The organism is Cellulomonas sp. Root137, from assembly GCF_001426725.1.
Classification (GTDB): Bacteria; Actinomycetota; Actinomycetes; order Actinomycetales; family Cellulomonadaceae; genus Cellulomonas.
On the sequence record NZ_LMFG01000002.1, the window covers coordinates 451908 to 509578 of the forward strand.

The 57671-nt window shown below is 73.1% G+C and carries 54 protein-coding genes (2 of these 54 cut by a window edge); 42 read left to right on the forward strand and 12 right to left on the reverse strand.

The genetic code is table 11. From position 1 onward, the window contains the following. Positions 1-532, reverse strand: the 5' end (the start) of a protein-coding gene (locus tag ASD18_RS14560; RefSeq protein ID WP_056093329.1) for an MFS transporter. 848 nt of this gene lie to the left of the window's left edge; 532 of the gene's 1380 nt are visible here — the first part of the coding sequence; its start codon is at positions 530-532; the stop codon falls past the left edge of the window. Further along, positions 529-1134: a class I SAM-dependent methyltransferase gene (locus tag ASD18_RS14565; RefSeq protein WP_056093332.1), complete on the reverse strand. Its 606-nt coding sequence runs from the start codon at positions 1132-1134 to the stop codon at positions 529-531. Before ASD18_RS14565 ends, ASD18_RS14560 begins: the two co-directional genes overlap by 4 nt. 105 nt (positions 1135-1239) lie before the next feature. On the opposite strand from ASD18_RS14565, the gene hflX reads away from it, so the two are divergent. Genes hflX through ASD18_RS14580 form a run of 3 tightly spaced genes read left to right on the forward strand, consistent with a single transcriptional unit; the run spans position 1240 to position 5900 of the window. Then, positions 1240-2763 carry a GTPase HflX gene (hflX, locus tag ASD18_RS14570; RefSeq protein WP_056093335.1) on the forward strand — a complete coding sequence of 508 codons (1524 nt, stop codon included), beginning with the start codon at positions 1240-1242 and terminating at the stop codon, positions 2761-2763. Between the two features lie 29 nt (positions 2764-2792). Continuing rightward, a complete protein-coding gene (locus tag ASD18_RS14575; protein ID WP_056093338.1) occupies positions 2793-4865 on the forward strand; it encodes an ATP-dependent DNA helicase in 2073 nt (690 codons plus the stop codon). 33 nt (positions 4866-4898) lie between these two features. Continuing rightward, the gene (locus ASD18_RS14580; protein WP_056093340.1) at positions 4899-5900 is read left to right on the forward strand and encodes an L-lactate dehydrogenase; all 1002 of its coding nucleotides are present in this window, start codon (positions 4899-4901) and stop codon (positions 5898-5900) included. A gap of 70 nt (positions 5901-5970) precedes the next feature. Here ASD18_RS14580 and lexA read toward each other — a convergent pair whose 3' ends face one another. After that, on the reverse strand, positions 5971-6723 hold the full coding sequence (gene lexA, locus ASD18_RS14585) for a transcriptional repressor LexA (protein ID WP_056093343.1): 753 nt from the start codon (positions 6721-6723) through the stop codon (positions 5971-5973). 317 nt (positions 6724-7040) lie between these two features. On the opposite strand from lexA, the gene ASD18_RS14590 reads away from it, so the two are divergent. The 3 genes from ASD18_RS14590 (at position 7041) to ASD18_RS14600 (ending at position 10341) form a co-directional block, all read left to right on the forward strand. Then, positions 7041-7469, forward strand: coding sequence for a LysM peptidoglycan-binding domain-containing protein (locus tag ASD18_RS14590; protein WP_056093346.1), 429 nt, complete (start codon positions 7041-7043; stop codon positions 7467-7469). A gap of 301 nt (positions 7470-7770) precedes the next feature. Then, positions 7771-8283, forward strand: a complete 513-nt coding sequence (gene nrdR, locus ASD18_RS14595; protein ID WP_056093351.1) for a transcriptional regulator NrdR — start codon at positions 7771-7773, stop codon at positions 8281-8283. Between the two features lie 57 nt (positions 8284-8340). Then, the gene (locus tag ASD18_RS14600) at positions 8341-10341 is read left to right on the forward strand and encodes a S9 family peptidase (protein WP_056093356.1); all 2001 of its coding nucleotides are present in this window, start codon (positions 8341-8343) and stop codon (positions 10339-10341) included. Between the two features lies 1 nt (position 10342). Here ASD18_RS14600 and ASD18_RS14605 read toward each other — a convergent pair whose 3' ends face one another. Next, positions 10343-11365 carry an aldo/keto reductase gene (locus ASD18_RS14605; RefSeq protein WP_056093359.1) on the reverse strand — a complete coding sequence of 341 codons (1023 nt, stop codon included), beginning with the start codon at positions 11363-11365 and terminating at the stop codon, positions 10343-10345. Positions 11366-11478: 113 nt separating this feature from the next. On the opposite strand from ASD18_RS14605, the gene ASD18_RS14610 reads away from it, so the two are divergent. Next, on the forward strand, positions 11479-11679 hold the full coding sequence (locus tag ASD18_RS14610; protein WP_056093362.1) for a DUF5302 domain-containing protein: 201 nt from the start codon (positions 11479-11481) through the stop codon (positions 11677-11679). 58 nt (positions 11680-11737) lie between these two features. On the opposite strand, the gene serA is transcribed toward ASD18_RS14610, so the two are convergent. After that, entirely contained in the window at positions 11738-12937 is a 1200-nt protein-coding gene (gene serA / locus ASD18_RS14615; protein WP_056093364.1) for a phosphoglycerate dehydrogenase, read from the reverse strand. Positions 12938-13009: 72 nt separating this feature from the next. Beyond that, entirely contained in the window at positions 13010-15247 is a 2238-nt protein-coding gene (locus tag ASD18_RS14620) for an AAA family ATPase (protein ID WP_235522406.1), read from the reverse strand. 256 nt (positions 15248-15503) lie between these two features. On the opposite strand from ASD18_RS14620, the gene ASD18_RS14625 reads away from it, so the two are divergent. The 5 genes from ASD18_RS14625 to ASD18_RS14645 all read left to right on the forward strand — a co-directional run bounded on the left by ASD18_RS14625 (position 15504) and on the right by ASD18_RS14645 (position 20184). Continuing rightward, the gene (locus ASD18_RS14625) at positions 15504-16685 is read left to right on the forward strand and encodes a PP2C family protein-serine/threonine phosphatase (RefSeq protein ID WP_056093371.1); all 1182 of its coding nucleotides are present in this window, start codon (positions 15504-15506) and stop codon (positions 16683-16685) included. Beyond that, positions 16682-18253 carry an ATP-binding protein gene (locus ASD18_RS14630; protein ID WP_056093732.1) on the forward strand — a complete coding sequence of 524 codons (1572 nt, stop codon included), beginning with the start codon at positions 16682-16684 and terminating at the stop codon, positions 18251-18253. Before ASD18_RS14625 ends, ASD18_RS14630 begins: the two co-directional genes overlap by 4 nt. 13 nt (positions 18254-18266) lie before the next feature. Continuing rightward, a complete protein-coding gene (locus ASD18_RS14635; RefSeq protein ID WP_056093373.1) occupies positions 18267-18707 on the forward strand; it encodes a response regulator in 441 nt (146 codons plus the stop codon). A 66-nt stretch (positions 18708-18773) separates the two neighbouring features. Then, the gene (locus tag ASD18_RS14640) at positions 18774-19709 is read left to right on the forward strand and encodes a PAC2 family protein (RefSeq protein ID WP_056093376.1); all 936 of its coding nucleotides are present in this window, start codon (positions 18774-18776) and stop codon (positions 19707-19709) included. A 271-nt stretch (positions 19710-19980) separates the two neighbouring features. Then, entirely contained in the window at positions 19981-20184 is a 204-nt protein-coding gene (locus ASD18_RS14645) for a cold-shock protein (RefSeq protein WP_055921997.1), read from the forward strand. A gap of 49 nt (positions 20185-20233) precedes the next feature. On the opposite strand, the gene ASD18_RS14650 is transcribed toward ASD18_RS14645, so the two are convergent. Next, positions 20234-21112, reverse strand: coding sequence for a spermidine synthase (locus ASD18_RS14650; protein ID WP_056093378.1), 879 nt, complete (start codon positions 21110-21112; stop codon positions 20234-20236). Positions 21113-21200: 88 nt separating this feature from the next. On the opposite strand from ASD18_RS14650, the gene ASD18_RS14655 reads away from it, so the two are divergent. The 3 genes from ASD18_RS14655 to ASD18_RS14665 are packed head-to-tail and all read left to right on the forward strand — an operon-like array spanning position 21201 to position 23428. Further along, entirely contained in the window at positions 21201-21665 is a 465-nt protein-coding gene (locus tag ASD18_RS14655; protein WP_162251752.1) for an SAV_6107 family HEPN domain-containing protein, read from the forward strand. A gap of 46 nt (positions 21666-21711) precedes the next feature. Further along, the gene (gene dinB / locus ASD18_RS14660; protein ID WP_056093382.1) at positions 21712-22986 is read left to right on the forward strand and encodes a DNA polymerase IV; all 1275 of its coding nucleotides are present in this window, start codon (positions 21712-21714) and stop codon (positions 22984-22986) included. Between the two features lie 40 nt (positions 22987-23026). Beyond that, positions 23027-23428 carry a DUF3040 domain-containing protein gene (locus tag ASD18_RS14665; RefSeq protein ID WP_056093385.1) on the forward strand — a complete coding sequence of 134 codons (402 nt, stop codon included), beginning with the start codon at positions 23027-23029 and terminating at the stop codon, positions 23426-23428. On the opposite strand, the gene ASD18_RS14670 is transcribed toward ASD18_RS14665, so the two are convergent. Genes ASD18_RS14670 through ASD18_RS14680 form a run of 3 tightly spaced genes read right to left on the reverse strand, consistent with a single transcriptional unit; the run spans position 23373 to position 27903 of the window. Continuing rightward, a complete protein-coding gene (locus tag ASD18_RS14670; protein WP_056093388.1) occupies positions 23373-25658 on the reverse strand; it encodes a DUF3488 and transglutaminase-like domain-containing protein in 2286 nt (761 codons plus the stop codon). The genes ASD18_RS14665 and ASD18_RS14670 overlap by 56 nt on opposite strands. Then, positions 25655-26902 carry a DUF58 domain-containing protein gene (locus tag ASD18_RS14675; protein ID WP_056093391.1) on the reverse strand — a complete coding sequence of 416 codons (1248 nt, stop codon included), beginning with the start codon at positions 26900-26902 and terminating at the stop codon, positions 25655-25657. Before ASD18_RS14675 ends, ASD18_RS14670 begins: the two co-directional genes overlap by 4 nt. Next, complete coding sequence (locus ASD18_RS14680; protein ID WP_056093394.1) at positions 26902-27903, reverse strand: MoxR family ATPase; 1002 nt, start codon at positions 27901-27903, stop codon at positions 26902-26904. The genes ASD18_RS14675 and ASD18_RS14680 overlap by 1 nt, the downstream gene beginning before the upstream one ends. Before the next feature lie 369 nt (positions 27904-28272). On the opposite strand from ASD18_RS14680, the gene mraZ reads away from it, so the two are divergent. From mraZ to dnaE, 22 genes are all read left to right on the forward strand, one after another. Then, positions 28273-28749, forward strand: coding sequence for a division/cell wall cluster transcriptional repressor MraZ (gene mraZ, locus ASD18_RS14685; RefSeq protein WP_055921977.1), 477 nt, complete (start codon positions 28273-28275; stop codon positions 28747-28749). A gap of 148 nt (positions 28750-28897) precedes the next feature. Next, positions 28898-29911: a 16S rRNA (cytosine(1402)-N(4))-methyltransferase RsmH gene (rsmH, locus tag ASD18_RS14690; protein ID WP_056093397.1), complete on the forward strand. Its 1014-nt coding sequence runs from the start codon at positions 28898-28900 to the stop codon at positions 29909-29911. Continuing rightward, positions 29908-30327 (forward strand): hypothetical protein, encoded by a 420-nt coding sequence (locus ASD18_RS14695; protein WP_056093399.1) that lies wholly within the window; start codon positions 29908-29910, stop codon positions 30325-30327. The genes rsmH and ASD18_RS14695 overlap by 4 nt, the downstream gene beginning before the upstream one ends. Next, positions 30324-32234: a penicillin-binding protein 2 gene (locus ASD18_RS14700; RefSeq protein ID WP_082574069.1), complete on the forward strand. Its 1911-nt coding sequence runs from the start codon at positions 30324-30326 to the stop codon at positions 32232-32234. Before ASD18_RS14695 ends, ASD18_RS14700 begins: the two co-directional genes overlap by 4 nt. A gap of 49 nt (positions 32235-32283) precedes the next feature. Next, on the forward strand, positions 32284-33861 hold the full coding sequence (locus tag ASD18_RS14705; RefSeq protein ID WP_056093402.1) for a UDP-N-acetylmuramoyl-L-alanyl-D-glutamate--2,6-diaminopimelate ligase: 1578 nt from the start codon (positions 32284-32286) through the stop codon (positions 33859-33861). Beyond that, the gene (gene murF / locus ASD18_RS14710) at positions 33858-35309 is read left to right on the forward strand and encodes a UDP-N-acetylmuramoyl-tripeptide--D-alanyl-D-alanine ligase (RefSeq protein WP_056093405.1); all 1452 of its coding nucleotides are present in this window, start codon (positions 33858-33860) and stop codon (positions 35307-35309) included. The genes ASD18_RS14705 and murF overlap by 4 nt, the downstream gene beginning before the upstream one ends. Continuing rightward, on the forward strand, positions 35306-36388 hold the full coding sequence (gene mraY, locus ASD18_RS14715) for a phospho-N-acetylmuramoyl-pentapeptide-transferase (RefSeq protein WP_056093408.1): 1083 nt from the start codon (positions 35306-35308) through the stop codon (positions 36386-36388). The genes murF and mraY overlap by 4 nt, the downstream gene beginning before the upstream one ends. Continuing rightward, positions 36389-37819 (forward strand): UDP-N-acetylmuramoyl-L-alanine--D-glutamate ligase, encoded by a 1431-nt coding sequence (gene murD / locus ASD18_RS14720; RefSeq protein WP_056093411.1) that lies wholly within the window; start codon positions 36389-36391, stop codon positions 37817-37819. Beyond that, the gene (gene ftsW / locus ASD18_RS14725) at positions 37816-39060 is read left to right on the forward strand and encodes a putative lipid II flippase FtsW (RefSeq protein ID WP_056093414.1); all 1245 of its coding nucleotides are present in this window, start codon (positions 37816-37818) and stop codon (positions 39058-39060) included. The genes murD and ftsW overlap by 4 nt, the downstream gene beginning before the upstream one ends. Next, positions 39053-40189 carry an undecaprenyldiphospho-muramoylpentapeptide beta-N-acetylglucosaminyltransferase gene (gene murG / locus ASD18_RS14730; RefSeq protein ID WP_056093416.1) on the forward strand — a complete coding sequence of 379 codons (1137 nt, stop codon included), beginning with the start codon at positions 39053-39055 and terminating at the stop codon, positions 40187-40189. Before ftsW ends, murG begins: the two co-directional genes overlap by 8 nt. After that, entirely contained in the window at positions 40186-41601 is a 1416-nt protein-coding gene (gene murC, locus ASD18_RS14735) for a UDP-N-acetylmuramate--L-alanine ligase (protein WP_056093419.1), read from the forward strand. The genes murG and murC overlap by 4 nt, the downstream gene beginning before the upstream one ends. Beyond that, positions 41598-42614: a cell division protein FtsQ/DivIB gene (locus ASD18_RS14740; protein WP_082574070.1), complete on the forward strand. Its 1017-nt coding sequence runs from the start codon at positions 41598-41600 to the stop codon at positions 42612-42614. The genes murC and ASD18_RS14740 overlap by 4 nt, the downstream gene beginning before the upstream one ends. Before the next feature lie 223 nt (positions 42615-42837). After that, positions 42838-44094 carry a cell division protein FtsZ gene (ftsZ, locus tag ASD18_RS14745; RefSeq protein ID WP_056093423.1) on the forward strand — a complete coding sequence of 419 codons (1257 nt, stop codon included), beginning with the start codon at positions 42838-42840 and terminating at the stop codon, positions 44092-44094. Between the two features lie 7 nt (positions 44095-44101). Then, the gene (gene pgeF / locus ASD18_RS14750; RefSeq protein WP_056093425.1) at positions 44102-44863 is read left to right on the forward strand and encodes a peptidoglycan editing factor PgeF; all 762 of its coding nucleotides are present in this window, start codon (positions 44102-44104) and stop codon (positions 44861-44863) included. A 145-nt stretch (positions 44864-45008) separates the two neighbouring features. Further along, complete coding sequence (locus tag ASD18_RS14755) at positions 45009-45503, forward strand: cell division protein SepF (protein WP_056093428.1); 495 nt, start codon at positions 45009-45011, stop codon at positions 45501-45503. 3 nt (positions 45504-45506) lie between these two features. Continuing rightward, a complete protein-coding gene (locus ASD18_RS14760) occupies positions 45507-45791 on the forward strand; it encodes a YggT family protein (RefSeq protein WP_056093431.1) in 285 nt (94 codons plus the stop codon). Positions 45792-45920: 129 nt separating this feature from the next. After that, positions 45921-46604, forward strand: a complete 684-nt coding sequence (locus tag ASD18_RS14765; RefSeq protein ID WP_056093742.1) for a DivIVA domain-containing protein — start codon at positions 45921-45923, stop codon at positions 46602-46604. 157 nt (positions 46605-46761) lie between these two features. Continuing rightward, on the forward strand, positions 46762-47223 hold the full coding sequence (locus ASD18_RS14770) for a TraR/DksA family transcriptional regulator (RefSeq protein WP_056093434.1): 462 nt from the start codon (positions 46762-46764) through the stop codon (positions 47221-47223). Between the two features lie 20 nt (positions 47224-47243). Next, positions 47244-47879, forward strand: a complete 636-nt coding sequence (locus ASD18_RS14775) for a signal peptidase II (protein ID WP_082574071.1) — start codon at positions 47244-47246, stop codon at positions 47877-47879. Continuing rightward, complete coding sequence (locus ASD18_RS14780) at positions 47872-48810, forward strand: RluA family pseudouridine synthase (RefSeq protein WP_056093436.1); 939 nt, start codon at positions 47872-47874, stop codon at positions 48808-48810. The genes ASD18_RS14775 and ASD18_RS14780 overlap by 8 nt, the downstream gene beginning before the upstream one ends. Next, the gene (locus ASD18_RS14785; protein WP_056093439.1) at positions 48807-49289 is read left to right on the forward strand and encodes a GNAT family N-acetyltransferase; all 483 of its coding nucleotides are present in this window, start codon (positions 48807-48809) and stop codon (positions 49287-49289) included. Before ASD18_RS14780 ends, ASD18_RS14785 begins: the two co-directional genes overlap by 4 nt. A gap of 83 nt (positions 49290-49372) precedes the next feature. Further along, positions 49373-52912: a DNA polymerase III subunit alpha gene (dnaE, locus tag ASD18_RS14790; RefSeq protein ID WP_056093442.1), complete on the forward strand. Its 3540-nt coding sequence runs from the start codon at positions 49373-49375 to the stop codon at positions 52910-52912. On the opposite strand, the gene ASD18_RS21360 is transcribed toward dnaE, so the two are convergent. Next, on the reverse strand, positions 52893-53090 hold the full coding sequence (locus ASD18_RS21360) for a hypothetical protein (protein WP_056093444.1): 198 nt from the start codon (positions 53088-53090) through the stop codon (positions 52893-52895). The genes dnaE and ASD18_RS21360 overlap by 20 nt on opposite strands. A gap of 266 nt (positions 53091-53356) precedes the next feature. Between ASD18_RS21360 and ASD18_RS14800 the strand changes: the two genes are divergently transcribed. After that, entirely contained in the window at positions 53357-53680 is a 324-nt protein-coding gene (locus ASD18_RS14800; RefSeq protein WP_056093745.1) for a helix-turn-helix transcriptional regulator, read from the forward strand. Next, a complete protein-coding gene (locus tag ASD18_RS14805) occupies positions 53670-54167 on the forward strand; it encodes an SRPBCC family protein (RefSeq protein WP_056093447.1) in 498 nt (165 codons plus the stop codon). Before ASD18_RS14800 ends, ASD18_RS14805 begins: the two co-directional genes overlap by 11 nt. Before the next feature lie 7 nt (positions 54168-54174). Here the strand turns inward: ASD18_RS14805 and ASD18_RS14810 are convergent, their stop codons facing one another. Then, positions 54175-54393 carry an RNA-binding S4 domain-containing protein gene (locus tag ASD18_RS14810; protein ID WP_056093450.1) on the reverse strand — a complete coding sequence of 73 codons (219 nt, stop codon included), beginning with the start codon at positions 54391-54393 and terminating at the stop codon, positions 54175-54177. Positions 54394-54494: 101 nt separating this feature from the next. On the opposite strand from ASD18_RS14810, the gene hisD reads away from it, so the two are divergent. The 3 genes in view from hisD to ASD18_RS14825 are tightly spaced (at most 58 nt apart) and all read left to right on the forward strand, a layout consistent with a single transcriptional unit that may run on beyond the window. Next, positions 54495-55817: a histidinol dehydrogenase gene (gene hisD, locus ASD18_RS14815; protein ID WP_056093748.1), complete on the forward strand. Its 1323-nt coding sequence runs from the start codon at positions 54495-54497 to the stop codon at positions 55815-55817. Positions 55818-55875: 58 nt separating this feature from the next. Then, complete coding sequence (locus ASD18_RS14820) at positions 55876-56898, forward strand: 3-oxoacyl-ACP synthase III (protein WP_056093454.1); 1023 nt, start codon at positions 55876-55878, stop codon at positions 56896-56898. Further along, positions 56895-57671, forward strand: partial view of an alpha/beta fold hydrolase gene (locus ASD18_RS14825; RefSeq protein ID WP_056093458.1) — the 5' end (the start) only. 1776 nt of this gene lie beyond the right edge of the window; only the first 777 of its 2553 coding nucleotides appear in the window; its start codon is at positions 56895-56897; its stop codon lies beyond the right edge, outside the window. Before ASD18_RS14820 ends, ASD18_RS14825 begins: the two co-directional genes overlap by 4 nt.

The following is a 57671-nucleotide window of genomic DNA, read 5'->3' on the forward strand; positions in this document are numbered from 1 at the left end:
CCAGCGTGGTCGGCACCACGAGGAGTGCGACCCCGAGGAACACCCACCGCCACCCGAGGTGCTGCGCCACCGCCCCGGCACCCGCCGGGCCGACGAGCGACGGGATGATCCAGGCCGCCGCGAACCAGGCGAAGACGCGCGGGTGCAGCATCGCGGGGTACAGCCGAGCCACCACCACGTAGACGGCGACCGTCATCGCGCCGCCGCCCAGCCCCTGCAGCAGCCGGCCGGCGACGAGGACCTCCATGGACGGAGCCGCGCCCGCGACGAGGATGCCTGCGGTGAACATCCCCACCGCGACCAGCAGCGGCGTCCGGGGTCCGCTGCGGTCGCTCCACGGACCGGCCACCACCATGCCGACGACGCCGGTGGCCAGCGGCCCGGCGAACGCGAACGCGTACAGGGCCGCACCGTCCAGCGCGTCCGAGACGGTCGGCATCACGGTGGTCACGGCCAGCGACTCGAACGCCACCATGAAGATCAGCGCGACCATGCTCCAGGTGGTGGTGCGCAGCGACCGCCAGTCGTTCATCGGTCGCGCACGGCGAGCACGCGGAAGCCCTTGGCGCTCGCGGTCCGCTCGACATCCACGCCGAGCTCGGCGGCGATCCACCGCTGGAGCGAGTCGGCACCCAGGTTCTTGCTGACGACGAGGTGCGCCTCACCGCCGGGCGCCCGCCGCCCGAGCCACTGCCGCAGCATCGCGTGCAGCGCCTCCTTGCCCACACGGATCGGCGGGTTCGACCAGACGGCGGCGAACACCACGTCCTCGGGCACCTGCTCCGGCCGCACGGCCCGTACGTTGGTCGCACCGAGCCGCTCGGCGTTGCGCCGGGTGAGGTCGAGCGCCCGCTCGTTGACGTCCACCGCCCAGACCGTCGCGGCGGGGGACTCCAGCGCCAGCGTGAGCGCGACCGGTCCCCACCCGCAGCCGAGGTCCAGCAGGTCACCCGCGTCCGGCGGCGCGGGGACGTGGTCCAGGAGAACGCGCGTCCCGAGGTCGACGTGGTCGGGCGAGAAGATGCCGCCCGCGGTCTCCACCTCGGCGTCCTTGCCCGCCAGGTGGACGCGCACCAGCCGACGCTCGTCGGGGGAGGCCGGCTGCGCGGTGAAGTAGTGGTCCTGCTCGCTCACGCGCCGACGATACAGAGGGTGCAGGGCTCGGCCCGCAGCGAAATACCTCGGCCGCCGTCGGTGCCTCGTGCGACCCTGGGAAGACGGCACGAGAAGAGGAGCACCTTGACCGACGCGCAGCACACCACCAGCCAGACCGAGGACACCCCGACGGCGCGCTCTGCGCAGGAGGTGGCCGACGACGTCGTGGCCCGCGTGCTCGCCCGGGCAGGGTCCACGTTGCACGCCGGTGCCACGGTGCACTCCTCGTACGACGGCGACCAGCTCGACCTCGAGGAGCGCACGTCGCTGCGCCGCGTGGCCGGGCTGTCCACCGAGCTCGAGGACGTCACCGAGGTCGAGTACCGCCAGCTGCGGCTGGAGAAGGTCGTCCTGGTCGGCGTCTGGGGCTCCGGCACCGTGACCGACGCCGAGATCTCCCTGCGCGAGCTGGCCCAGCTGGCCGAGACCGCCGGCTCCCAGGTGCTCGACGGGCTGCTCCAGCGTCGCCAGAAGCCGGACCCGGGCACGTACCTCGGCTCGGGCAAGGCCGCGGAGCTGGCCACTCTCGTCGCGGCCGTCGGCGCCGACACCGTCGTCGTGGACGGCGAGCTGGCCCCCTCGCAGCGCCGCGCGCTGGAGGACATCGTCCGCGTCAAGGTCGTCGACCGGACCGCGCTGATCCTCGACATCTTCGCCCAGCACGCCAAGTCCCGGGAGGGCAAGGCGCAGGTCGAGCTGGCGCAGCTGGAATACCTGCTCCCGCGCCTGCGCGGCTGGGGCGACTCGATGTCCCGGCAGGCCGGTGGGCAGGTCGGCGGCGCCGCAGCCGGCATGGGATCGCGCGGTCCCGGTGAGACGAAGATCGAGCTGGACCGTCGGCGCATCCGCAACCGCATGGCCAAGCTGCGCCGCGAGATCGCCGCGATGGAGCCCGGCCGGGTGACCAAGCGGGCGTCGCGCAAGAAGCACGCGATCCCGTCGGTCGCGATCGCCGGCTACACCAACGCCGGCAAGTCCTCCCTGCTCAACCGCATCACGCACGCGGGCGTGCTGGTGGAGAACGCCCTGTTCGCGACGCTGGACCCGACCGTGCGTCGGGCGGAGACCGTCGACGGCCGCATCTACACGCTCGCGGACACCGTCGGGTTCGTCCGCGCGCTCCCGCACCAGCTGGTCGAGGCCTTCCGCTCCACGCTGGAGGAGGTCGCCGACGCCGACCTGATCCTGCACGTCGTGGACGCCTCGCACCCGGACCCCGAGGGCCAGATCGCCGCCGTGCGCCACGTCTTCGCGGACATCCCGGGCGCCATGGACGTGCCCGAGATCATCGTGCTGAACAAGGCGGACGTGGCCACTCCGGAGGCGATCGCCCGCCTGCGCTCGCGCGAGGTGCACTCGATCGTCGTCTCCGCGCACAGCGGCGAGGGCATCGAGGAGCTCCAGGCGCTGATCGCCGACCAGCTGCCGCGCCCCGGCGTCTCGGTCGACCTGGTCGTCCCGTACCACCGTGGTGACCTGATCAGCCGGGTGCACGAGCACGGCGACATCCAGACGGAGGACCACACGGCCGACGGCACGGCGATCCGCGCGCGCGTCGACGCCGGCCTCGCAGCCGAGCTGGAGGCGGCCGCACAGCCGCGTCCGTGAGCGTCGGCGGCCACCACTAGGCTGACGCGGTGCCAGACGCCGACCCCTCCGTCGAGAAGCTCCTCGACCTCGCGGTCGACGCGCTCGGCGGGGTCCGTCGCGACGGCCAGCACCAGATGGCGGTCGCCGTGGCGGAGACCATCGAGAAGGGCGAGCACCTGCTGGTGCAGGCCGGCACCGGCACGGGCAAGTCGCTCGGGTACCTGGTGCCCGCGCTGCGGCACGCCGTCCTGGAGGACGAGCACGTCGTCGTCTCGACCGCCACGCTGGCGCTCCAGCGCCAGATCATCACGCGCGACCTGCCGCTCGTCGCCAAGGCGCTCGAGCCGCACCTGCCGCGTCCCGCGTCGATCGCGCTGCTCAAGGGCTGGCACAACTACCTCTGCGTCCACAAGGTCGCCGGCGGATACCCCGACGACGACACCGGCACGCTGTTCGACCTCGGTGAGCACGCGGGGGCGGCCGAGCACCCTGCCCCCGCCCGCACGGGCGTGACCGGGCCGACCGAGAGCCTGGGCGCGCAGGTGCTCCGGCTGCGGGAGTGGGCCGACGAGACCGGCACGGGCGACCGCGACGACCTCGTGCCGGGTGTGACGGCGCAGGCGTGGCGGCAGGTCTCGGTGACCTCGCTCGAGTGCCTTGGCGGCAAGTGCCCGATGCTCGCCGAGTGCTTCCCCGAGAAGGCGAAGGCGGCCTCCCGGGAGGCGGACGTCGTCGTCACCAACCACGCGATGGTGGGGATCGCGGCCTCCGGGTCGCCCGGTGTCCTACCCGAGCACCAGGTGCTGATCGTCGACGAGGCCCATGAGCTCACCGACCGGGTGACCGCCCAGTCGACCTCCGAGCTGTCCGTCGCCACCATCGAGCACGCGGCCCGCCTGGCCCGTCGGCACGGTGGCGTCCCGACGACCGACCTCGACTCCGCGAGCCAGGCGCTGGCCACGGTGCTGGTCGGCCTGCCCGAGGCCCGGTTCCGCGACGGCCTGCCGCCCGCGGCCCGTGACGCGGTGGCCAGCGTCCGCGACGCCACGCGCGCGCTGCTCAGCGTGCTCAAGCCCGAGACCGGGCCGAACGCGCCGCCGGAGGGCGGCCGCAAGATGGCCCAGGCGACGATGCTCGCCCTGCACGAGGTGGCCGACCGCATGGCCGCCGACCCCGAGGACAACCGCCACACGGTCCTGTGGTGCGCACGCACGGAGGACCGCCGCGGCGGCATGCTCACCCGGCTCTACGCGGCGCCGCTCGCCGTCAACGGGCTCATCCGCACCCACCTCCTCGCGGGCCGCTCGGGCGTGCTGACGTCGGCGACCCTGGAGCTGGGCGGCTCCTTCGACCCCATCGCCCGTGCGGTCGGCCTCGAGGTCCGGCCCGACGCCGAGCCCGTCGGCCCGACCTCCCTCGCTGGGGAGTCCACGCCCGCCCCGGCAGGTGCGCCCTGGCACGGGCTCGACGTCGGCAGCCCCTTCGACTACCCGCGGCAGGGCATCCTCTACCTCGCGCGGCACCTGCCGAAGCCCGGTCGCGAGCCCGCCACCGACGCGCAGCTCGACGAGATCGCCGACCTGGTGACCGCCGCCGGGGGCCGCACGCTCGGTCTCTTCTCGTCGCGCCGCGCGGCGAACGCGGCGGCGGCCGCGATGCGCGAGCGTCTGGACGTCCCGATCCTCGTCCAGGGCGACGACCAGCTGCCCACGCTGGTGTCCCAGTTCATCGCCGACGAGGCCACCTGCCTGTTCGGCACCCTGTCTCTCTGGCAGGGCGTCGACGTCCCCGGGGCCACCTGCCGGCTGGTCATCATCGACCGCATCCCGTTCCCGCGCCCGGACGACCCCGTGAGCTCCGCGCGGTCCGACGCGATCGAGAAGGCCGGAGGCAACGGCTTCCTGGCCGTGTCGGCCACCCACGCGGCGCTGCTCCTGGCCCAGGGCGCCGGCCGCCTGATCCGCACCAGCGAGGACCGAGGGGTGGTCGCCGTGCTCGACCCCCGGCTGGCCACCGCGGGCTACGGGAACTTCCTCACGCGCTCGCTGCCCGACTTCTGGCGGACGACGGACCGTTCGGTGGCCATCGCGGCGCTGCAGCGGCTCGCCACGTCCGGCTAGCCTCGACCCGTCCCCGACCCAGAGGTGTGTGAGATGACCGAGAGCCTGGACATGGAAGACGTCGGCATGGCCCCGTCCCGAAGTGGCCGCCGTACGTCGAAGCTCGCGATCGTGGGAGCCGGTGCCGTCGGGTCGACGATGGCCTACGCCGCGCTCATGCGGGGGGCCGCTCGCTCCGTGGCGCTGTACGACATCAACGCGGCCAAGGCGGAGGCCGAGGCCCTCGACCTCGGCCACGGCATCCAGTTCATGCCCATGGCGCAGGTGGTCGGGTCCGACGACCTCGCGGTGTGCGCGGACGCGGACGTGGTGATGTTCACGGCGGGCGCCAAGCAGAAGCCCGGTCAGTCCCGGCTGGACCTCGCGGAGGCGACCATCGGCCTCGTCCGCAAGGTGCTGCCGGCGGTCGTCGAGGTCGCGCCCGACGCGGTCTACGTGATGGTCACCAACCCCGTCGACGTGGTCACGTACGCCGCGCTGCAGATCTCCGGACTGCCGCCGTCGCAGCTGTTCGGGTCCGGCACGGTCCTCGACTCCTCCCGGCTGCGCTACCTCATCGCGCAGCACACCGGCGTCGCCGTGCAGAACGTGCACGCGTACATCGCCGGCGAGCACGGGGACACCGAGCTGCCGCTGTGGGGGTCCGCAAGCATCGGGTCGGTCCCGCTGCTCGAGTGGACCGGCGCGGGGGGCAGCGGGCCGCTGACCGCCGAGGTCCGCGACGGGATCGCCCGGGAGGTTGTCGACTCCGCGTACCGGATCATCGAGGGCAAGGGTGCGACGAACTACGCGGTCGCGCTGGCGGGCTCGCGGATCATCGAGGCGATCGTGAAGGACGAGGGCCGGGTGCTGCCCGTCTCGTCGCTGCTCGACGACTACTACGGGATCAGTGACGTGTGCCTGTCCGTGCCGGCGATCGTCGGTGCCAACGGTGTCGGCGAGCGGCTCCCGGTCCCGCTCTCCGACGAGGAGCTCGCGGGGCTGCGCAACTCGGCGGACGCGGTGCGTTCGGTCGCCCGCCAGTTCGGGTTCTGAGCCCGCACCTCCGTTCCCCGGACGCGCGATCGGGCCGCACCTCCCACGAGGTGCGGCCCGATCTGCTGTGTCAGAGGCTGCGGAGCACGCTCACCACGCGGCCGAGGATCGTCGACTCGTCACCCGGGATGGGGGAGTAGGCGGGGTTGTGCGGCATGAGCCAGACGTGGCCGTCGATGCGCTTGAGCGTCTTGACCGTGGCCTCGCCGTCGATCATCGCGGCCACGATCTCGCCGTTCTCCGCCACGGGCTGACGGCGGACCACGACCCAGTCGCCGTCGCAGATGGCCGCGTCGATCATCGAGTCACCGACGACCTTGAGCAGGAACAGGTCGCCGTCGCCGACGAGCTGGCGGGGGAGCGGGAACACGTCCTCGACCACCTGCTCGGCGAGGATCGGACCGCCGGCCGCGATCCGACCGACCACCGGCACGTAGGAGGGCGCGGGGAGGCGCTCGCCGTCGCCCTGGTCGGGGAAGCTCGAGCGGCTGCCGTCGGGGGCCGTCCAGGTGCCGACGCCCCGCGAGTCGTCGGCGTGCACGACCTCGATGGCCCGGGGGCGGTTGGGGTCCCGTCGCAGGTAGCCCTTGCGCTCGAGGGCCATGAGCTGGTGCTTCACGCTCGACGGGCTGGTGAGGCCGACGGCCTCCCCGATCTCGCGCATGCTCGGCGGGTAGCCGCGGGACTCGACCGACGACCGGATGGTGTCGAGCACGAGCCGCTGGCGCGCGGTGAGGCCGTCCGGTCCGGGTGCCCCGTCCGGGAGCGTGTGCACCGTCGCCAGGTCCTTCTCGGGCTGGGACGTGTCCCGTGAGTCCGTCACTGCGCTCCTCCTCCGTCCGGCGGCCGCCTCGCAGCACGCTCAGCCTTCTCCGCCTCGTCCAGCTCACGGTCGCGGTGTCCTGACCTGCGACGACGGGGGATCCCGGCGTGCGTGTCAGTGCCTCGTGGTCCGCTTGTGCTGCACCGCCAGCCTAGGGATGTCGGGACCGAAGATCAAACATCTGTTCGATCGTGTCTCGACAGTGTCGCCGGATGCTGGTAGACATCGTACAAGCGTTCGACGAACAGGCGTTCGACGGGCGGGATCGACCGAGGCTCTCCCCCGGGACACCGGGCCGAGCAGGAACGAGAGACGTGATGAGCGCGATGGTGATGGGACCGGCGATGCCGAACCTGGTGCCGGCTCGGGTGCCCGGACGTGCGACGAGCACCCGTGTGGCGACCGCCCGCGTGGCGACTGCCCGCGTCGAGCGTGCAGCTGCGGTGCCGTCCGCGTCCCACCTCCGGCTCACCGCGCGCGGGCGTTCCGTGCTCTGGGCGCTCGCCGCCGCCGTCATCGCCGCGATCACGCTGCTGGGAACGCAGGCGGCGGCCGACGGTCCCGCGGGCGCCCAGGAGGTCGTGCGGCACGTCGTGGCGCCCGGCGAGACGCTCTGGGAGATCGCCGAGTCCATCGCGGCACCCACCGAGGACGTGCGGGACGTGGTGTTCGACCTCGTCCGCCTCAACGAGCTCCCCGACGCCGGACTGATGGCCGGGCAGGTCATCGTCCTCCCCGCCGACTGAGGGAGGGCGGGCGCGCTCTGCGGCCGACGGCGGAGGGGAAGTTCGTCGCCGGCGCAAGACGCCCCGCTGGACGGACGCGGCGGTGCCGCGATCGGCTCCGTGCGTCCCACGAGGGCGGTCATCATCAGATGACCGCCCTCGCGCATCCCCGCCGTCGGCCGCGTCGGCACTACGCTCACGGCGTGCCCGGCACCGACCTTGCGACGCCGGGACGCGTGGCCTAGCGTCACGCACGCGCTCACGACGCGATCGTCGCCGGCAGTCGCCCGGGCGCCACGCGTCAGGCTCGAAGGGGATCACGGTGCACTGTCCGTTCTGCCGCCACCCGGACTCGCGGGTCGTCGACTCGCGGACGTCGGACGACGGGTCGACCATCCGGCGCCGCCGGCAGTGCCCCCACTGCAACCGCAGGTTCACCACGGTGGAGACCGCCAGCCTCTCGGTCGTCAAGCGCTCCGGGGCCACCGAGCCCTTCAGCCGCGAGAAGATCGCCGGTGGCGTCCGCAAGGCCTGCCAGGGCCGTCCGGTGAGCGAGGACGACCTCGCTCTGCTCGCGCAGAAGGTCGAGGAGACGCTGCGCAGCGCCGGCTCGGCGGAGATCGACGCGTACGAGATCGGGCTCGCCATCCTCGGACCGCTCCGTGAGCTGGACGAGGTCGCCTACCTGCGGTTCGCCAGCGTCTACCAGGCGTTCGACTCCCTGGAGGACTTCGAGGCGGCGATCACGGTCCTGCGTGCGGAGCACGAGTCCGAGACGGACGACGACGCCGACGAGCCGGTCGAGCCGTCGGGCGAGGACGTTCGCACCAGCTGAGCGGCACGCCGATCGGCCGCACCGGCGTCTGTCGGCGACACCACGTAGGTTCGTCGGGTGCGTCCTACGGATCTCGAGCTCCTCCATGTCCCCGGTGTCCCCGCTGTCCTCCCGGACGGCTCTCGCGCGATCGTGTCGGTCGTCCGACCGGACCTGACCGCCGACGAGTACGTCGGCCACCTGTGGTCCGTCGACCTCGACGGCGGCGCCCCGCCCCGCCCGCTCACCCGCGGGCACCGCGACACGTCGCCGGACGTGAGCCCGGACGGTCGGTGGGTCGCGTTCCTGCGCGCCGAGCCGGAGGGCAAGCCGCAGGTGCACGTCGTCGAGGCCGACGGGGGTGAGCCGTTCCGGCTGACCGACGCGCCCCTGGGCGCCTCCGAGCCGCGGTTCTCCCCGGACGGCACGCGGATCGCCTACCTGGCGCGCGTGCCCGAGGAGGGGCGGTATGCGGCCGAGGGCAAGCCCGGGAACGAGGACCCCCGGCACATCACCGAGCTGAAGTACCGCTCCGACGGCATCGGCTTCTTCCGGGACCGCCCCCAGCACGTGTTCGTCGTCGACCTGCCGGCTGACGGGGAGCGCCCGGGGGACGTGCCCGACCCGCTCGCGCTGACCTCGGGCGAGATCGGTGTGGCGGGCGCGCGATGGCTGCCGTCCGGGCAGGCGCTCGTCGGAGTCTCGGCGCGGCACGCGTCGCGCGAGACCGACCTGCGCGCCGACGTGGTGCGCATCGACGCGTCACCCTCGGCCGCCCCGGCGACGCCGGTGCCGCTCACCGACGCCGACGCGGGGAGCACGCTGGGCGTCGACGAGGTGCTGCCGTCCGCGGACGGCACCGCGCTGTGGCTGCTGGCCAGCGACCTCGGGCCGACCGGTCGAGACTTCGTCGCCGCGCAGGTCGGGCTCTACCGGCTCCCGCTCGACGGCAGCGGCGCACCTGTCCGGCTCACCGACCCGGAGGAGGACCAGCTGTCGGGCGGCCTGGCCGAGGTCGACGACGATGCGCTCGTGCTCGTCGAGCGGCGCGGTGCCACCCACCTCGTGCGGATCTCCGCCGAGGGCGAGCGGACCGCGCTGGTCGAGGGCCAGGTCGTGGTCACGGGGGTCGCGGCAGCCGCAGGCGCCGGCGGGACCGGGAGGCTCGCCGTCGTCTCGGCGACGCCGTCCAGCCCCGGCGAGCTGCTCGTGGTCGACCCGCTCGACGGGACGCGCGAGGCGCGCACCGATCTGGGCGCGCCCCTGCGGGCGACCGGTCGAGTCCGGGAGCCGGTCGAGCTGCACGCGACGGCGCCCGACGGGTACCCGGTGCACGGCTGGGTGGTGACGCCCGACGAGGGCCGCTACGGCGCGGGACCGCACCCCACGATCCTGATGATCCACGGCGGCCCGTTCGCGCAGTACACGCACGCGCTCTTCGACGAGGTCCAGGTGCTGGCCGAGGCCGGCTACGCGGTCGTGCTCGGGAACCCTCGAGGGTCGTCGGGGTACGGCCGCGCGCACGGGCTCGCCATCCGGCACGGGTTCGGGACGGTGGACACCGACGACGTGCTCGCCCTGCTGGGTGCCGCCCTGGAGGACCCCGCGCTGGACGGGGAGCGCGTGGGGGTCATGGGTGGTTCCTACGGCGGATACCTCACGGCCTGGCTCACCACGCGCACGGACCGGTTCGTGGCGGCGATCGTCGAGCGCGGGTTCCTCGACCCGGTCAGCTTCGTCGGGTCCAGCGACATCGGCTGGTTCTTCGGTCTGGAGTACCTCGGCGACGACGTCGAGGAGCACGGTGCGGCGGCGCTGGCGGCCCAGTCGCCGATGGCGCACGTGGGACGGGTCCGCACGCCGACCCTGGTCATCCACTCGGAGCAGGACTGGCGGTGCCCGGTCGAGCAGGGGCAGCGCTGGTTCGTCGAGCTGAAGCGGCGGGGGGTCGCGGCAGAGCTGCTGCTGTTCCCGGGCGAGGGGCACGAGCTCACGCGCTCGGGGAACCCCCGCCACCGGCAGGTGCGGTTCGAGCACGTGCTGCGCTGGTGGGCCGCGCACCTGCCCGTGGGCGGCTGACTCAGCGGTCGCTGGACCGCACGCCCCAGAGGTTGATCCCGGCGTCGACGGCGTGCGGCTCGATCGCGGCGAGCTCGTCGGCGGTCAGGGGCGGCAGGGCGACGGCCGCGAGGTTCTCGTCCAGCTGCGCGGTGGTGCGGGCGCCCACGAGCACGGAGGTGACGCGCGGGTCCCGCAGCACCCACGCGAGCGCGAGCTGCGGCAGCGTCCGGCCGCCGGCCCCGGCGATCGCGTCGAGCGCCCGGACGTGGTCGAGCGCCTCGTCGGTCAGCCACTCGGTGCGCAGCGGCCCGCCGCGCGCGGCCCGCGAGTCGGCGGGGACGCCGTGCAGGTAGCGCGTGCTGAGCATCCCCTGCGCGAGCGGGGAGAACGCGACGACGGCCATGCCGGCGTCGCCGGCGACGTCGAGGAGGGACCGGCCGTCGTCGCCGGGCTGCTCGACCCACCGGTTGAGCAGGGAGTAGGCGGGCTGGTGCACGGCGAGGCGCAGGCCGAGCGAGCGCGCGACCTCGAGGGCCTCCACGGTCCGGTCCGCCGAGTAGGACGAGATCCCGGCGTGGCGCGCCTTGCCCGACCGGACGGCCCGGTCGAGCGCGCCGAGGGTCTCCTCGAGCGGCGTCGTGGGGTCGAACCGGTGGCTGTAGAACACGTCGACGCTGTCGAGCCCGAGCCGCCGCAGCGACTCGTCCAGGGACGCGCGCAGGTACTTCGCCGAGCCGTGCTCGCCGTACGGCCCTGGCCACGCCCGGTAGCCGGCCTTCGTGGTGATGAGCAGCTCGTCGCGGCGTCCGCGCAGGTCACGGGCCAGCAGCCGGCCCACGGACTCCTCGGCGGCGAACGGGGGCGGGCCGTAGTTGTTCGCGAGATCCAGGTGCACGACACCCCGGTCGACGGCGTGCAGGACGAGCCGGCGCTGGTCCTCGAACGGCGTCGTCGCGCCGAAGTTCTGCCACAGGCCGAGCGACACCACCGGCCACGACAGCCCTCCGGCGTTCCGGTGGGGGAGTTCGGGAGCATCCAGCACGCCGCCGACGCTACCCGGCGTGAGAAGAGGTGGCGCCGCGGGCCCGAGTCGGCAAGGCTGTGCAGGTCGCGGGCGCAGACGTCCGTCGGCACACAGCATCGAAGGAGACGCCCATGGCCAAGGACGACGACAAGGGGACGACGGGGGCGGCGGTGAGCGACGACGCGAAGGCGAAGTTCCGCGAGGCGCTCGAGCGCAAGAAGTCCAACCAGCACCGCACCGCGGACGGCTCCACCAACACCGGCCCGGTGCACGGCTCGGAGACCGCCGGACCGTCGCAGCGACGCTTCCAGCGCAAGTCCGGATCGGCGTAGCACCACGCGACGAAGGGGCCCGACCACCACCAGGTGGTCGGGCCCCTTCGCTGCGAGATCAGGACAGCAGGCGCAGACGCACGGACTCGGGCCGCGACTCCAGGGCCTCGAGCACGGCGGGGTCGACCCGCGCGCCGGCGTCGGTGACCACGTAGCCGAGCTCCCCGCGGGTGGCGAGGAGCTGGCCCTCGATGTTCACGCCGTGCTCGGCCAGCGTCGCGTTGACGGCGGCCAGCACGCCCGGGACGTTGCGGTGCAGGTAGGCGAGGCGGTGCACGCCCGGCTGCTGCTCGAGCGCGAGGTTGGGCAGGTTGACGCTCAGCGTGGTGGACCCGGTGGCCAGGTAGTCGCGCACCTTGTTGGACACGAACTGGCCGATGGCCTCCTGCGCCTCCTCCGTGGACCCGCCGGTGTGCGGCGTGAGGATGACGTTGGGCAGGCCGCGCAGCTCCGACTCGAACGGGTCGCCGTTGCGCTTGGGCTCCACGGGGAACACGTCGACGGCGGCACCGGCGACGTGGCCGGACACGATGGCGTCCCGCAGCGAGGAGTAGTCCACGACGAACCCGCGCGAGAGGTTGAGGAAGACCGCTCCGGGCCGCATCTGCGCGAACTGCTTGGCGCCGAACAGGCCGGCGTTGCCGCTGCGGCCGTCGACGTGCAGCGTCACGATGTCCGCGGCCTCGAGCAGCTCGTCCAGAGTGTGCATCCGCCGGGCGTTGCCCAGCGCGAGCTTCTCCGCGGTGTCGTAGAACACGACCGACATGCCGAGGTTCTCCGCCAGCACGGACAGCTGCGTCCCGATGTTGCCGTAGCCGACGATGCCGAGCGTGCGTCCGCGGATCTCGTGCGCCCCGGTGGCCGACTTGTTCCAGACGCCGTCGTGCATGGCGCGGTCGAGCTCGGACTGCCGGCGCGTCAGCGAGATGATGTCCGAGATCGCGATCTCGACCACGGAGCGCGTGTTCGAGAACGGCGCGTTGAACGTCGCGACGCCCCGCGAGGCGGCCTCCGCCAGGTCGATCTGGTTGGTCCCGATGCAGTACGCCCCGATCGCGACCAGCGACGGAGACTGCGCGAGCACCTCCGCGGTGACGTGCGTCTTGGAGCGGATGCCCAGCAGGTGGACGCCGTCGAGCGCCTCGACGAGCTCGGCCTCGTCGAGCGCCCCGGTGCGGGTCGTCACGTCGAAGCCGGCCGTCTCGAGGATCGAGCGAGCCTGGGGGTGGAGGTTCTCGAGCAGCAGGGCCTTCAGCACGCCCCTATGGTGCGCCTCGCAGCCGCCGGGGCCCACAGCGGTCCGGCCCTCGGACACGCGTGAGACGGCTCGTCAGCCCTCGGAGTGCCAGCCCCGGGGGAGCGGGCGGTCGTGCAGCACGTGCAGCGCGCGGGTCGGCCGGGTCATCGCGACGTACAGGTCGCCCGCGCTGGCCTCGATCACCTCGGCCGGCTCGACGAGCACGACGACGTCGAACTCGAGGCCCTTCGCCTCGCGCGGGCTGAGCACGACGAGCGGCGCGTCGAGGTCCGCCGCGCTCGTGCCGGTCCCGAGGGCCGGCCGCAGCCCCGCCGCGCGCAGGGCGTCGCCGATCGCGACAAGGCGTCCGTCCACCGCGATCACGGCGATCCGCCCGGCGCCCGTGGAGTCGGTGACCTCGGCGACGAGCTTCTCGGTCCGCTCGGCCACGGCGGCCACGACGTCCGCCGTCCGCTCGACCACCAGGGAGTCGTCCACCTCGCGGGCGGACGTCAGCGCGCTGACGGGCAGGTTCGCCGCGACGGCCACCCGCCGCGCGGTGTCGGCGACCTCCGCCGGGGTCCGGTAGTTCACGGTGAGCTCGTTCAGGCGCCACGACGAGCGCAGCACCGGGTCCAGCTGCGCCGCCCAGCTGCGTGCACCGGCGGTCGCGGTGGTCTGCGCGACGTCCCCGACGATGGTCAGCGACCTCGTCGGGACCCGGCGCAGCAGGGACCGCCACGCCATCGCGGAGAGCTCCTGCGCCTCGTCGACCACCACGTGCCCGTAGGTCCACGACCGGTCGGCCGCGGCGCGCTCGGCGGTGGTGAGCGTCGGGCCCGTCGTCGCGAACCGGTCGGCGAGCATCTCCGCGGAGACCATCCCCGAGCTTCCCGTGGACTCCAGCACCTGCCGGGCGTAGGCGAGCTCCGAGGTGCGCCGGTCGGCGGCGGCACGGGCCTCGGCACGGGCCGCCTGGTCGTCCTCGCCCAGCAGCTCCGCGGCCTCGTCGAGGATCGGGACGTCGGCCGGGGTCCAGGGCGCGTCGGCGTCGCGCACGAGCATCGCGCGCTCCCGCTCGCTGAGCTGGGGTGCGGCGGACGCGAGCCGGTGCGGCTTCGACCAGAGGTCCGCGACGAGCTTCTGCGGGGTGATCGGCATCCAGGCCAGGTTGAGCGCGACCCGGATCTCCCGGGTGGTGCGCAGCTCCTCGACGATCTCGCCGCGCTCGTCGGACGGCACCTCCTGGCCGAGCTGGAGCACGTACTGCTCCGCGAGCCGGCCCAGCATGTCGCGCACGAACGAGATGCGCGCCTGGTTGTGGGGCTTGTGGTTGCGCCGGGCGCGCGCCATGGCCGACGCGATCTCGTTCGGCCGGATGACCAGGTCGTGGCCGTCGACGCGGATGTGCACCGGCTGCGCGGGGATCCGCTCCCGGTCGCGCACCGCACGGGCGACGACCTGGGCCCACAGGGCACGGCCCTTCAGCTCGGCGACCGCCTCGTCCTCCGTCGCCGTCGCCTGGATGCCGGGGTACAGCTCCGCGATCGTCGTGGTGACGACCCCGGTCTCGCCGAGGGAGGGGAGCACCTGGTCGATGTACCGCAGGAACGTGCGGCTGGGCCCGACGAGCAGGACGCCCGAGCGCTCGAGCATGCGCCGGTGCGCGTACAGGAGGTAGGCCGCGCGGTGCAGGGCGACGGCGGTCTTGCCCGTGCCGGGACCGCCCTGCACGACGAGCGCGCCACCCAGCTCGGAGCGGATGATCGCGTCCTGCTCGCCCTGGATCGTGGCGACGATGTCACCCATCCGGCCGGTGCGACCCGCGGCGAGGCCGGCGAGGAGTGCACCTTCCCCGGAGAGCCCGCTCAGGCGCGACCCGGAGTCCTCCGTCAGCAGGTCCAGGTCGAGGACCTCGTCCTCCACGCTGGTCACGCTGCGCCCGCGGGTGACGACGTGCCGACGACGGACGACGCCGTCGGGGTGGGCGGCGGTCGCCCGGTAGAAGGCCTGGGCAGCCGGGGCGCGCCAGTCGGTGAGGAGCTGGGTCTGCTCCGTGTCCGTGAGACCGAGCCGTCCGATGTAGCGGCGGGTGTCGTCGTCGAGGTCGAGCCGACCGAAGACCAGGCGCTCCTCGACGGCCTCGAGCTGGGCGATGCGGTCCTCGTAGAGGGTGGCGAACGCGTCCCGCTCGCTGCGGTTCTGCGGGGAGCCCGAAGGGCCCTCCCGGCGCACGTCGGCCAGCCGGGCCCGCGTCTGCGCGCGGAGGTCGTCGAGCCGGCCGTACAGCTGGTCGACGACCCGCTGCTCGACCGCCAGCTCGTTGTCCATGCCTGCCACCTGGGCGATCTCCGTTCCGCCGGGAGCTCCCGGCCGTGCGTACGCGCCGCCCCAGCGAGCGTCGAGGCACGACGCAGGGCACGGAGCGGCCGTCCATTATCCGACGTCCGCAGCCCTGTCGCACACGCCCGACCGGGTGGGCCCCCGTCAGGAGCGGGTGAGATGGCGAGCAGCACCGGGACGCGCACCCTACGCTTCGGGTGACCTGTCGAGAACTGGCGGGTGAACAGTCGGGAGGAGAGGCCCGTTGAGCGACGCACGCACGGCCGCCGACGACACACGTCGCGCCACCGCGGTGGCCCCTGCGCCGATCCGCCTGCTGCTGGTCGAGGACGACGAAGGCGACGCGATCCTGGTCCGCGAGCACCTCGCGGACGCGGGACTGGACGTCGCCCTGTCGTGGGTCCGCACCCTGGACCAGGCCATCGACAACCTGCACGTGGACCTCGTGCTCCTGGACCTCGGCCTGCCGGACGCCATGGGCATCGGCGCGCTCGAGCGTCTGCTCGCCGCCGGCGCGCCGGCCGTCGTGGTGCTCACAGGGCTCGCCGGCTCGGACATCGGGCTCCAGGCGGTGGCCGCGGGTGCCCAGGACTACCTGGTCAAGGGTGAGGTCGACGGCGAGCTGCTCGGCCGGTCGGTGCGGTACGCGATCCAGCGGCGCCGGCTCGAGGACACCGACCGTGCCCTGTACCGGAGCCTCGTGCGCGCCGAGGAGGTCAACCGCCTCGAGCGCGCGCTGCTGCCCACCCCGTCCGTGGTCGACCAGCGGCTCGAGGTGCGGGTGGGCTACCGCGCGGGCCGCGACGGCGTGCTCGGCGGCGACTTCTACGACGTGGTCGAGCGCTCCGACGGCTCGGTCCTCGCGCTCGTCGGCGACGTCTGCGGGCACGGTCCCGACGAGGCCGCCCTGGGCGCCACTCTGCGGACCGCGTGGAGGACGCTGGTGCTCGCGGAGATCCCCACGGTCGAGATCTTCGGTCTGCTCGAACGCGTGCTGATCTCCGAGCGCGCGCGCCCCGAGATCTTCACGACGGTCTCGATGCTGGACGTCGCCGCGGACCGCTCGACGGTGGACCTCTACCTGGCCGGGCATCCCGTGCCCCTGCTGCTGGGCGCCCCCTCGACCCTGCTGCCCACGCACGGCCGCGGTCGCGCGCTCGGCATCCCGGTCTCGGGCGGCTGGGAGCCGGTCCGCCTGGAGCTGGGACCGTCGTGGCGGATCCTGCTGTACACCGACGGCGTGCTCGAGGCCACGATCGGGGACGGATCCGACCGACTCGGCAAGACCGGCCTGCTGCGTGTGGTGGACGTCGCCGTCGCGGCGCAGGGCGACCTCGTCGAGCGCGTGCTGCACGACGTCCGCCAGCTGCACGGTGGCGACCTCGTCGACGATGCCGCGGTCGTCGTGCTCGGGTGGCGTGCGTGAGCGCTGCCCCGACGCCCGCGGGGCGTCCCTCGACGCTGCGCAAACGCCTGCGCACGGCGATCATCGCGACGGGCGTCGCCCTCGCCGTCGTCCTCGTCGGCACCGTGTTCGTCCTGCTGCGGCTGTTCGACCGGCAGGACGCCGTGACCCAGACGTACTTCACGGCGATCACCCAGGCGGACGGTGCGTTCATCCAGCTGGTCGACGCGGAGACGGCCGTGCGCGGGTTCGCGCTCACCGGTGACCCGATCACGCTCGAGCCGTACGAGCGGGCGACGGCCGACGACCTCTCGTTCCGCACGCTCGCCGATCGCGAGACGCAGAGTGGGGACGAGCGGCTGGCCGCCGCGGCGCAGACCGCCGCGGACGCGGGCCGGCGCTGGAACGAGGAGTTCGCCATCCCGGTGATGGACGAGGTCCGCGCCAACGGCGTCGGAGCCGTCACCACGGACGAGATCGAGCAGGGCCGGGTGCTCTTCGACGACGCACGCGCCGCCGCGGAGGACTACATCGACCTGCTGCGGGACCGCCGGTCCGACGCGGTCGACGAGCTCGCCTTCTGGACGCTGGTGGGGGCGGGGACCGTGGCGCTGCTCGTCCTGGCGGCGGTCGCGCTGGGTATCGCGCTGTGGGTCACGCTCCGGCGCTGGATCCTCGAACCGCTCGACTCGCTGGCCGCCGACGCGCGCGCGGTGTCCTCCGGCGACCTGACCCACCCCGTCGCCGGCGTGGGTCCGGGGGAGATCTCCGCGCTCGCGGGCGACATCGAGCGGATGCGCGTCGCGCTGGTGGACCAGGTCCAGGTGCTCGAGTCGTCGCGGTCGGAGATCGCGGTGGCCCACGAGCTGCTCACCGAGCAGGCCGAGGAGCTCCGCCGGTCCAACCGCGACCTCGAGCAGTTCGCCTACGTGGCCTCGCACGACCTGCAGGAGCCGCTGCGCAAGATCGCGAGCTTCACGCAGCTGCTCCAGAAGCGCTACGGCGGGCAGATGGACGAGCGCGCGGACCAGTACATCGGGTTCGCGGTCGACGGCGCGAAGCGCATGCAGCAGCTCATCCAGGACCTCCTGGGCTTCTCGCGCGTCGGGCGCGTCGGGGGCGAGGTCACCGACGTCGACCTGGCCTCGGCGCTCGCGGCCGGCGTCGACAACCTCAGCGAGGCCATCGCGGAGTCGGGCGCCGTGGTGACGCACGACGAGCTCCCGATCGTGCGCGGCGAGGAGCCGCTGCTGGTCCAGCTGTTCCAGAACCTGGTCGGCAACGCCATCAAGTTCCGCGACCCGGCCCGGACACCCTCGGTGCACGTCAGCGCACGGCGCGTGGCAGACTCCTGGGAGCTCGAGTGTCGGGACAACGGCATCGGCATCGACCAGCAGTACGCGGAACGGGTGTTCGTCATCTTCCAGCGACTGCATGCCAAGGACGTCTACGAGGGCACCGGGATCGGTCTCTCGTTGTGCAAGAAGATCGTCGAGTTCCACGGCGGTCGTATCTGGATCGAGCAGCCCGACGGCGAGGGGACCAGCATCCGCTGGACGCTGCCGGCCGCCGACGACGTGAGCAGCTGAAGGAGAGTTCCGCGTGCCGAACAGCACCAAGATCATCGACGTCCTCCTCGTGGAGGACGACCCGGGCGACGTGCTCATGACGCGTGAGGCGTTCGAGGACAACAAGCTCCGCAACCGCCTCTCGGTCGTCTCCGACGGCGTCAGCGCCCTGCAGTTCCTGCGCAAGGAGGGCGAGCACGCCGACGCCCCGACGCCTGACCTCGTCCTGCTCGACCTCAACCTGCCGAAGATGGACGGCCGCGAGGTCCTGCAGGCCCTGAAGGCCGACGACGCCCTGCGGTCGATCCCGGTCGTCGTGCTCACCACCTCGGAGGCAGAGGAGGACGTGGTCCGCAGCTACTCGCTGCACGCCAACGCCTACGTCACCAAGCCCGTGGACTTCGACCGGTTCATCGAGGTCGTCCGCCAGATCGACGAGTTCTTCGTCGAGGTCGTGCGCCTGCCTGGCCGCTGAGCCGGGAAGAACTCACGGCGGGTGCGTGTTGTCCCCGGTAACCCGGACGGAAGTGAGCGCACCCCCATGCTGAACCCGAGCGAGATCTACGACGTCGACCCCGAGGTCGCCGCCCAGGTCGAGGCGCGGTCGGTGAACGGCGCCGGCCCCGTGCTCGTGCACGCCGTGCGCGGGTTCGTCGACGCGGGCAACGCCGGCCAGCTGGCCGCGGAGCACCTGGTCGACGAGCTGCCCTCCACGCGGTTGGCGACCTTCGACGTCGACCAGCTGCTGGACTACCGGTCGCGCCGGCCGGTCATGACCTTCGACCAGACCACGTGGTCGTCCTACGCGGACCCCGAGCTGGTGGTCGACCTGGTGCAGGACGCCGCCGGTGTCCCGTTCCTGCTCCTGCACGGCGTCGAGCCCGACGTCCAGTGGGAGCGGTACGTCGCCGCGGTCCGCCAGATCGTCGAGCGCTTCGACGTGCCGCTGACGGTCGGCCTGCACGGGATCCCGATGGGCATCCCGCACACGCGGCCGCTGTCCGTCACCGCCCACGCGACGCGTCTTGAGCTCGTGGCCGACCACACCTCGTGGTTCGGCACCGTGCAGGTGCCCGCCAGCGCGAGCGCGCTGCTGGAGCTGCGCCTCGGCCAGTCCGGTCACGACGCCGTCGGCTTCGCCGTGCACGTCCCGCACTACCTCGCACAGTCCGCGTTCCCGCAGGCCAGCCAGGCGGCGCTGACCAACGTCGAGCGGGCGACGGGCCTCGACCTGCAGGTCGCGTCGTTGACCCCGGCGGCCGAGGAGGCCATGCAGGAGATCCAGCGGCAGGTGACCGGGTCCGAGGACGTCGCCGCGGTGGTGCACGCGCTCGAGGAGCAGTACGACTCCTTCACCCGGAACATCGGGCGTACGAGCCTGCTCGCCGGGTCCACAGACCTGCCGACCGCGGACGAGCTGGGTGCCGAGTTCGAGCGGTTCCTGGCCCAGCAGGGCGACGAGAGCGGCCCCGCCTGAGGCGCGGCCTTTACCAGATCGTTGTCAAACCGGGTGAGCCGACGGGGCGAAAGCATGGCGCCGCCGCCAGGCCCGATGTAAGGATGCACACGTTGCAGTGACGTACTCGCTTGACCGGCTTGCTTGACCGGTGTCGTCATCCGGGCTTCGGCCCGGGGTCGGTTCCGACCAGCCGTCCGCGGCTGGGCCACCCGGTGCAGGACGTGAGGCATTGCGGCACGGCGCAGGCAGAAGGCCAGCGCCGTCACCGGTGGGACAGAAGGAAACGAACATGGCACAGGGTGCTGTCAAGTGGTTCAACGCTGAGAAGGGCTTCGGGTTCATCGCCCAGGACGGCGGCGGGGCCGACGTCTTCGTCCACTACTCCGCGATCGACTCCTCGGGCTACCGCAGCCTCGACGAGGGCCAGCGCGTCGAGTTCGAGATCACGCAGGGCGCCAAGGGCCCGCAGGCCGAGAGCGTCCGCCCGATCTGATCGGACGACCGCGCGAAGGGCCGCATCCCGCACGGGGTGCGGCCCTTCGTCATGCCGCGGGGTCTGCCAGAGGTGTGGCGGTCCCCACGAACGCGGTCACCTCGGCGCCGTGCAGGAGACGCGCGGGCGCGGGGAGGCTGCGGACGGCTCGGGCCAGCGCCGGCGAGCCCAGGAGGTCCGGGTCGTCGGTGGCGGCGAGCACGACGTTGCCGTAGCCCCGGCCGCGCAGGAGGCCCGGCTCGGCGATCACGGCCACGTCGGCGAACGCCTCGCGCAGGGTCGCGACCTCGGCACGGGCGCCGGCCAGGGGCGGACGGTCCGCGCAGTTGGCGAGGTACACCCCGCCGGGGCGGAGCACCCGCGTCACCAGCGCCACCATCTCCCTCGTGCGGACGTGGCCGGGGGTGGTGTCCCCGGCGAAGACGTCGCGGACGACGACGTCGGCGGACGCGTCGGCCAGCCGCGCGAGCTCGGCGCGCGCGTCGCCCGCGCGGATCCGCAGGGCGGGGGCGCGGGGGAGGTCGAACCAGCCGCGCACCAGCTCCGGCAGCACGGTGTCGAGCTCGATGGCCAGCTGCCGTGACCCCGGGCGGGCGGCGTCGACCGCCCGCGCGAGCGCGCACCCGGCGGCACCCAGGTGGACGACGTCGATCGGACCGCCGACGTCGCCGTACCGCTCGATGACCGCGGCCATCTGCTGCATGTACTCGAACACCAGCCGCGTCGGGTCCGCCAGGTCCAGGTAGGAGCTGGGCACGCCGTTGACCAGCACGGTCACGCCGTCGGGATCGTCGAGGTCGCGGGTCAGCTCGACCGTCCCGGTGGGGATGGTGACCGGACCCGTCGGCCAGGGCGCCCGGGCGGCCGACCGTGTGGGTGGCCGGTGCGAGGCTGTGCTGCGTCGGGCGGAGCGGTCGCGGGCAGCCATGAGGGCAAACCTACGGGGAGCCGACGGGCTTGACGGCATCGAACATATGTTCGAGAATGGATCGAGGGCACAGGAAGGGGATGGCGGGATGCAGCAGCAGCTCGAGCAGCGCGGTGGACCGAGCAGTGCGGCGCCGACCCCTGCCCGCGTGCTCGACCTCCTGGGCCGGGCCGACGCCGAGCTGTTGGCGGCGCAGTTCTCGTCCGAGCCGTGGGAGCAGCTGTCGCACGCGCACCTCGCTGCCCTGCGTGCAGGGGCCGCCGTGGTCGCCCTCCGCGGGACGCCGTCGGGGCGTCGGGCGCCGCGCACGGTGTGGAGCATGCTCGTCGCGGTCGCCCCGGAGCTGGGTTCGTGGACGACGTACTTCGCGGAGGCGGCACCCTTGCGGTCGGCGGTCGACGCGGGACGGTTCGAGCTGGTGGGTCCGGAGCGGGCCGAGGAAGCCGTGTGCGCAGCGGAGGACTTCGTCGACGCCGCCCGTGAGCTCGTGCACGGCGGTGTGGATGCCGTGGCGGGCCGGACCCTGCGCATGCGTGCCCAGCGGGCGTCGTGACTGGCGCCGGTCGGCCGGTCGGCGGGCCCGACGACCCCGTGCAGCCATGAGTCGCGGACCCCGGTCGGCTGAGGCCAGGCGCGACTGGGGTCGCGAGGAGGTCGGCTGCTCGATCCTGCACGTCGACATGGACGCGTTCTTCGCGTCGGTGGAGCTGGCCCGTCGGCCGCAGCTCCGGGGCCTGCCGGTGATCGTCGGTGGCGCGACGCGCGGCGTGGTCCTGGCGGCGACCTACGAGGCTCGGGCGTTCGGTGTGCACTCGGCGATGCCCATGGCCACGGCGCTGCGCCAGTGCCCGCAGGCGATCGTCGTGCCCCCCGACCACCACGCGTACCACGAGGTCTCCACCGGCGTGATGCAGCTGCTCGGTGACATCACCGCGCTCGTCGAGCAGGTGAGCGTCGACGAGGCCTTCCTCGACGTGGCGGGCGCCCGCCGACGCCTGGGGCCGCCCACCGTCATCGCCCGGCTGATCCGCCGGCAGGTCCAGGAGCAGTTCGGGATCACGTGCTCCGTCGGCATCGGATCCACCAAGTTCGTCGCCAAGCTCGCGTCCGGCCAGGCCAAGCCGGACGGCGTTCTCCTCGTCCCTCGGGCGGCGACGGTCGAGTTCCTGCGCGTGCTGCCCGTCGGGGCGCTCTGGGGGGTGGGTGAAAAGACGGAGGCTGCCCTGGCGCGCTTCGGGATCCGGACGGTGGCGCAGCTCGCCGACAGCGACGTGTCCACGGTGCAGCACGCGGTCGGCAAGGTGGCGGGCTCGCACCTGTTCGACCTGTCGTGGGGTCGCGATCCGCGGCCGGTCAGCCCGGGCCGCGAGGAGCGCTCGCTCGGCGCGGAGGAGACGTTCGTGACCGATGTCGCCGACCTCACCGTGGTGCAGGAGAAGGCGCGGGACCTGGCCGACCGGTGCGCCGTCCGGCTGCGCAAGAACGGCCTGGTCACGCGCACGATCACCGTGAAGATCCGGACCTCCGACTTCCGGACGCTCACCCGGTCACGCACGCTGGTCACCCCCACGGACGTCGGGCGCGAGATGTTCCTGGCGGTGCGGGAGCTGCTCGCGGGCGTCGATCTCGGTGGGCTGCCGGTCCGGCTCGTCGGGGTGCGTGCCGAGGGTCTGTCCCGTGCCGCGTCGACGATCCGTCAGCCCACCCTCGAGGAGGCGTCGGACGAGCCCGTCCAGTCCCGCCGGGACGCGGAGCTGACCATGGACCGGGTCCGCGAGCGGTTCGGACGGGCGGCGATCAGGACCGGGGCTCCTCAGGCTGGGGGAGTATCCTCCGGCTCGACTACCACCTTCGTTCCGGCGGATCTATCCTGAACCGGACGACAGGTCCACATAGCTGACAACGGGGGTCAGGATGCCTCTCTCGGAGTACGAGCAGCGCGTGCTCGAGCAGATGGAACGCCAGTTGACCTCTGACGATCCGCGGCTCGCCAACACGCTGACTCAGCGCGGGCATCGCCCGTTCGGCCGATACGTCATCGCGGGAGTTGGTGCGTCTGTCGGTCTGCTGCTGCTCGTCCTTGGCGCGGCCAACGGCCTGCCGTGGCTCGGCGTCATCGGCTTCGTCGTGATGTTCGCCGCCGTCGCGTTCGCCTTCGCGGCGCCGCAGCGCTCCGGACACCGATCCGGTCCGCGCGGGGTGGTGCAGAGCGACGGTCAGGTCAAGCCGGCAACGCCGCCGACTCGTCAGAAGAGCAGCTTCATGTCCCGTCTCGAGGAGCGCTGGGAGCGGCGCCGCGGCGAGAGCGGTCACTGAGCAGGCTCTCCACCCCGCTCATCAGCTCGTCCACCCACCCGGCCAGCACCTCCGGGTCGACCGAGGGCTGCTCCGGCGCGTAGAGGTCCCGCTCGACCGTCCGCGCCAGCGACTCCAGCGCGTCGACCGACGATCCGGTCAGCGGTGACCCTGCGGCCTGCCGCAGCTGCTCCTGCACCGAGACGACGACGGTCCGCGGCGTCTCCGCGTCCGTCCACGTGACCCCGCGCGCACCGAGGCGGCGCCGGGCGCGCAGCCAGGCGCGCTCGGGGGTCAGGTCTGCGCGGAAGCGGGTGCGGCGCCGGATGAGGGCGAGCCCGAACGACGCCACGGCCAGCACGATCGCGACGGTCACCGCCACGGGGAGCCAGGCCTGCTCGTCGTCGTCGGTGCCCGCCGACGACGTCGAGCCGCCGGGCGCGGAGGAGGAGGTCGCGCCGGGCAGGGGAACAGGCACCTGGTCGTCGGGGATCGTGTCCGGGGCGGAGATGCCGACGAACGGGTCGCTCCAGCGCGGGGGAGCGCCGGTCTGCTCGCCGGGGGTCGGCTCGAACCGCACCCAGCCGGAGCCCTCGAAGAACAGCTCGGGCCAGGCGTGCGACTTCTGGCCGGACACGACGTAGCCGCCGTTGCGGTCCGACTCACCGGGCAGGAAGCCCACGGCGACCCGGGCGGGGATGTCGAGCGAGCGGGCCATCATCGCCATCGAGGTGGCGAACTGCACGCAGTAGCCGCGGGTGGACTGCAGGAAGTCCCAGACGGCGTCGTCCGACTGGGACGGAGCGACGCGGGTGTCGTAGGTGAAGTTCGTCGTCGCGCGGAAGTACGTCTGCAGCGCCATCGCCTGCTCGTACGGCGTGGTCGAGCCCTCGGTGATCTCGCGGGCGAGCGCGGAGACGTCGTCGGAGTGCGTGGTCTGCGGCACCTCGAGGGAGGCACCGTCGTCCCCGGGGTCCCCGACCTCCGCGCCGACCAGGTCCTCCTTGGTCAGCGAGGGGATCTCCACCTGCATCGCGTAGGTCATGCCGTCGAACGTGCCGCGTCGGCCGACGACCTCGTCGCGCCCCGGGTCGTACTCCCACCCGCCGCGCACGTCCACGGTGCGCGGGAAGGTGCTCACCGGGAGGCGCCGCTCGCGCAGGTTGTCCACCTCGAGCCGGACGTCGGCGAGGGTCCCGCGGTCCGCGTCGGGCGTCGTGCCGAGGATGGTGGGGTCCGAGGACAGGAGGGTCGAGGGGTCCCAGCCGGTGAGCTCGAGGGAGTCGGACCGGTCCCACTCGTGGCCGTCGAACGTGGTGAGCGTGAAGGCGCGCAGGGGTCCGACGTCGTTGGCGGTGACGTTGGTGGCGTCGGACGCGCTCGGTGAGGGGGCGGGGTCGGCGCCGGCGTCCGCGACCACGGGTGCGACCGTGTACCGCAGGACGACCTGGCCGGAACGGGAGCCCAGGCTCTCGCGCAGGTCGAGGTTGTCGCTGAGGGACATCGGGCCGACCGGACCGGTTCCGAAGCTGGGCATGCGCATGGTCGCCCACCCGGGGAAGGCCGCGACGGCGGGACCGGCCAGGAGCGTGGCGACGATCAGCGAGACCGAGCTCAGGACCGCGACGGAGGTCCGCCGGGCGCGGTCGCTGTGGGCGGTCGCCGGGGCTGCGCTCAGCGCGAGCAGCAGGAGGTAGAAGAAGGCGGTCCAGGCGATCGCCCAGCCGCTGGCCGGGAAGCCGAGGATGATCGCGGGCACCCACAGCCCCGCGAACGCGATGCCGGACAGCGCGGGCGCGCCCAGCCCGATCGCGACGAGGTCCGCCAGCAGGAAGACCGAGACCGCCCCGACGACGACGAGCAGCTCGGCGGGACGGACCCCTGCCATGGGCACGAGGGACGCGTTGATGACCGCGACACCCTCGCGCGCGGTCGCGAGCGTCCGGTCGAGGGAGCCGGAGTCCGGGAGGACCTGCAGCCGGCCGGGGGGAGCCCCGTACCGGACGAGCACGATGGCGGCGGCGACGATCGTCCCGGCGAGCGTGGGCGCCCACCACGAGCGCGTGACGGCGCGCACGCCGATGACGACCGCCGCGACGACGAGCACGATCAGCCACGTCGCGACGAGCCAGCTGCCGCGGACGACCAGGCCGGTGAGCGCGAAGAGGCTGGCGCAGGTCGCCGCCGCGCAGAGTGCCGACCCCAGCGCCGACCGCGGTCCGCGGGGAATCCGGAGCGTGCGCCCGGTCACTGGGCCGACCCCAGCAGACGCAACCAGCAGTCCACGATCGGCTCGCCCGGTGTCACTCGGCAGGCACGCCAGCCGGCCCGACGCAGGGCCTTGATGGTGTGCTCTGCCTCCGCCTCGTGCGCGGGGGTGTCGGCGCGGACGACCGCCCAGGCCTGAGCGGTGTCGGCGACGTGCGCGAGCGCGGCGCGGGCGGACGCACCGAGCGGGCCCAGGACGGCCAGGACGATCTCCCCGCCGGCGTCGCTGGTGTGCAGCAGGTGGGCGGCCGAGACGAGCTCGGCCTCGCCCTGGGCGGCGGTGCGCGGCGCCTCGAGGTCGATGGTGCGATCCAGCACCGCGCTGCGGGCGCCGGGTCCGGAGCGGTCGTGCACGAAGGCGAGCGGGTACGGGCTGGCGTTGTCCCGCAGGCCGCTGACGAGTCGGACCGGGTGGCCGCCGTCGAGCATGGCGAGCGACATGGACGCGGCCAGGGAGATCGACCACTCGAGGCTGGCGACCTTGGCGGGCAGGTCGAGCAGGACCGAGACGGGCCGCATGCCGGCGCGCTCGTCCGAGCGGACCATCAGGGCACCCTTGCGGGCGCTGCTGCTCCAGTGCACACGGCGCAGGTCGTCGCCCTCGCGGTAGTCGCGCAGCGAGGCGTCGTCGGTCGACGGGCTCCGCGCGCCCAGGGCCACCCGGTCCGGCTCGCCCACGAGCACGTCGCTCGGGGTGGGGAGCGGCACCACGGCCGGCCACACGGACACCTCGGCCTGGTCGCCGAGGGTCGCCGACGTGCGCACGACGCCGAACGGGTCGCTGCGGGTGACCACGAGCGGACCCAGCGGCCAGCGACCGCGTCGCGCGGCCTGCACGGCGTACGTCACGGTCACGCGGCGCGGGGCGCGCGTCACCCGGGCGCGCAGCGGGCGTCCGCCGGACAGCTCCGTGGCGGCCTGCTCGGCGAACTTCAGGCCCGCCAGCCGCACGCGCGCGGCGGGGTCGGTGGCGGCGATGACGACCTCGATCTGCGCCTCGTCGCCCGCATGCACGGGGTTCGGCCGCGCCCGCCGCTGGACGTTCAGCCGGTGCTTGCCGCGACCGGGGTCCAGCACGCCGACCCCGACGGCCGCCGCGACGACGAGCAGGAGCGCGAGCGTGCCGATCCGGACCAGGTCGACCGCCCCGAGCACGACGCCGAGCTGCAGCGCGACGACGCCGGCGCCGGCGAGCGCCCAGCCTCGGGGTGTGGGCCGGAGTCGCATCAGCCGATCGCGCGTCGCGAACGCGCGGTGCCCGCCGTCGACGGGAGCGGGATGCGGTCGAGGATGTCGGCGACGATGTCCGACGTGCTGCGGCCGGACAGGCGCGACTCGGTGCTCGGCAGGAGGCGGTGCGCGAGCACGGGGACGCCGAGCTGCTGCACGTCGTCGGGCAGCACGTGGTCCCGGCCGTCCATGGCGGCGAGGGACTTGGCGGCCCGCAGCAGCTGGATGGCGGCGCGGGGCGAGGCGCCGAGCCGCAGGCCCGGGTCCTCGCGGGTGGCGGTGACGAGGTCCACGACGTACCGCTTGATGCCGGGCGCCGCGTACAGCCGGCGCGCGGTCTCGATGAGCGCCTTGACCTGCGCGGCGTCGGTGACGGGCCGGAGGGTGTCCAGCGGGTCGGACGTCTCCTGCAGGTCGAGCATGTCGAGCTCCGACTCGATGCTCGGGTAGCCCACGGTCAGCCGGGCCATGAACCGGTCGCGCTGCGCCTCGGGGAGGGGGTAGGTGCCCTCCATCTCGACGGGGTTCTGGGTGGCGACCACCAGGAACGGCCGCGGCAGCGGGTAGGTGCGGCCGTCGACGGTCGCCTGCGCCTCCTGCATGCACTCCAGCAGCGCGGACTGCGTCTTGGGCGAGGCGCGGTTGATCTCGTCGCCGATGACCACGTGCGCGAAGACGGGCCCGGGCCGGAACTCGAATTCGTGGGTCTGCGACCGGAAGATGTTCACGCCGGTGAGGTCCGACGGCAGCAGGTCGGGCGTGAACTGGATCCGGCCGACGGTGCAGTCGATGGTCTTGGCCAGCGCCTTGGCGAGCGTCGTCTTGCCGACCCCCGGGACGTCCTCGAGGAGCAGGTGCCCCTCGGCGAGCAGCACGGCGACGGTGACGCGCACGAGCTCTGGGCGGCCGGTGACGACCCCCTCCACAGCGGTACGCATCCTCGTGGTGATGTCGACGACGTCCTCGAGCTCACTCGTGGACGGGACGGCCTGCAGCATGACGCCTCCTTTGGCGGATCTGGGTCCGAGCCTAAAGGTCGGGCGCCCTCAGTTCATCGCCCATCGGACCCCCACTTCGCTCCACCACCCACCCGGTCCAGTGTCGGAGGAGCCCGCACCGGCGGCGATTCGTCCGATCCCTCCGGAATCGGGCAGGTGGGACGGGCGGCGACACGCCCCGGCGATGCCCGGGTGGCGCATCTCCCTCCACTTCACTCCACGCTGCTGACCTGCGGTTATGCACTCTCGATCGGGTGAATCATGCCTATCTCCGGTGGCAGGTGGAGTGAAGTGGAGTACCGTGGAGGCACGTGGTGAGGCGGGGAATGTCGCACCACGACACGCAGCGAGGGACCGGGAGGAGGCGGGGTGACGCATGAGTCGTCCGCCGGCGTCTTCGGCTCCTTCGCGCCCTTTCTCGGGACGTACACACCACGGCTCGACGAGAAGGGCCGGCTCATCCTCCCGGCCAAGTTCCGTGGTCAGCTCGCCCCTGGTCTGGTCATGACGCGCGGTCAGGAGCGGTGCCTCTTCCTGCTCCCGATGCAGGAGTTCCAGCGCATGCACGACCAGCTGCGGCAGGCGCCGGTGACCAGCCGGCAGGCCCGCGACTACCTGCGCGTGTTCCTGTCGGGCGCCTCGGACGAGCTGCCCGACAAGCAGGGCCGCATCTCCATCCCGCCGATGCTCCGCAAGTACGCGGGGCTCGAGCGCGACGTCGCCGTCATCGGCACCGGCACCCGGGTCGAGATCTGGGACCTCACCGCGTGGGAGACGTACCTGGCCGAGCAGGAGGCCGGCTACGCCGACACCGCGGAGGAGGTCTTCCCGAACGGTCCCTTCTAGACGTACTGGCCCACGGGCCGCCCGGTGAGACCTCCTCCCGAATCTCTGCCGCACTTCCCCGGTGGCAGAGGGTCGGTGGGGGATCTGGTCGGACGGCGGAGGGGCCGCCCGACCACACCATTCGTGCCACCTGGGGAGGGGAGCAGCGATGACCGAGCACACGCCCGACGACGCGGCCTCCCGGCACACCCCGGTGCTGCTGCAGCGCTGCCTCGACCTGCTCGCGCCGGCGTTCGAGGTCGAGAGCCCGGTCCTGGTCGACTCGACCCTGGGGATGGGCGGCCACACCGAGGGCGTCCTGCAGGCGTTCCCGCACGTGCGGGTGGTCGGCATCGACCGTGACACCCAGGCGCTGGAGCTCGCGGGTCGGCGGCTCGCGGCGTTCGGCGACCGGTTCACCGGTGTGCACGCGGTCTACGACGAGATCAACGACGTCCTGGACGGGCTCGGCATCCCCGCGGTGCAGGGCGTCCTCATGGACCTCGGCGTCTCGTCCCTGCAGCTGGACGAGCGGGAGCGCGGATTCTCCTACTCGGCCGACGCCCCGCTGGACATGCGCATGGACGCGACCACGGGGCAGACGGCGGCCGACGTGCTCAACACCTACGACGAGCGGGAGCTCGCACGCATCCTGCGCGTCTACGGCGAGGAGCGGTTCGCGCCGCGGATCGCCCGGGCCATCGTCGCGCAGCGCGCCCGGCGTCCGCTCGAGCGCACGGGGGAGCTGGTGAGCATCGTGCGCGCCAACATCCCCGCGGCCACGCGCAAGACCGGCGGCAACCCGGCCAAGCGCACGTTCCAGGCGCTGCGCATCGAGGTGAACGGCGAGATCGAGGTGCTGGAGCGTGCGCTCCCGCAGTCGATCGAGGCGCTCGCCGTGGGCGGCCGGATCGTCGTCGAGTCGTACCACTCGCTCGAGGACCGGGCGGTGAAGCGCGCGCTGGCCGTCGGAGCGACGTCGAGCGCCCCGCCGGACCTGCCCGTCGAGCCGGAGACGCACGCGCCGTTCCTGCGGCTCGTGACGCGCGGCGCCGAGGAGGCCGACGAGGCCGAGCTGGCGCACAACCCCCGGTCGCAGTCCGTCCGGCTCCGCGCCGCCGAGCGCACCCGTCCCACCCCTGACCACCTGACGCCACGTCCGACCGGAAGGAGGGCAGCATGAGCGCCCAGTCCGCTGCCCGAGTGAGCACCGCTCGCGCCTATCCCACCCCGGCCCGCCCGAAGGCGGCCCCGGCACCCCGACTTCGTGTCGTCCGCGCGCCGGAGCACGCCAGGACGCGCGTGCCGTTCATCCTTGCCTGCATGGCCGTCCTCGCCGGTGCGCTCCTGTCCGCGCTGCTGCTCAACACCTCCATGGCGGCGAGCGCGTACGCCAAGTACGACCTGTCCAACGAGCTGGGCCGGCTCAACCAGGACGCGCTGGGCCTGACGGCGGAGCTGGACGCCAAGGCGTCGCCGACGCAGCTGGCTGCCGCGGCCGCCGCGCTCGGCATGGTGCCCACCAACGGCACCGGCTGGCTCCGGCTCGCCGACGGCAGCGTGCAGGGCGCCCCCGAACCGGCCGGAGCCGGCGGATGACGGGTCCCGTCCCCGTCGGCTCGGTGCGCCCGCGCGCCCGCACCGAGCAGACCCGTCGGCCCGTGCCGTCCAACCGCGCGACCGGGACGACGGTTCCGCGGCAGCGGCCACCTGCCGGTCCGCGGACGGTCGTCGTCCCGCCCGGCACCCGCGGCGGCAGACCACCGGTCGGACCCGTGCGGCCCGGTTCCCGCCGTCGCATGGCCTTCCTCACCGTCCTCGTGGTCCTGGCGCTCGCCGTCTTCGGCGGGCGCCTGGTCTACGTCCAGGGGCTGCGCGGGTCGGCCATCGCCGAGGAGGCGCGCAACTCGCGGCTCATCTCCGTGTCGCTGCTCGGCGGGCGCGGCGAGATCACGGATGCCGACGGCAAGCCGCTGGCCACCTCCGTCGAGCGCTACGACATCTCGGTGAACCAGAAGCTGGTCGCCGACTTCACGGGCACGCTGAACCCGCCGGTCCCCGACGGGCCGGCCGGCGTCGCCGCGATCCTGGCGCCCCTGCTCGACATGAACGCCGCCGAGCTCGGCGGCTCGCTGGTCGGCGACCGTCAGTTCGTCTACATCCGCAAGGGCGTGCTGCCGGAGGTCGCCCGCGAGGTGCGCAAGCTCGGGCTCAGCGGCGTCAACGTCGACCGGGTGGCCGAGCGCGTGTACCCGAACGGCACGCTCGCCGGGAACGTCATCGGGTTCGTCAACTCCAACGGGGTGGGGCTCGCCGGGCTCGAGGCGTCGCTCAACCCGCGCCTCACCGGCACGGCCGGCAGCGAGACGTACGAGAGCGGCCGCAAGGGCCAGGCGATCCCCGGCGGCTACTCGCAGGACACTCCGGCGACGCAGGGCGACTCGCTGCAGCTCACTCTCCTGTCCGACGTGCAGTGGAAGGCGCAGTCGGCGCTCGACGCCCAGGTCGCCGCCACGGGGTCGGACTCCGGGTCGCTCATCGTGATGGACACGAAGACGGGGGAGATCTACGCGCTCGCCGACTCCGGCTCCGTCGACCCCAACCACCCCGGTGAGGCGTCCGGGTCGCTGTCCAGCGCGGTCTCCGACGTGTTCGAGCCCGGCTCGACCGGCAAGGTCATCACGATGGCGGCCATCCTCGACAACAAGATCGCCGACCCGCTCTCGCAGTGGGAGGTGCCGTACACGTACTCCCCGGACGGTCACGAGACGTTCAAGGACTCGCACGAGCACGGTCTCCTGCGGCTGACCACGACCGGCGTGCTGGCGGAGTCGTCGAACACGGGCACCGTGATGATCGGCCAGAACCTGCCCGTCCAGACCCGGTTCGACTACCTGTCCAAGTTCGGCTTCGGGGCGAAGACGGGTATCGAGATGCCGGGGGAGTCCAACGGCATCCTGCACCCGGTCGACGCCTGGCAGCGCCGCGACAAGTTCGCCGTGCTGTTCGGGCAGGCGGTCTCGGTCACGGCGGTCCAGGCCACGCAGGTGTTCGCCACGATCGCGAACGGCGGCGTGCGCGTGCAGCCGCACATCATCAAGGGGTGGACGTCGCCGGACGGCACCTACACGCCCGCGGCGGCGCCCGCGTCGATGCAGGTGGTCTCGCCCGAGACCGCGAAGACGGTGCTCACCATGATGCAGAGCGTCGTCGACGACGGCACGGGCTCGAACGCCCAGATCCCCGGGTACCAGGTGGCCGGCAAGACCGGGACGGCGCAGAACTGGGTGGGCGGTGTCCAGGGCATCACGTCGTCGTTCATCGGTGTCGCCCCCGCTGACAACCCGCGCATCGCGGTCGCCGTGATCCTGCACAACCCCCGGACCTCGGTCTACGGCGGGACGGTGGCGGCGCCGGTGTTCAGCGACGTCGCCGGCTACACGCTCAGCGAGCTCGGCGTCGCGCCCTCCGGGACGACAGGGACGCTCTTCCCGACGACGTGGTGACCACCCGCTCCCGGGCGTCCCGCGGTGGCGCGCGGGGTAGATTCTCCCCATGACGACCCCCGCTCGGATGCGCCCGCTGCATCCCGCGGCCCATCGGGTCGCCGACCTCGTCTCGACGTTCGGCCTGGTCACGCGTGGTGCCCCGGTCCCGGCAGGCGCCGTCCTGACCGGTGTGAGCCTCGCCAGCGGTGACGTGGTCGCGGGTGATGTCTTCGTCGCGGTGACGGGCTTCAAGGTGCACGGCGCCACCTACGCGGCGCAGGCGGTCGACGCCGGCGCGGTGGCGGTGCTCACCGACGAGGCCGGGCTGGCGGTCCTGGAGGACTCCGGGCTGGCCGACCACGTCCCCGTCCTCGTGACGCAGGACCCGCGCGCGGTGGCGGGACCGGTCGCGGCGTGGGCGCACGAGGCGCCGGGCGAGCACCTGGTCACCGTGGGCGTCACGGGCACCAACGGCAAGACCACGACGTCGTACTTCCTGGACGCCGCCCTGCGCGCGGCGCACGCCACGACAGCCGTGCTCGGCACGGTCGAGCTCCGGATCGGCGAGGACGCGGTGGAGAGCCCGCGCACCACGGTCGAGGCCCCGGCGCTGCAGGCGATCCTCGCGCTGGCCGTCGAGCGCGGGGCGACCGCGCTCGCCATGGAGGTCTCGTCGCACGCGCTCGCCCTGGGCCGGGTGGGCGGGCTGACGTTCGACGTCGTCGGGTTCACCAACCTGCAGCGCGACCACCTCGACTTCCACGGCGACATGGAGGGCTACTTCCGCGACAAGTCGCGACTCTTCGCCACCGGCCAGGCGCGCCGCGGCGTCGTCGTGATCGACGACGAGTGGGGCCGCCGGCTGGCCGCCGAGGCCCCCGTCCCGGTCGAGACGGTGGCCACCCACGTCGGGGAGCCCGAGGGGGCCGACGCCGACTGGGCCGTCGTCAAGGCCGACATCGGGCTGGACGGCGTCGGCTCGTCGTTCACGCTCCGGGGGCCGGACGGCACCGAGCACACCGCTGCGAGCCCGCTGCCCGGCATGGTCAACGTCTCCAACGCCGCCCTGGCCATCGTGCTCGCGCACGCGGCCGGGGTGGAGCTGGGCGCCGCGATCGCCGCCGTGGCCGTCGCGCACGAGATCCCCGGCCGGATGGAGCGCGTCATCGAGCGTGGCGACGGCTTCCCCCTCGCCATCGTCGACTACGCCCACACGCCCGACGCGCTCGTCCTTGCCCTCGACGCCGTGCGCCCGATCACCCCCGGACGGCTGGTGATCGTGTTCGGCTCGGACGGCGACCGCGACCAGGGCAAGCGCCCGATCATGGGCGAGATCGCGGCGCGGCTGGCCGACGTGATCGTCGTCACCGACGAGAATCCCCGTTCCGAGGAGCCGGCGGCCATCCGATCCGCCATCCTCGACGGAGTCCGGTCGCAGCGACCGGACCTGGTCGACGTGCACGAGGCCACCAGCCGCGCGCAGGCCATCCGCGACGCCCTCGCCCTCGCCTCCGAGCAGGACACCGTGATCATCACGGGCAAGGGCCACGAGCCGACCCAGGAGATCGCCGGCGTGTTCCACCGGTACAACGACCGCGACGTGCTGCTCGCAGCGCGCACCCGCCGGCAGGAGCAGCACGCGTGATCGCCCTGACGGCGGCCGAGATCGCGGCCGCGACCGGGGGAGTGCTGCGCGGCGCGGCGGCCACCGACCCGGCGCTCGTGGTCAGCGGCCCCGTGGTCGTCGACTCGCGCGACGACATCACCGGTGGGCTGTTCGTCGCCCTGCCGGGGGAGAACGTCGACGGCCACGACTACGCCTCCGTGGCGGTGGCCGGCGGTGCCGCGCTCGTCCTGGCCGCGCGTGACGTGATCGGGGCGGGTGGCACGGTGCTGCCGAGCGTCGTCGTCGCCGACGTCGAGCGTGCCCTGGGCGACCTGGCGCGCGTCGTGCTGGAGCGGCTCCGCGAGGCGGCGCTCGAGCCCGGGGGCAGCGACCTGCGCGTCGTGGGCATCACCGGCTCGGTCGGCAAGACGACCACCAAAGACCTGCTCGCGCAGCTGTGCGGCAGCGTGGGCCCGACGATCGCGCCGGTCCGCTCGTTCAACAACGAGATCGGGCTGCCGCTCACGGTGCTGCGCGCCGACGAGTCGACCCGGTTCCTCGTGCTCGAGATGGGCGCCAGCGGCCCGGGCCACCTCAGCTACCTCACGGACATCGCACCCCCCGACGTGGCCGTCGTCCTCATCGTCGGCCACGCGCACCTGGGTGGCTTCGGCGGGATCGACGCGGTCGCCGTCGCGAAGTCCGAGATCGTGCAGGGCCTGGTCTCCGACGGCGTCGCGGTGCTCAACGCCGACGACCCCCGCGTGTCCGCGATGGCCGACCTCGCGCCCGGCGAGGTCGTCACGTTCGGCGCGGCCCCGCAGGCCACGGTCGGCGTCCGCGACGTGCGCCTCGACCGCAGCGGCCGCGCGACGTTCACCCTCGTGCGACGCGGCGAGGTCGAGCGCACCGCGGAGGTCACGCTGCGGCTCGTCGGCGAGCACCACGTGCACAACGCCCTCGGCGCCGCGGCCGCCGCGCTCGCCGTCGGGCTCGAGCTGGACGAGGTGGCCGCGGGACTGAGCGCGGCTGACGCCCTGAGCCCCCACCGCATGCACGTGGTCGACCGTCCCGACGGCGTCACCATCGTCGACGACTCCTACAACGCGAACCCCGACTCCATGCGGGCGGCGCTGAAGGCGCTGGCCGTGCTGGCCGGCCGGGACCGCCGGTCGATCGCCGTGCTGGGGGAGATGCTCGAGCTCGGACCGGGTGCCCGCGAGGCGCACGACGCCATCGGTCGCCTGTGCGTCCGGCTCAACATCGGCCTGACGATCGTGGTCGGGGACGGCGCCCGCGCCATCCGCGACGGCGCCAACCACGAGGGGTCGTGGGGCGACGAGGTGGTGCTCGCCGACGACCTGGAGGTCGCGACCGCGTTCCTCGAGAGCGAGCTGCGTCCCGGGGACGTCGTGCTGGTGAAGTCGTCATACGGCGCCGGGCTGTGGAAGCTCGGCGACGTGCTGGTCGAGGGGGCCGCCCGATGAGGGCCGTCCTCATCTCCGGTGGGCTCTCGATGCTCATCGCGCTCCTGGGCACGCCCCTGTTCATCCGGTACCTCGTGCACAAGCAGTACGGCCAGTTCATCCGGCAGGACGGTCCGACGGCGCACTTCACCAAGCGCGGGACACCGACCATGGGCGGCGTCGTCATCATCGGCGCGACGCTGCTCGGCTGGATCGGGGGTCTCATCGTGACGGGGACCGTGCCGAGCGCGTCCGCCGTGCTGGTCCTGTTCCTCATGACGGGTCTCGGCGTCGTCGGCTTCCTCGACGACTTCATCAAGATCTCGCGGCAGCGCAGCCTCGGTCTGAGCGCGCGGTGGAAGATCGCCGGCCAGGGCATCGTCGGCATCACGTTCGCCGTGGCGGCACTCCAGTTCCCCAGCGACAGCTTCCGGACGCCGGCCTCCACGCACATCTCGTTCATCCGCGACACCACCCTGGACCTCGCGTTCTGGGGCGTGACGGTCGGGGTCATCCTGTTCGTCGTCTGGGCCAACTTCCTCATCACCGCCTGGTCCAACGCGGTGAACCTCACCGACGGGCTCGACGGGCTGGCCACCGGCGTCTCGCTCATCGTGTTCGGCGCGTACGTCATCGTCTGCGTCTGGCAGTTCAACCAGAGCTGCCAGTTCCTGGCCAGCGTCGGACCGCGCTGCTACGAGACGCGCGACCCGCTGGACCTCGCGGTGGTCGCGGCCGCCATCACCGGCGCGTGCTTCGGGTTCCTGTGGTGGAACGCCAGCCCCGCCAAGATCTTCATGGGGGACACCGGGTCGCTCGCCCTCGGCGGTGCGCTCGCCGGCCTGTCGATCCTGTCCCGCACCGAGATCCTCGCCGCGATCATCGGCGGCCTCTTCGTGGTCATCGTCATGTCGGACGTGATCCAGATCGGCTTCTTCAAGCTGACCGGGAGACGGGTCTTCAAGATGGCGCCGCTGCACCACCACTTCGAGCTCTCGGGGTGGGGCGAGGTCACGATCGTCATCCGGTTCTGGATCATCGCCGGGTTGTTCGTCGCGCTCGGCGTCGGCATCTTCTACGCGGAGTGGGTGGCCGGGTAGGTGTCCGATCTCGTGCTGGAGGGCGCCCTGGTGGTCGTCGCCGGGCTCGGGGTCTCCGGACGGGCGGCGGCCGAGGTGCTGGCCTCCCGGGGAGCCCGCGTGGTGCCCGTCGACGACCATGCCGACGACGTCATCGGCTCGGCGGAGCTGCTCGAGGGCTCGGTGCTGGACCGCGCGGACCTCGTCGTCGCGTCGCCGGGTCTCGCACCCCACCACCCCCTGCTAGCGGCGGCCCTGGAGCGCGGGATCCCCGTGTGGAGCGAGGTCGAGCTCGCGTGGCAGGTGCGCGTGGACCGCGCTGCCGGCGGCGGACCGGCGCCGTGGCTGGCGGTCACCGGCACCAACGGCAAGACGACGACCGTGGGCATGCTCGAGTCGATCCTGCGGGCCGCGGGGGAGAACGCCCTGGCGGTCGGGAACGTCGGGACGCCCGTGGTGCTCGCGGCCACCGACCCGACGCTCGACGTGCTCGCGGTCGAGCTGTCGAGCTTCCAGCTGCACTTCACGCACTCGATGTCCGCGCAGGCCGCCGCGGTGCTGAACATCGCGCCGGACCACCTCGACTGGCACGGCTCGCTCGACGCGTACGCCGCCGACAAGGGCCGCATCTTCGAGCGCGCGCAGGTGGCGTGCGTCTACAACCTCACCGACCCGGCGACCGAGGACCTCGTCCGCGAGGCCGACGTCGTCGACGGCTGCGTCGCCGTCGGGTTCACGGTGGGCACCCCCCTCGTCGGACAGGTGGGCATGGTCGAGGACGTCCTCGTCGACCGCGGGTTCGCCCGGCTCCGGCACACGCACGCAGCCGAGCTCGGGACGCTGGCGGACCTCCTGCAGCTGGCCGGCCCCGACGGCACGGTCCCGCCGCACGTCGTCGCGAACGCCCTCGCGGCCGCCGCGCTCGCGCTCGCGCACGACGTCGACCCGGCCGCGATCCGCGACGGGCTGCGCGCCTACGGTCCGGGCGCGCACCGGCTCGCCACGGTCGCGGTCGTCGACGGTGCGGCGTACGTGGACGACTCGAAGGCGACCAACGCGCACGCGGCCTCGGCCGCCCTCGGCGCGTTCCCCGCCGGCAGCGTCGTGTGGATAGCGGGCGGGCTGGCCAAGGGTGCCCAGTTCGACGAGCTCGTCCTCGCGCGGCGCGACCGGCTCCGCTCCGTCGTGCTCATCGGGGTCGACCGTGCCCCCTTGCGCGAGGCGCTCGCCCGACACGCACCCGAGGTCCCCGTGGTCGAGGTCGACGCCGGTGAGACTGGCACGGTGATGACCCGCGCCGTGGACCAGGCCAGGCGGCTCGCGTCCTCGGGCGCCGGGCCGGTCACGGTGCTGCTCGCCCCCGCCTGCGCGTCGATGGACCAGTTCACGTCGTACGCCGCACGGGGTGATCAGTTCTCCGCAGCCGTGCGTGCGCTCGGCGGGGACGCATGACCGCCACGACCCCGCGCCCGAGCGTGCGCCGCACGGACGACCCCGGCGCCTCGACCAGCTCGCTGCTCGGCCAGTGGAACAGCGCGGTGACCAGCTACTACGTGCTGATCGGTGCGACCGCGCTGCTGCTCGTGATCGGGCTCGTCATGGTCCTGTCGAGCTCGAGCGTGGAGTCCCTCGACGACGGTCACTCGCCGTACGCGGTGTTCCTCGACCAGGCCAAGTACGCGCTCATCGGCCTGCCCGTCCTGTTCGGCCTGTCGCGGGCGCCCGTGCGGTTCTTCCAGGCGATCGCGTGGCCCGCGCTGGCGTTCGCCATCGTCTTCCAGCTGACGGTGTTCACGCCGCTGGGCTGCGGGGCGGGCGGCAACCAGAACTGGGTCTGCGTCGGGGGCATCTCCGCGCAGCCGTCCGAGACCATCAAGCTCGCGCTGGCGATCTGGCTGGGTGCGGTGCTCGCGCGCAAGCTGTCGCTCCTGCGGCAGTGGAAGCACGCCCTGATCCCCGCCGTGCCGGTCGCCGGCGTCGCGATCCTCGTCGTGCTGGCCGGGCACGACCTCGGCACCGCGCTGGTGCTCATCATGCTCGTCGCCGGGGCGATGTTCGTGGCCGGGGTCCCCATGCGGATCTTCGGGTTCGCCGCGCTGCTGGCCGGTGGGCTGACCGCGCTGCTGACCCTCACCAGCGGCAACCGCACGGCCCGCATCACCAGCTGGCTGTCCGACGAGTGCGACGCCGCGTCGTCCTGCTACCAGACGCTGCACGGCGGCTGGGGGCTGGCGAGCGGCGGCTGGGGCGGGCTCGGCCTGGGGGAGAGCCGCGAGAAGTGGTCCTACCTGCCGGCCGCGCACAACGACTTCATCTTCGCGATCCTCGGCGAGGAGCTCGGGCTCATCGGCACCCTGCTGGTGCTCGGCCTGTTCGGCCTGCTGGCGTTCGCGATGATCCGCGTCATCCGCCGGCACACCGACCCGTTCGTGCAGATCACCACCGGCGCGATCCTCTGCTGGATCATCGGGCAGGCGCTGGTCAACATCGCGGTCGTGATCGGGCTCGCACCGGTGATCGGCATCCCGCTGCCGCTGGTGTCCGCGGGCGGCTCGGCGCTGATCATGACGATGGCCGCCCTCGGCGTGCTCATCGCGTTCGCGCGCTCGGAGCCCGGTGCCGCCGAGGCGCTGGCTGCCCGGCCCGGCGTCGTCCGTCGCTCGCTCGCCGTCATCGGGCGGTCCCGTGGCTGAGCACCGACCGCCGCCGTCCGTCCTGCTCGCCGGCGGAGGGACCGCCGGCCACGTGAACCCGCTGCTCGCCGTCGCCGACGAGCTGCTCCGACGCCACCCGAACGCCCGCCTCACCGTGCTCGGTACCGCCGAGGGCCTCGAGTCCCGACTGGTCCCGGAGCACGGCCTGCCGCTCGCGGTCGTCCCGCGCGTCCCGTTGCCGCGCCGCCCGACCCTCGACTGGTTCCGGCTTCCGGTCCGGCTGCGCGACGCCGTCCGGGCCGCGGGCGCTGCGATCGACGAGTCGGGTGCCCAGGTGGTCGTCGGCTTCGGAGGGTACGTCGCCACCCCGGCCTACCTGGCCGCGCGCCGCCGCAGGCTCCCGGTCGTCATCCACGAGCAGAACGCGCGCGCGGGCCTGGCCAACCGGTTGGGCGCCCGCTGGGCACGCTCGGTGGCCGTGACGTTCCCGGGCACCTCGCTGCGCGGCGCGCAGGTCACCGGCCTGCCCCTGCGGGCGCCGATCGCGCGCCTGATCGAACAGCGGTCCGTGGACCGGGAGGGCACGCGTGCTGCGGCAGCCACCGAGCTCGGCCTCGACGCCGCGCTGCCCACGCTGCTCGTGTCCGGCGGGTCGCTCGGTGCCGTGAGCGTCAACACGGCCGTCGCGGGCGCCGCGGCGGACCTGCTCGCCTCGGGGATCCAGGTGCTGCACCTGACGGGGGCGGGCAAGGCCGACGCCGTGCGTACCGCGCTGGTCGACGTGCCCGGTGCCGAGCGGTACCACGTGCGCGAGTACCTCACCGAGATGCAGCTGGCGCTGGCCGTCGCCGACGTGGTGATCGGGCGCTCCGGCGCGGGCACGGTGTGCGAGCAGGCCGCGCTGGGCATCCCGGCGGTCTACGTGCCGCTCCCCATCGGCAACGGCGAGCAGCGACTGAACGCCGCCGCCGTGGTCGCGGCCGGCGGTGGCCTGCTGGTCGAGGACACCGACCTGGACCCGGCGTGGGTCCGCACGCACCTCCCGGTCCTGCTGGTCGGCGACGCCGCGGCGGAGACGCGGGAGCGCATGGGTCGCGCCGCAGCCTCGGTCGGGGTGCGGGACGCGGCGGCGCGCGTGGCCCGCCTGGTGGAGGCGGAGCTGCCGTGACCGACGTCCTTCGGCCCGCCGACCTCGGCCGCGTGCACCTCGTCGGCGTGGGCGGCGCGGGCATGTCCGCGATCGCCGCCCTGCTCGCCGCCCGCGGCCTGGCCGTCAGCGGGTCCGACGCCGCCGACGGCCCCGCGCTGCCGGCCCTCCGGGACGCCGGAGTCCGGGTGCACGTGGGCCACGACGCCGCGCTCGTCGACGACGTCGACACCGTGGTGATCTCGTCCGCCGTCCGCGAGTCCAACCCCGAGCTCGCCCGCGCACGCGAGCGCGGCCTGCGCGTGCTGCACCGGTCGGAGGCCCTGGCAGCGCTGATGGTCGACCGGGACGCGGTGGCCGTGGCCGGCGCGCACGGCAAGACGACCACGTCCGCGATGATCGCCACGGCACTGCTGCACGCGGGCGCGGACCCGTCCTTCGCCATCGGTGGCACGGTCTTCTCGGTCGACGGCCCGCTCGGCGGCAGCCGCGACGGCGCGGGCCCCGCGTTCGTGGCCGAGGCCGACGAGTCCGACGGCTCGTTCCTCGCGTACGCGCCACTGGTCGCGGTGGTCACCAACGTCGAGCCGGACCACCTGGACCACTACGGCTCGGCGGAGGCGTTCGAGGACGCGTTCGTGGCGTTCGCCGGCCGGATCCGGGACCGTGGCGCACTCGTGGCCTGCGCGGACGACGCCGGTGCGGCCCGGCTGGTGGAGCGCGTGCGTGACTCGCTCGCGGACCGGGGCGTCGAGGTGGTGACGTACGGGACGTCGCCCGACGCGGACGTCCGGGTGGGTGACCTGGTGGCGGACAGCGACCGGTGGGCGTTCGGGCTGACGACCGCGGACGTGCGCACGACCGTCCGCCTGGCGGTGCCCGGCACGCACAACGCCCTGAACGCAGCGGCGGCGTGGGCGGCGGCGCGACGGCTCGGCGTGGCCGACGCTGCCGACGGCCTCGGCGCGTTCCGAGGCACGGGTCGCAGGTTCGAGGACCGGGGCACAGCGGACGGCGTGCGGGTGGTCGACGACTACGCGCACCACCCGACCGAGGTCGCCGCCCTGCTGCGCGCCGCGCGGTCGGTCGCCGGGGACGGTCGGGTCCTCGCCCTCTTCCAGCCGCACCTCTTCTCGCGCACCCGCACGTTCGCGTCCCAGTTCGGCGAGGCGCTCGACCTGGCCGACGTGGTCGTCGTGACCGACGTATACGCCGCGCGCGAGGACCCGGACCCGTCGGTGACCGGCGCGCTGATCGTGGACCGCGTCCCGACGCCGGGCAGGGCGACGTTCGTGCCCGACAGGCACGACGCCGCCCGGGCGATCGCCGGTGCCGCGCGTCCGGGCGACCTGCTGCTCACCGTGGGCGCCGGGGACGTGACCCAGCTGGCGTCCGTCGTGCTCGAGGTGCTGGCCGCGCGGGCAGACGGATGAGCCCGTCGCGACCGACGGCCCCGCGCGACGCCGCCCCGGGCCGACCGACAGCCCCTCGCAGGACCACGTCACCCGCCCGGGCGACGACGCGAGCGGCACCCGCGAAGCCGGCGACACCCGCGAAGTCGTCGACACCCGCGAGGCCGTCGACCGCGCCCACGCCGGCGCAGCAGGACGACCCGGCCTTCGGGCGCGCGGTCACCACGTACAGCGCCGGTGGTGCGCGCAAGTACGCCGGTCCGGTCGCCCCGCCCGTGGTGTCGACCAGCTCGGTCGCCCGGTTCGCCGAGCGGTCCCGCGCCCGCCGGAACCTCGCGCGCCGGCAGGTGCTGCTCGCGGTCGGGTCGGTGCTCGCTGTCGGCTCGCTCGGCTGGCTCCTGCTCATCTCCCCGGTGCTCGCGCTCGAGCCGGCGGAGGTCGTGGTCGAGGGTGCCGGGACCGTGGTCGCGGTCGACCAGGTGCTCGCGGTGGTCGACGCGCACGCGAGCACCCCGCTGCCGCGCCTGGACACGGTGCGGCTGCGCGACGAGGTGCTCGAGGTGCCCGGCGTCCGGGAGGCGCGCGTCACCAGGTCGTGGCCGCACGGCCTCGTCGTGGTGCTCGTCGCCCGCGAGCCCGTTGCCGCCGTCCCGGAGCAGTCCAGCGCCGCGACCCACGGCGCGCCCGGTTTCGCGCTGCTCGACATGGACGGCGTCCAGGTCGGCCGCGTCGACGCCGCGCCGGACGGCCTGCCGGTGGTGGACGTGCCGGTGGGGGACAAGCGCACGCTGACCGCGGTGCTCAGCGTGCTCCAGAGGCTGCCGGTCGAGCTGCTCGCCCAGGTGGGTGGCGTGTCGGCGCGGACCCAGGACACCGTGACCATGAGCCTGCGCGACGGTGTGCGCGTCGACTGGGGGAGCGCGAGCGAGACCCCGCTGAAGATCGCGGTCCTGTCCGCCCTGCGCGCGTCGCCGGCCGCTGCCGGAGCGACCGTCATCGACGTGTCCGCGCCCCGCCTGCCCATCACGAAGTGACGGGCGCGGGCGAGTTTCTCAAGCAACTCCCGACACGCGCGGCGCGGTCGTTGCTCGACGTCCGGACGGCACCTAGCGTCACGCACTGACAGCACACCTGACATAACTATAACCCTCAAGTAGAGGGTGAAGGTTTCACCCCGACCCTGTCCCGCCGTCGAGCGGGCCGCGGACGGACCACGTGGCCCCGGCCGCGACCGGCACAGAACGAGAGGCACCCACCGTGGCAGCTCCGCAGAACTACCTGGCGGTCATCAAGGTCGTCGGCATCGGCGGCGGCGGCGTGAACGCCGTGAACCGCATGATCGAGGTCGGCCTCAAGGGTGTCGAGTTCATCGCCGTCAACACCGACGCCCAGGCGCTGCTGATGTCGGACGCGGACGTGAAGCTCGACGTCGGCCGCGAGCTCACGCGCGGCCTCGGCGCCGGCGCGGACCCCGAGGTCGGCAAGAAGGCCGCCGAGGACCACAAGGACGAGATCGAGGACGTCCTGCGGGGCGCCGACATGGTCTTCGTCACCGCGGGCGAGGGCGGCGGCACCGGTACCGGTGGCGCGCCGGTCGTCGCGCGGATCGCGCGGTCGCTCGGCGCGCTGACCATCGGTGTCGTCACGCGGCCGTTCACCTTCGAGGGTCGTCGTCGTTCGGTGCAGGCGGACTCGGGCATCGAGGCGCTGCGCGCCGAGGTCGACACGCTCATCGTCATCCCCAACGACCGGCTGCTGCAGATCTCCGACCGGTCCGTGTCGGTGCTCGACGCGTTCCACTCGGCCGACCAGGTGCTGCTGTCGGGTGTCCAGGGCATCACGGACCTGATCACCACGCCGGGCCTCATCAACCTCGACTTCGCCGACGTGAAGTCCGTCATGCAGGGTGCCGGCTCGGCGCTCATGGGCATCGGCTTCGCCCGCGGCGACGACCGCGCGGTCCAGGCCGCCGAGATGGCGATCTCCTCGCCGCTGCTCGAGGCCAGCATCGACGGCGCGCACGGCGTGCTGCTGTCCATCCAGGGGGGGTCGGACCTCGGGCTCTTCGAGATCAACGAGGCCGCGCGACTGGTCCAGGAGGCCGCGCACCCGGAGGCCAACATCATCTTCGGCGCCGTGATCGACGACGCCCTGGGAGACGAGGTCCGCGTCACCGTCATCGCGGCCGGCTTCGACTCCGGCTCGCCCACGATCCGCCGCGACGCCCGCGCGCTCGGCCAGGTCAGCGGCAACTCGGCCCGTCAGGTGCCGGCCGTCGCGTCGCAGGTCCCCACGCCGCGCCCCGTGCTCGACCCCGAGGAGCAGCTGGTCCCCGTCGGGTCCTACACCCAGAACCGTGCGGCCGCGCCGGCCCAGCCCGACGTCCCGGCCTTCCTGTCCACCGAGGCGGAGCCGACGCCGATCACGGGAGCGCTGGAGGTGCCCCGGATCTTCAGCGAGGACGCCCCCCGGCGCGACCGTGACGAACTGGACGTACCGGACTTCCTCAAGTAGCCGGGCCGTGAGCGGAACGCAGCCCGGGAGCGACCTCCCGCCCGTCGTGGAGGTCGATCTCGGGGCTGGCGTCCGGGCCGGGTTCAGCACGCGTGGCGGAGGAGTCAGCCGCCCGCCCTACGACGCCCTGAACCTCAGCTACCAGGTGGGCGACGAGCCGTCCGACGTCGCGCGCAACCGGGCGCGCCTCGAGCGGTGGGCCGGGGTCCCGGTCGCGTACGCCGCGCAGGTGCACGGGACGGGGATCGTCGTCCTGTCCGAGCCGCCCGCGGCGGGCGTCATCTCGGTCGGCGAGTACGACGCCCTGGTCTCGGTCGACCCGTCGGTCGCCGTCGCGGTGCTGGTGGCCGACTGCGTGCCCGTGCTGCTGGCCGACGCCTCCGCCGGCGTCGTGGCCGCGGTGCACGCCGGACGGCGCGGCCTGGTGGCCGGCGTCGTCGAGGCGGCGGTCTCCGCCATGGTGACCCAGGGTGCGGACGTCGGCCGGATCCGGGCGGCCCTCGGACCGTCGATCGCGGGGGAGTCGTACGAGGTGCCGGCCGCCCTGCGGGACGAGGTCGCGGACGCGGTCCCGGAGACGCGGGCGACGACGGACTGGGGGACCCCGGCGCTCGACCTGCCCGCAGGCGTCGTCGCGGTGCTGCGCCGGGCCGGCGTCGAGCGGGTCACCGTGCAGGCGCGCGACACGTGGAAGGACCCCGCCCTGTTCTCCTACCGGCGCTCGCCGCGCACCGGCCGGTTCGCCGGGGTGGTCGGCATGCAGGCGTGACAGCCGCCGAGGTTGTCGGGCGTGTCGTGCCGTGACCGGAACGCGCGCGTTGCTACCGTGACCGGCAGAGGGAGCCCACCGTCGCCGTCAGGACCGGCAGGGGCTCCGGGGTGGTCCGGAGAGATCCGGGGAGGGAGCCAAGGCGATGGCCGGAGCGCTGCGCAAGACGATGCTGTACCTCGGCCTGGCCGACGACCGGTCGGAGCACGAGGAGTACCTCGAGGAGTTCGACGACCAGGAGGTCGCGGTGCCGCAGGAGTACGAGGCCCAGGTCACGCCGTTGCACCGGCCGACGCGCACGTCGCTGCCCACGCAGGCGGCGCAGCACGCTCCCGCACCTGCTGGTGAGCTCCGTCGCATCACGACGATCCACCCGCGCTCGTACAACGACGCGCGCAAGATCGGCGAGGCGTTCCGCGAGGGCACCCCGGTCATCATGAACCTCACGGACATGGACGACGCCGACGCCAAGCGGCTCGTCGACTTCTCCGCGGGCCTGATCTTCGGGCTGCACGGCGCGATCGAGCGGGTGACCAGCAAGGTGTTCCTGCTCTCGCCGGCGCACGTCGAGGTCGCCGGGGAGGCTGCCGGCCCGGTCGCCGAGCCGCCGACGCGTGCGGGCTTCTACAACCAGAGCTGACGCGTGCAACTCGTCGCCGCACTGCTGTTCTACGTCGTCCTCGCGTTCTTCCTCCTGCTCCTGATCCGGCTGGTGCTGGACTGGGTGCAGTTCTTCGCGCGGGACTGGCACCCCTCGGGGATCGCCCTGGTGATCGCGGAGGCGACGTACACGGTGACCGATCCTCCGCTGAAGGCGTTGCGGCGGATCCTGCCTCCCCTCGCCATCGGATCCGTCCGTCTGGACCTCGCCTTCCTGGTCCTCGTGCTGGGATGCTCGATCCTGATGTCCATCCTCAGCCGCATCTGACCTGACGATCCACCTGTCCATGGGCGTGTCGCGGGGACGTGCGCGCACCGCATTCTCCGATACCGTGGCCCGAGGCGGTCGGTGGACTGCCGCCGGCCCGACCGAGCACTACCGACTGAGGTGATGACGATGGCTCTGCTGACTGCAGACGAGGTCTTGAACAAGAAGTTCCAGGCCACGAAGTTCCGCGAGGGCTACGACCAGGACGAGGTCGACGACTTCCTGGACGAGGTCGTCAACACGCTGCGCGACCTGCAGGGTGAGAACGACGACCTGAAGACGAAGCTGGCGGCGGCCGAGCGCCGGATCGCCGAGCTGAGCCGTGCGGGTTCCCAGCAGGCTGCACCGGCCCCCAAGCCGGAGCCGACCCCCGAGCCGATCCCGGCTCCGGCCCCGGTGATCGCCGCCCCCGTCGCCCAGCCCGCGCCGATCGTCGCGCCGGTGCAGAGCGGACCGCGGACGAGCGAGCCGGAGTCCGCGACCGGGATGCTCGCCCTGGCCCAGAAGCTGCACGACGACTACGTGCGCAGCGGCCAGGAGGAGTCGGACCGCCTCGTGGGTGAGGCCAAGAGCCAGGCCAACCGCATCGTGCGCGAGGCCGAGGAGACGTCGCAGCGCACGCTCGGTCAGCTCGAGCAGGAGCGCTCGCTCCTGGAGCGCAAGATCGACGAGCTGCGCGTGTTCGAGCGCGACTACCGGACCCGCCTCAAGAGCTACCTCGAGAACCTGCTCGGCGACCTGGACAACCGTGGCAACGCCCTGCCGCCGCGGTCGGGTCAGCCGCAGCCGGTCGGAGACGGCCAGAACCTCTGACGTCCCGTCCGGCGACCACCCGCCGGACACCCCGCATCACCACAGGTCAGGTCCTCTGTACACGCGCGCCGCGCCGGGTTTCACCCGGCGTGGCGTGTTGTGTCCCTGCCTGTGCCCGCATACAGTCGCGTGACTTCGAGGACAGGGGGGCCCGCTCGTGGCCATCAACGACGCGCTCAGCGCGGTTGACGTCAGCACGGACACCAAGGAACTGGCCAAGCTGGTCAAGCACTTCCCGGTTCGTGACGGCGAGAAGCCGTGGACCGCGCGCGAGGTCAAGGACGTCGCGGAAGAGCTCACCAGCGACATCGACCGACTGACCAGCGAGCTGGCGGCGGCGGACGCCGAGCTGTCGGACCTGTTGCGGAACTCCGGCGACGGCGCCGGCGACGACCAGGCCGACTCGGGCTCCTCCGCGCTGGAGCGTGAGCAGGAGCTCACGCTCGTCAACAACACGCGGGACCTGCTCGCGCAGACCACCCGCTCCCTGGCGCGCATCGCAGCCGGCACGTTCGCGACCTGCGAGTCGTGCGGCAAAGCGGTCGGCAAGGCGCGCCTCCAGGCGTTCCCGCGGGCGACCCTGTGCGTCGAGTGCAAGCAGCGCGAGGAGCGTCGCTGACGCGCACGTAGACTCCTGCGGTGCCCACCACGACGGACGACCAGCCCGACGCGCCCTCGACCAGCCCTCGCCGGCGCGCGCTGCTGATCCTGCTGTTCTCGCTCGCGGCCGTCGTGCTGGTGCTCGACCAGGCGTCGAAGGCGTGGGCGATCGAGGCGCTGGCCGACGGCGAGCGGCGGCAGCTGGTCGGTGACCTGCTCGGGTTCCAGCTCGTGTTCAACCCCGGCGCCGCGCTCTCCATCGCGACGGGGATGACCTGGGTCCTCACGGTCGTCGCGACCGTCGTGATCGTCGTCGTCGTGCGGGCCAGCCGCCGGATCGGGTCGCGCGCGTGGGCCGTCGCGCTGGGCCTCCTGCTCGGGGGCGCCCTGGGGAACCTGGTCGACCGGTGGATCCGGGAACCCGGGCCGGCCGAGGGCCACGTGGTGGACTTCATCGCCTACGCCGACTGGTTCGTCGGCAACGTCGCCGACATCGCGATCGTCGTCGCCGCGGCTCTCGTCGTGGTCCTGGCGGCCCTCGGCATCCACCTCGACGGCACGCGTGACGTCCGGGAGCCACGAGAGCCCGCAGAGGCGCAGGACGTGATCGACGCCCCGGACTCCGACTCCACGACGACCACCACCACGACGACGTCGACCGAGCAGAATGCCTGACACGCGGGCGATGCCGGTGCCCGACGGGCTCGTCGGCGAGCGGGTGGACGCGGCCCTGGCGCGGCTGCTCGGGCTCTCCCGCACCCGCGCGGCGGAGATCGCGGAGGCCGGCGGCGTGCACCTAGACGGCAAGGAGCTGGGCAAGTCCGACCGGCTGTCGGCGGGCGGCTGGCTCGAGGTCGCGATCCCGGACGTGGTCCCGGCCTCCACCATCGAGGTCGTCGCCGAGCCCGTGCCCGGCATGCGGATCGTGTACGACGACGACGACCTGGTGGTCATCGACAAGCCCGTCGGCGTCGCCGCGCACCCGTCGCCGGGCTGGACCGGCCCGACCGTCGTCGGCGCCCTCATGGCTGTGGGCTACCGGATCTCGACGTCCGGCGCGGCCGAGCGGCAGGGGATCGTGCACCGCCTCGACGCGGGGACGTCCGGGCTGATGGTCGTCGCCAAGAGCGAGCACGCCTACACGGTGCTGAAGCGGGCGTTCAAGGACCGCACGGTCGAGAAGGTCTACCACGCGCTCGTGCAGGGGCACCCGGAGCCGACGACCGGCACCATCGACGCCCCCATCGGCCGGCACCCCAGCTCGGACTGGAAGTTCGCCGTGGTGGCGGACGGCAAGCCGTCGATCACCCACTACGAGGTGCTCGAGATGCTCCCCGCGGCGTCCCTGGTGGAGATCCACCTGGAGACCGGGCGCACGCACCAGATCCGTGTGCACTTCTCCGCCACCAGGCACCCCTGCGTCGGCGACCTCACGTACGGCGCGGACCCGTCGCTGGCGGCGCGCGTGGGCCTGACCCGGCAGTGGCTGCACGCCATGCGGCTCGGGTTCCACCACCCGAGCTCGGGCGAGTGGCTGGAGCTGACCAGCGAGTACCCCGAGGACCTGGCGCGTTCCCTGGCCGTGCTGCAGGACGGGTACGCGTGAGCGTGCGTGTCGTCCGGGTGGAGACGCCCGAGCAGCGCGCCGCGATGACGGCGATCCGGATGGCCGTGTTCGTCGAGGAGCAGAAGGTGGCCGCCGAGCGCGAGATGGACGCGCTCGACGACGACCCCGCCACGGTGCACGTGCTCGCGCTCGGCGACGACGGGACACCCCTGGGCACCGCCCGGCTGCTGCCGCCGCACCGCGCGGGTGAGCCTGCTCACGTCGGTCGGGTCGCGGTGGGCGCCGTGGCCCGCGGGGAGGGCGTCGGGGCGCAGCTCATGACCGCCCTGGAGGCCGAGGCGCTCGACCGGTTCGGGGTGGTCGCCGACGGGGTTCGGACGGTGTCCGTCGAGCTCAGCGCGCAGGAGCAGGCGCTCGGCTTCTACGCGCGGCTGGGCTACGTCGCCCGGCCCGAGCGGTACCTGGACGAGGCCATCTGGCACCGCGACGCGGTGAAGGTCGTGACGGCTCCGGCCTAGGCGCGCCGCGACACGCCGGGCGCCCGCCGACACGGCCCGACGGCGGCTCGGGACTGTGGGTGGCCCGACGTAGGATCGCCCGCATGGCATCAGCTGGGGGCTCCGACTTCGTCCACCTCCACGTGCACACCGAGTACTCGATGCTCGACGGCGCGGCGCGCCTGGACGACCTGTTCACCGAGGCCAACCGCCTCGGGCAGACGGCCGTCGCCATCACCGACCACGGGTACCTGTTCGGGGCGTTCGACTTCTGGCAGAAGGCCAAGAACCACGGGATCAAGCCGATCATCGGCGTCGAGGCGTACGTCACGCCGGGCACCAGCCGGTTCGACCAGAACCGCGTGCGCTGGGGCGAGGCGCACCAGGCGTCCGACGACGTCTCGGCCCGCGGCGCCTACACGCACATGACCCTGCTGGCCAAGTCCACCAAGGGGATGCACAACCTCTTCCGGATGTCCTCGCTGGCGTCGCTCGAGGGCCAGATGGGCAAGTGGCCGCGCATGGACCGCGAGCTGCTGACCACGTACAGCGACGGGCTCATCGGCACCACGGGCTGCCCGTCGGGCGAGGTGCAGACGCGCATCCGGCTCGGCCAGTTCGACGAGGCCGTGCGGGCCGCCGGGGAGCTGCAGGACATCTTCGGCAAGGAGAACTACTACGTCGAGCTGATGGACCACGGGCTCGAGATCGAGACCCGGGTCATCAAGGACCTGCGGCGCCTGGCCGAGGCGATCGGTGCGCCCGTCGTCGCCACCAACGACCTGCACTACACCAAGCACGAGGACAGCCACGCGCACGAGGTGCTGCTGTGCGTCCAGTCGGGCTCCACCCTCGCCGACCCCGACCGGTTCAAGTTCGACACCGACCAGTTCTACCTGAAGTCCGCGGAGGAGATGCGGCGCACCTGGTCCGAGATCCCGGAGGCGTGCGACAACACCGTCCTCATCGCGGAGCAGTGCGAGGTGGAGTTCAACACCGACGCCAACTTCATGCCGAACTTCCCGGTCCCGGCCGGGGAGAGCGAGGACTCCTGGTTCATCAAGGAGGTCGAGACCGGCCTGCAGAAGCGGTACCACGGGACGATCCCGTCGGACGTCCGCACGCAGGCCGAGTACGAGACGGGCGTCATCACCCAGCTCGGGTTCTCCGGGTACTTCCTGGTCGTCGCCGACTTCATCAACTGGGCCAAGGACCAGGGCATCCGCGTCGGTCCGGGCCGTGGGTCCGCGGCCGGCTCGATGGCGTCGTACGCGATGGGGATCACCGAGCTGGACCCGCTGGAGCACGGGCTGATCTTCGAGCGGTTCCTCAACCCCGAGCGCGTGTCGTGGCCCGACGTCGACGTCGACTTCGACGAGCGCCGGCGCGGCGAGGTCATCCGGTACGTCACCGACAAGTACGGCGAGGACCGGGTCGCCCAGATCGTCACGTACGGCACCATCAAGGCCAAGCAGGCGCTCAAGGACGCCTCGCGCGTCCTCGGCTTCCCGTTCGCGATGGGGGAGAAGCTCACCAAGGCGATGCCGCCCGCGGTGATGGGCAAGGACATCACGCTCTCGGGCATCTACAACCCGCAGGACTCCCGCTACGCGGAGGCCGACGAGTTCCGTCAGGTGGTGCAGGCGGACCCCGAGGCGCAGCGCGTGCTGGAGACCGCGAAGGGGTTGGAGAACCTCAAGCGCCAGTGGGGCGTGCACGCGGCCGGCGTCATCATGTCCAGCGAACCGCTGGTGGACATCGTCCCGATCATGCGGCGCCCGCAGGACGGCGCGATCATCACGCAGTTCGACCAGCCGGGGTCCGAGGCCCTGGGCCTGATCAAGATGGACTTCCTCGGTCTGCGCAACCTCACGATCCTCGACGACGCCCTCGAGAACATCGAGATGAACGGCAAGGCCGCCATCAAGATCGAGGAGGTGCCGCTCGACGACCCGGCGACGTACGAGCTGCTCGGTCGAGGCGACACCCTGGGCGTGTTCCAGCTCGACGGTGGCCCGATGCGCTCGCTGCTGCGTCAGATGCGGCCCGACAACTTCGAGGACATCTCGGCCGTCATCGCGCTGTACCGGCCCGGCCCGATGGGGATGAACTCCCACATCAACTACGCGCTGCGCAAGAACGGCCTGCAGAAGGTGGAGCCCATCCACCCGGAGCTGGAGGCGCCGCTCGAGGAGGTCGTGGGCATCACCCACGGGCTGATCGTCTACCAGGAGCAGGTGCAGCGCGCCGCGCAGAAGCTGGCCGGGTACACGCTCGGCCAGGCCGACCTGCTGCGCCGCGCGATGGGCAAGAAGAAGAAGGAGGTCCTGGACAAGGAGTTCGTCCCGTTCCAGGCCGGCATGCGCGAGCGCGGCTACTCGGACGCCTCCATCCAGGCCGTGTGGGACGTGCTGGTGCCCTTCGCCGGGTACGCCTTCAACAAGGCCCACTCGGCGGCGTACGGCGTCATCTCCTACTGGACCGCCTACCTCAAGGCCAACTACCCGACCGAGTACATGGCCGGGCTGCTGACCAGCGTGCGCGACGACAAGGACAAGTCGGCGCTGTACCTGGGCGAGTGCCGGCACATGGGCATCACGGTGCTCGCGCCGGACGTCAACTCCTCGTCGGCCAACTTCACGGCCGTCGGCAAGGACATCCGGTTCGGCCTGACGGCCATCCGCAACGTGGGCGCCAACGTGGTCGACGCGATCGTGCGCTCGCGCGAGGAGAAGGGCGCGTTCACGTCGTTCACCGACTTCCTGGACAAGGTGCCCGCAGTCGTCTGCAACAAGCGGACCATCGAGTCGCTCATCAAGGCCGGGGCGTTCGACTCGCTCGGGCACGCGCGGCGCGCCCTGCTGCTGGTGCACGAGCAGGCGGTCGACTCGGTGATCGGCGTGAAGCGCAAGGAGGCCGAGGGCCAGTTCGACCTCTTCGCCGACCTGCTGGGCGGTGACGACGCCGGCCAGGGCTTCGCGGTGGTCGTGCCGGACCTGCCGGACTGGGACAAGAAGCAGCGGCTCGCGTTCGAGCGGGAGATGCTCGGGCTGTACGTGTCCGACCACCCGCTGTCCGGGCTCGAGCACGTGCTCGCCGCCGCGGCGGACGTGTCGATCGCCACGCTGCTGCAGGACGAGCAGCGGCCCGACGGCTCCACGGTGGTCATCGCCGGGCTCATCACGTCGCTGCAGCGCAAGATGTCGAAGCAGGGCAACCCGTGGGCCGCGGTCACCATCGAGGACATGGAGGCCTCGGTCGAGATCATGTTCTTCGGCGAGACCTACCTGGCGTACTCGACGGCGCTGGCCGAGGACGCGGTCGTCGTGATCCGCGGACGCGTGCGGCGGCGCGACGAGACCATGCAGCTGCAGGCCATGGAGGTGTCGCTGCCGGACGTCTCGCAGGCCGCGGACGCGCCCGTGGTCGTGTCGATGGCCGTGTCCCGCTGCACGCCTCCGGTGGTCGAGCGGCTGCGCGAGGTGCTCTCCACGCACCCGGGGGTCACGGAGGTCCACCTGCGGCTGACCAGTCCCGGTCGCGCGACCGTCATGCGGCTCGACCACGGGCTGCGTGTCGAGCGGTCTCCGTCGTTGTTCGGGGACCTGAAGGCGCTGCTCGGGCCTAGCTGCCTGGCGTCCTGACCAGCCACGCGAGCACCTCGGCCGCGTGGCGGTCGGGCGGGAACACCGGGTAGAACACCTTCTCGACGACCTCGTCCCGCACGACCATCGTGAGCCGCCGCAGCAGTGTCCTGCCGTCGACCTCGAACGTGGGCACCCGGAGGGCGTGCGTGAGAGCGAACGACTCGTCGCTGAGCATCGCGAACGGCGCCGGTCAGCGGGTACGCGTACAGGATCGTGCGACCCGGCCCGAGGCGGTCGAGGTGCACGGCGGACCCGTCGGTTGCCCTCAGGGTGACCGCGGGCATCGCGATGCCCGTGAGGTGGTCCGCGGCTCCGTCGTCCGCGGGCACCGGGAGGTCGTCGGGGAGTCGGGTCAGGTCGAACACGCTGCCACGCTACCCAGGCCGCGTATAGCGCTTGCGTTATATAACGGGATGCGGAAAGATCGAACGCGTGCAGATCATGGACGCGTTGGGGGACCCGGTGCGCCGCCGGCTGGTCGAGCTGCTCGCCGACGGCGAGCGCAGCGCGGGCCAGCTGGCGACCGCGGTCGGCGCCGAGTTCGGCATCAGCCAGCCGGCCGCGTCGCGGCACCTGCGGGTGCTGCGCGAGGCGGGCGTCGTCGACTCGGAGCCGCGGGGTGCGGTCCGGCTGTACTCCGTGCGCCCGGAGGCGTTCGACGAGGTCGAGCGTTGGGCGCACGGCATCCGCCGGTTCTGGGACGGGCACCTGGACGCGCTGGAGACCGAGATCGCCCGCGGGCGGAGGAGACGAGATGACGACTGACGTGTGGGGAGTGCTCCGGCCGTCCGCGACCGGGGTGACGGTCCGCTTCGAGCGGCGGTACGCGACCACGTCCGACGACCTCTGGTCCAGCGTGACGGAGCCGGACCGGCTCGCCCGCTGGCTCGGTCCGGTCTACGGCGACCTCCGGGTGGGCGGCCGTTACGAGCTGCGGATGGGCGACGACGTGGACGGTTCGCCGGAGAACGCGGTCGGCGAGGTCCTCGAGTGCGACCCCCCGCACCGCCTGCTGGTCGGCTGGCGGTTCCCCGGGGAGGACGAGTCGCGCGTGGCGCTCGAGATCCGTGCCGACGGCGACGGCGCCGTCCTCGTGCTCGAGCACCTGGACCTGGCCGAGGCCGCGGCGCGCGGGTACGGCGGCGGCTGGCACGCGTCGCTCGACCAGCTGGACGACTACGCGGCGGGCCGCCCGGTCCGGCCCTGGCACGAGCTGTTCGACGCCGCACTGCCGCGCTACCAGGAGGCGTGAGCCGCGGTCAGGCGACCGTGGCCTCCTTGTAGCCCGTCGGCAGGTCCACCTCGACCACGTCGCCGCGCACCAGCTGGCGGCCGCGCCGGGCCTCGTCCTCGCCGTTCACCGTCACGGCACCGTCCTCCAGCAGCGCGCGGGCGTGCGCGCCGGAGTCGGCGAGGTCCGCGAGCTTGAGGAACTGGCCGAGCCGGATCGAGTCGTCGGAGATGGGCACCTGGGTCATGGCAGCAGTCTGCCGTGCTCCGCGGTCCGTGTGGCGCAGCGCACGCCCGACCCGTGGTCCTGGCCAGGCCCGTGGCAGAGGTCCGTCCTATGCTCAGGAACGTGATCACCCGGATCGACCTGCGCGGTCGCACCCTGTCGCGCCGCGAGCTCCTGGAGGAGCTCCCCAGAGCCGAGGTCGACGTCGAGCACGCCGCCGAGGTCGTCGCACCGATCCTGGCGGACGTGCGCAAGCGGGGAGCCGCCGAGCTGCGCGACCTCGCCGAGCGGTTCGACGGTGTGCGCCCGGTGCACCTGCGCGTCCCGGTCGAGGTGATCACCGCGTCCGTCGGGGTGCTCGACCCCGACGTGCGGGCGGCGCTCGAGGAGACCATCCGTCGTGTCCGCCAGGTGCACGGCGCCCAGCGTCCCGCCGACTTCACGGTCGAGCTCTCGCCCGGCGCCCAGGTCCGGCAGCGCTGGCTCCCGGTCCGCAGGGTCGGGCTCTACGTCCCGGGCGGGCTCGCGGTGTACCCGTCGTCCGTCGTGATGAACGTCGTCGCGGCGCAGGCGGCCGGCGTCGCCTCGCTCGCCGTGGCCTCCCCGCCGCAGAAGGACCAGGGCGGCCTGCCGGACCCGGTGGTGCTGGCCACGTGCGCGCTGCTCGGCATCGACGAGGTGTACGCCGTCGGTGGTGCCCAGGCGGTCGCGATGTTCGCCTACGGCGCGGCCGGCACCGACGACGTGGACGGCGAGACGCTCTGCGAGCCCGTCGACGTGGTCACCGGCCCTGGCAACGTGTACGTCGCTGCGGCCAAGCGGCTGGTCCGGGGGATCGTCGGCATCGACGCCGAGGCCGGCCCCACCGAGATCGCGATCCTGGCCGACGGGACCGCGGACGCCACGCACGTCGCCGCCGACCTCGTCTCGCAGGCCGAGCACGACCCGCTCGCGGCGGCCGTGCTGGTCACCCCGTCGGTCGAGCTCGCCGGCGCGGTCGAGGCCAAGCTGATCGACCGGGTGGACGCCACGCGGCACCGTGAACGAGTGACCACCTCGCTGCGCGGGGAGCAGTCCGCGATCGTGCTCGTCGACAACCTGGAGCAGGGCCTGGAGGTGGTCAACGCGTACGGCGCGGAGCACCTCGAGATCCAGACGGTCGGCGCGGCGGCGCTCGCCGAGCGCGTGACCAGCGCGGGCGCCATCTTCGTCGGCGCGTACTCCCCGGTCTCCCTCGGGGACTACATGGCCGGGTCCAACCACGTGCTCCCCACCGGCGGCTGCGCCCATTTCGCCAGCGGCCTCGGGGTGCACTCGTTCCTGCGCGCCGTGCAGGTGATCGAGTACGACGCCGACGCGCTCGCGGAGGTCGCCGACAAGATCGTGGCGCTCGCGGACGCCGAAGGGCTCCCCGCGCACGGCGAGGCGGTGCGAGCCCGATTCTGACCGTCACCGTCGAACACGTGCGTGCCCGCCACCCCAGCCCCCGTCGAGAGGACCGCCTGTGACAGGCAACGCGACGTTCCGCCACCGCGATGTCGCGCTCCTTGCCGTCGTCGGCATCGAGGCGCCGGTCGTCGTGCCCTCGACGGTGTTCGACGAGCGTCTGGCGCCCACCCTGAAGCGGCTGCGCCTCCCGCAGGGGCTGCTGGCGCGCGTGGCGGGCGTGCACGAGCGGCGCTGGTGGGACGACGAGATGACCTTCGACGACGCCGCGACCGCTGCGGGCGCGAAGGCGCTGGCCGAGGCCGGGATCGACGCGGGCGACGTGGGCCTGCTCATCAACACCTCGGTGACCCGGACGTTCCTGGAGCCGTCGGTCGCGTCCCGCATCCACTCGGGGCTGGCGCTGCCGTCGAGCGCGCTCAACTTCGACCTGACCAACGCGTGCCTCGGCTTCGTCAACGGCATGACGCTCGCCGCCCAGCTCATCGACTCGGGGCAGGTGCGGTACGCGGTCATCGTCAACGGCGAGGACCCCCGGCCCACGCAGGAGGCGACCCTCGCGCGGATGACCTCGCCCGAGACCACCCGGGAGTCGTTCCTGGAGGAGTTCGCCACCCTCACGCTCGGCGCGGGCGCGGCCGCCGCGGTGCTCGGCCCCGCGCACCTGCACCCCGGAGCGCACCGGCTGGTCGGCGGGGTCGCGCGGTCGGCCACCCAGCACCACGAGCTGTGCGTCGGGGGCGTCGACGGCATGAAGACGGATCCGGGCGGCCTGCTCGCCGGTGGCCTGGAGCTGGTCGTCGACGCGTGGAACGAGGCGCAGCCCGAGTGGGACTGGGCGGGCGTCGACCGCATCGTCACGCACCAGGTCTCGTCGGTGCACACCCGGTCGATCGTCGAGGCGCTGGGCCTGGACGCGGACCGGGTGCCGACGACCTTCCCGCGCTGGGGCAACGTCGGGCCGGCTGCGCTGCCGATGACCCTGGCCGAGCAGGGCGACTCGCTGCGCACCGGGGACCGCGTGCTGTGCATGGGGGTCGGCTCCGGCCTGCACACCGCCATGGCCGAGATCGTCTGGTGACCGCCGCGTCGACCCCGCCCGTGGATGTCCTCGCGGCCGGGGGCATCGATCCGCGCTGGTCCCGGGTGGTCCAGGTGGGCTCGCGCTCCTGGCACCTGCTCGACAACGGGCCGTCCCTCGACGCCGAGCCCGTCGGCACGCTCCTGTGCGTGCACGGCAACCCGACGTGGTCGTTCCTGTGGCGCCGCCTGGTCGCGGCCGGCGCACGTTCCGAGCGCCCGTGGCGCGTGATCGCCGTCGACCAGCTGGAGATGGGCTTCTCCGAGCGCACGGGGGAGCAGCACCGGCTGGCCGACCGGGTCGCCGAGCTCGGGGCGCTGACCGACGAGCTGGGTCTGGCGGGGCCGGTGGTCACCGTGGGGCACGACTGGGGCGGTGTCGTCAGCCTCGGCTGGGCGCTGGACCACCCGGACCTGCTCGCCGGCGTCGTGCTCACCAACACGGCCGTGCACCAGGGTGCCGAGGACCCGTTGCCCGCCGCGCTGCGGGTGGCCACCGCGCCCGGCGTGCTGCCTGTCGGCACGGTCACCACGCCGGCCTTCCTGGAGACGACGCTCGCGCTGGCGCACCCCCGACTCGAGGCGCCCGTCGCCGACGCCTTCCGCGCCCCCTACCGCACCGCTGAGCGGCGCGCGGGGATCGGCGGGTTCGTCGCCGACATCCCGGCCGGGCCCGACCACCCGAGCAGGCCCGAGCTGGACCGGATCGGCGAGGGTGTGCGCAGCCTGGACGTGCCGGCCCTCCTGCTCTGGGGACCTCGCGACCCCGTCTTC

Bases quoted from the DNA above. Each gene is read 5' to 3' on its own strand.
- ASD18_RS14580 (WP_056093340.1), top strand. From the start codon at position 4,899: ATGACCGAGAGCCTGGACATGGAAGACGTCGGCATGGCCCCGTCCCGA.
- ASD18_RS14590 (WP_056093346.1), top strand. From the start codon at position 7,041: ATGAGCGCGATGGTGATGGGACCGGCGATGCCGAACCTGGTGCCGGCT.
- ASD18_RS14610 (WP_056093362.1), top strand. From the start codon at position 11,479: ATGGCCAAGGACGACGACAAGGGGACGACGGGGGCGGCGGTGAGCGAC.
- ASD18_RS14620 (WP_235522406.1), bottom strand. From the start codon at position 15,247: ATGGACAACGAGCTGGCGGTCGAGCAGCGGGTCGTCGACCAGCTGTAC.
- ASD18_RS14640 (WP_056093376.1), top strand. From the start codon at position 18,774: ATGCTGAACCCGAGCGAGATCTACGACGTCGACCCCGAGGTCGCCGCC.
- ASD18_RS14645 (WP_055921997.1), top strand. From the start codon at position 19,981: ATGGCACAGGGTGCTGTCAAGTGGTTCAACGCTGAGAAGGGCTTCGGG.
- ASD18_RS14650 (WP_056093378.1), bottom strand. From the start codon at position 21,112: ATGGCTGCCCGCGACCGCTCCGCCCGACGCAGCACAGCCTCGCACCGG.
- ASD18_RS14655 (WP_162251752.1), top strand. From the start codon at position 21,201: ATGCAGCAGCAGCTCGAGCAGCGCGGTGGACCGAGCAGTGCGGCGCCG.
- dinB (WP_056093382.1), top strand. From the start codon at position 21,712: ATGAGTCGCGGACCCCGGTCGGCTGAGGCCAGGCGCGACTGGGGTCGC.
- ASD18_RS14665 (WP_056093385.1), top strand. From the start codon at position 23,027: ATGCCTCTCTCGGAGTACGAGCAGCGCGTGCTCGAGCAGATGGAACGC.
- ASD18_RS14675 (WP_056093391.1), bottom strand. From the start codon at position 26,902: ATGCGACTCCGGCCCACACCCCGAGGCTGGGCGCTCGCCGGCGCCGGC.
- ASD18_RS14680 (WP_056093394.1), bottom strand. From the start codon at position 27,903: ATGCTGCAGGCCGTCCCGTCCACGAGTGAGCTCGAGGACGTCGTCGAC.
- rsmH (WP_056093397.1), top strand. From the start codon at position 28,898: ATGACCGAGCACACGCCCGACGACGCGGCCTCCCGGCACACCCCGGTG.
- ASD18_RS14695 (WP_056093399.1), top strand. From the start codon at position 29,908: ATGAGCGCCCAGTCCGCTGCCCGAGTGAGCACCGCTCGCGCCTATCCC.
- ASD18_RS14700 (WP_082574069.1), top strand. From the start codon at position 30,324: ATGACGGGTCCCGTCCCCGTCGGCTCGGTGCGCCCGCGCGCCCGCACC.
- ASD18_RS14705 (WP_056093402.1), top strand. From the start codon at position 32,284: ATGACGACCCCCGCTCGGATGCGCCCGCTGCATCCCGCGGCCCATCGG.
- mraY (WP_056093408.1), top strand. From the start codon at position 35,306: ATGAGGGCCGTCCTCATCTCCGGTGGGCTCTCGATGCTCATCGCGCTC.
- ftsW (WP_056093414.1), top strand. From the start codon at position 37,816: ATGACCGCCACGACCCCGCGCCCGAGCGTGCGCCGCACGGACGACCCC.
- ASD18_RS14740 (WP_082574070.1), top strand. From the start codon at position 41,598: ATGAGCCCGTCGCGACCGACGGCCCCGCGCGACGCCGCCCCGGGCCGA.
- ASD18_RS14755 (WP_056093428.1), top strand. From the start codon at position 45,009: ATGGCCGGAGCGCTGCGCAAGACGATGCTGTACCTCGGCCTGGCCGAC.
- ASD18_RS14765 (WP_056093742.1), top strand. From the start codon at position 45,921: ATGGCTCTGCTGACTGCAGACGAGGTCTTGAACAAGAAGTTCCAGGCC.
- ASD18_RS14780 (WP_056093436.1), top strand. From the start codon at position 47,872: ATGCCTGACACGCGGGCGATGCCGGTGCCCGACGGGCTCGTCGGCGAG.
- dnaE (WP_056093442.1), top strand. From the start codon at position 49,373: ATGGCATCAGCTGGGGGCTCCGACTTCGTCCACCTCCACGTGCACACC.
- ASD18_RS21360 (WP_056093444.1), bottom strand. From the start codon at position 53,090: ATGCTCAGCGACGAGTCGTTCGCTCTCACGCACGCCCTCCGGGTGCCC.
- ASD18_RS14800 (WP_056093745.1), top strand. From the start codon at position 53,357: ATGGACGCGTTGGGGGACCCGGTGCGCCGCCGGCTGGTCGAGCTGCTC.
- ASD18_RS14805 (WP_056093447.1), top strand. From the start codon at position 53,670: ATGACGACTGACGTGTGGGGAGTGCTCCGGCCGTCCGCGACCGGGGTG.
- ASD18_RS14810 (WP_056093450.1), bottom strand. From the start codon at position 54,393: ATGACCCAGGTGCCCATCTCCGACGACTCGATCCGGCTCGGCCAGTTC.